This is a genomic window from Pantoea sp. 1B4, assembly GCF_016925765.1.
In the GTDB taxonomy this organism is placed as follows: Bacteria; Pseudomonadota; Gammaproteobacteria; order Enterobacterales; family Enterobacteriaceae; genus Pantoea; species Pantoea agglomerans.
Window position 1 is genome coordinate 57,047 of sequence record NZ_JAEUWZ010000004.1, and the last position, 57,179, is coordinate 114,225.

Annotated in this window: 58 protein-coding genes and 11 pseudogenes (2 of these 69 running past the window's edge); 56 read left to right on the forward strand and 13 right to left on the reverse strand. The window is 51.1% G+C overall.

Annotation, left to right across the window (positions count from 1 at the left end; translation table 11 throughout):
- Positions 1–603 (forward strand): annotated as a pseudogene (locus JNO11_RS20945) (DUF932 domain-containing protein); it begins 221 nt to the left of the window's first position.
- Positions 604–625: 22 nt separating this feature from the next.
- Here JNO11_RS20945 and JNO11_RS20950 read toward each other — a convergent pair.
- Positions 626–1,159: a lytic transglycosylase domain-containing protein gene (locus JNO11_RS20950; RefSeq protein WP_095708117.1), complete on the reverse strand. Its 534-nt coding sequence runs from the start codon at positions 1,157–1,159 to the stop codon at positions 626–628.
- 850 nt (positions 1,160–2,009) lie between these two features.
- Here JNO11_RS20950 and JNO11_RS20955 point away from each other — a divergent pair.
- On the forward strand, positions 2,010–2,396 hold the full coding sequence (locus JNO11_RS20955; RefSeq protein WP_061060495.1) for a relaxosome protein TraM: 387 nt from the start codon (positions 2,010–2,012) through the stop codon (positions 2,394–2,396).
- Positions 2,397–2,423: 27 nt separating this feature from the next.
- Here the strand turns inward: JNO11_RS20955 and JNO11_RS20960 are convergent, their stop codons facing one another.
- The 4 genes from JNO11_RS20960 to JNO11_RS20975 all read right to left on the reverse strand — a co-directional run bounded on the left by JNO11_RS20960 (position 2,424) and on the right by JNO11_RS20975 (position 5,355).
- Complete coding sequence (locus JNO11_RS20960) at positions 2,424–3,611, reverse strand: HAMP domain-containing sensor histidine kinase (protein ID WP_325177822.1); 1,188 nt, start codon at positions 3,609–3,611, stop codon at positions 2,424–2,426.
- Positions 3,612–3,679: 68 nt separating this feature from the next.
- A complete protein-coding gene (locus JNO11_RS20965; RefSeq protein WP_325177823.1) occupies positions 3,680–4,108 on the reverse strand; it encodes a molybdopterin-dependent oxidoreductase in 429 nt (142 codons plus the stop codon).
- A 29-nt stretch (positions 4,109–4,137) separates the two neighbouring features.
- Positions 4,138–4,569 carry a GNAT family N-acetyltransferase gene (locus JNO11_RS20970; protein ID WP_325177824.1) on the reverse strand — a complete coding sequence of 144 codons (432 nt, stop codon included), beginning with the start codon at positions 4,567–4,569 and terminating at the stop codon, positions 4,138–4,140.
- A 15-nt stretch (positions 4,570–4,584) separates the two neighbouring features.
- Positions 4,585–5,355 (reverse strand): helix-turn-helix domain-containing protein, encoded by a 771-nt coding sequence (locus JNO11_RS20975; RefSeq protein WP_061060499.1) that lies wholly within the window; start codon positions 5,353–5,355, stop codon positions 4,585–4,587.
- 701 nt (positions 5,356–6,056) lie between these two features.
- Between JNO11_RS20975 and JNO11_RS20980 the strand changes: the two genes are divergently transcribed.
- From JNO11_RS20980 to repA, 39 genes and pseudogenes are all read left to right on the forward strand, one after another.
- Positions 6,057–6,479, forward strand: a complete 423-nt coding sequence (locus tag JNO11_RS20980) for a type IV conjugative transfer system pilin TraA (RefSeq protein WP_325177825.1) — start codon at positions 6,057–6,059, stop codon at positions 6,477–6,479.
- Positions 6,480–6,482: 3 nt separating this feature from the next.
- The gene (gene traL / locus JNO11_RS20985) at positions 6,483–6,788 is read left to right on the forward strand and encodes a type IV conjugative transfer system protein TraL (protein ID WP_061060501.1); all 306 of its coding nucleotides are present in this window, start codon (positions 6,483–6,485) and stop codon (positions 6,786–6,788) included.
- Between the two features lie 51 nt (positions 6,789–6,839).
- Positions 6,840–7,448, forward strand: a complete 609-nt coding sequence (locus JNO11_RS20990) for a TraE/TraK family type IV conjugative transfer system protein (protein ID WP_061060502.1) — start codon at positions 6,840–6,842, stop codon at positions 7,446–7,448.
- Positions 7,445–8,177, forward strand: a pseudogene (traK, locus tag JNO11_RS20995) (F-type conjugal transfer protein TraK). The gene JNO11_RS20990 and the pseudogene traK overlap by 4 nt, the downstream one beginning before the upstream one ends.
- Positions 8,174–9,563 (forward strand): annotated as a pseudogene (gene traB / locus JNO11_RS21000) (F-type conjugal transfer pilus assembly protein TraB). Before traK ends, traB begins: the two co-directional pseudogenes overlap by 4 nt.
- 138 nt (positions 9,564–9,701) lie before the next feature.
- Positions 9,702–10,109 carry a transcription termination/antitermination NusG family protein gene (locus tag JNO11_RS21005; RefSeq protein ID WP_346267502.1) on the forward strand — a complete coding sequence of 136 codons (408 nt, stop codon included), beginning with the start codon at positions 9,702–9,704 and terminating at the stop codon, positions 10,107–10,109.
- Between the two features lie 48 nt (positions 10,110–10,157).
- Positions 10,158–10,580 carry a hypothetical protein gene (locus JNO11_RS21010; protein ID WP_325177827.1) on the forward strand — a complete coding sequence of 141 codons (423 nt, stop codon included), beginning with the start codon at positions 10,158–10,160 and terminating at the stop codon, positions 10,578–10,580.
- Positions 10,581–10,772: 192 nt separating this feature from the next.
- Positions 10,773–11,321 carry a type IV conjugative transfer system lipoprotein TraV gene (traV, locus tag JNO11_RS21015; protein ID WP_325177828.1) on the forward strand — a complete coding sequence of 183 codons (549 nt, stop codon included), beginning with the start codon at positions 10,773–10,775 and terminating at the stop codon, positions 11,319–11,321.
- Positions 11,322–11,414: 93 nt separating this feature from the next.
- Positions 11,415–14,061: pseudogene (gene traC, locus JNO11_RS21020) on the forward strand (type IV secretion system protein TraC).
- A gap of 15 nt (positions 14,062–14,076) precedes the next feature.
- Positions 14,077–14,523 (forward strand): type-F conjugative transfer system protein TrbI, encoded by a 447-nt coding sequence (gene trbI, locus JNO11_RS21025; RefSeq protein ID WP_325177829.1) that lies wholly within the window; start codon positions 14,077–14,079, stop codon positions 14,521–14,523.
- Positions 14,520–15,161: a type-F conjugative transfer system protein TraW gene (gene traW, locus JNO11_RS21030; protein ID WP_325177830.1), complete on the forward strand. Its 642-nt coding sequence runs from the start codon at positions 14,520–14,522 to the stop codon at positions 15,159–15,161. The genes trbI and traW overlap by 4 nt, the downstream gene beginning before the upstream one ends.
- On the forward strand, positions 15,158–15,448 hold the full coding sequence (locus tag JNO11_RS21035) for a hypothetical protein (protein WP_061060511.1): 291 nt from the start codon (positions 15,158–15,160) through the stop codon (positions 15,446–15,448). The genes traW and JNO11_RS21035 overlap by 4 nt, the downstream gene beginning before the upstream one ends.
- 287 nt (positions 15,449–15,735) lie before the next feature.
- The gene (locus JNO11_RS21040) at positions 15,736–16,119 is read left to right on the forward strand and encodes a hypothetical protein (protein WP_325177831.1); all 384 of its coding nucleotides are present in this window, start codon (positions 15,736–15,738) and stop codon (positions 16,117–16,119) included.
- Between the two features lie 22 nt (positions 16,120–16,141).
- Positions 16,142–16,534 (forward strand): hypothetical protein, encoded by a 393-nt coding sequence (locus JNO11_RS21045; RefSeq protein ID WP_325177832.1) that lies wholly within the window; start codon positions 16,142–16,144, stop codon positions 16,532–16,534.
- Positions 16,535–16,634: 100 nt separating this feature from the next.
- Positions 16,635–17,015 carry a hypothetical protein gene (locus JNO11_RS21050; protein WP_187495367.1) on the forward strand — a complete coding sequence of 127 codons (381 nt, stop codon included), beginning with the start codon at positions 16,635–16,637 and terminating at the stop codon, positions 17,013–17,015.
- 166 nt (positions 17,016–17,181) lie between these two features.
- Positions 17,182–17,523, forward strand: a complete 342-nt coding sequence (locus JNO11_RS21055) for a hypothetical protein (protein ID WP_061060515.1) — start codon at positions 17,182–17,184, stop codon at positions 17,521–17,523.
- Complete coding sequence (gene traU, locus JNO11_RS21060) at positions 17,520–18,515, forward strand: conjugal transfer pilus assembly protein TraU (protein WP_325177833.1); 996 nt, start codon at positions 17,520–17,522, stop codon at positions 18,513–18,515. The genes JNO11_RS21055 and traU overlap by 4 nt, the downstream gene beginning before the upstream one ends.
- 9 nt (positions 18,516–18,524) lie before the next feature.
- The gene (gene trbC / locus JNO11_RS21065; protein ID WP_061060517.1) at positions 18,525–19,154 is read left to right on the forward strand and encodes a type-F conjugative transfer system pilin assembly protein TrbC; all 630 of its coding nucleotides are present in this window, start codon (positions 18,525–18,527) and stop codon (positions 19,152–19,154) included.
- Positions 19,155–19,241: 87 nt separating this feature from the next.
- Positions 19,242–20,072: a hypothetical protein gene (locus JNO11_RS24885; protein WP_346267503.1), complete on the forward strand. Its 831-nt coding sequence runs from the start codon at positions 19,242–19,244 to the stop codon at positions 20,070–20,072.
- A pseudogene (locus JNO11_RS24890) lies at positions 20,044–20,781 on the forward strand (conjugal transfer protein TraN); the annotation flags it as partial. The gene JNO11_RS24885 and the pseudogene JNO11_RS24890, both read left to right, overlap by 29 nt.
- A 219-nt stretch (positions 20,782–21,000) precedes the next feature.
- Entirely contained in the window at positions 21,001–21,798 is a 798-nt protein-coding gene (gene traF / locus JNO11_RS21075) for a type-F conjugative transfer system pilin assembly protein TraF (protein ID WP_187495370.1), read from the forward strand.
- Positions 21,799–21,808: 10 nt separating this feature from the next.
- Entirely contained in the window at positions 21,809–22,279 is a 471-nt protein-coding gene (locus JNO11_RS21080) for a hypothetical protein (RefSeq protein WP_325177834.1), read from the forward strand.
- Positions 22,276–22,488: a hypothetical protein gene (locus JNO11_RS21085; protein WP_325177835.1), complete on the forward strand. Its 213-nt coding sequence runs from the start codon at positions 22,276–22,278 to the stop codon at positions 22,486–22,488. The genes JNO11_RS21080 and JNO11_RS21085 overlap by 4 nt, the downstream gene beginning before the upstream one ends.
- Positions 22,478–23,102, forward strand: a pseudogene (gene trbB / locus JNO11_RS21090) (F-type conjugal transfer protein TrbB). Before JNO11_RS21085 ends, trbB begins: the two are co-directional and overlap by 11 nt.
- Before the next feature lie 31 nt (positions 23,103–23,133).
- A complete protein-coding gene (locus JNO11_RS21095; protein WP_187495374.1) occupies positions 23,134–23,412 on the forward strand; it encodes a hypothetical protein in 279 nt (92 codons plus the stop codon).
- 192 nt (positions 23,413–23,604) lie between these two features.
- Complete coding sequence (locus tag JNO11_RS21100) at positions 23,605–23,955, forward strand: hypothetical protein (protein WP_325177836.1); 351 nt, start codon at positions 23,605–23,607, stop codon at positions 23,953–23,955.
- 134 nt (positions 23,956–24,089) lie between these two features.
- Positions 24,090–25,457: a conjugal transfer pilus assembly protein TraH gene (gene traH / locus JNO11_RS21105; RefSeq protein ID WP_325177837.1), complete on the forward strand. Its 1,368-nt coding sequence runs from the start codon at positions 24,090–24,092 to the stop codon at positions 25,455–25,457.
- A complete protein-coding gene (traG, locus tag JNO11_RS21110) occupies positions 25,450–28,539 on the forward strand; it encodes a conjugal transfer mating-pair stabilization protein TraG (RefSeq protein ID WP_325177838.1) in 3,090 nt (1,029 codons plus the stop codon). Before traH ends, traG begins: the two co-directional genes overlap by 8 nt.
- A gap of 26 nt (positions 28,540–28,565) precedes the next feature.
- Positions 28,566–29,135: a hypothetical protein gene (locus JNO11_RS21115; protein ID WP_325177839.1), complete on the forward strand. Its 570-nt coding sequence runs from the start codon at positions 28,566–28,568 to the stop codon at positions 29,133–29,135.
- A 126-nt stretch (positions 29,136–29,261) separates the two neighbouring features.
- Positions 29,262–29,993 carry a complement resistance protein TraT gene (gene traT / locus JNO11_RS21120; protein ID WP_061060527.1) on the forward strand — a complete coding sequence of 244 codons (732 nt, stop codon included), beginning with the start codon at positions 29,262–29,264 and terminating at the stop codon, positions 29,991–29,993.
- 79 nt (positions 29,994–30,072) lie between these two features.
- A complete protein-coding gene (locus JNO11_RS21125) occupies positions 30,073–30,324 on the forward strand; it encodes a hypothetical protein (RefSeq protein ID WP_325177840.1) in 252 nt (83 codons plus the stop codon).
- Positions 30,325–30,543: 219 nt separating this feature from the next.
- Positions 30,544–31,842, forward strand: a complete 1,299-nt coding sequence (locus tag JNO11_RS21130) for a type IV secretion system DNA-binding domain-containing protein (protein ID WP_325177841.1) — start codon at positions 30,544–30,546, stop codon at positions 31,840–31,842.
- 19 nt (positions 31,843–31,861) lie between these two features.
- The gene (locus JNO11_RS21135; protein WP_325177868.1) at positions 31,862–33,163 is read left to right on the forward strand and encodes a type IV secretion system DNA-binding domain-containing protein; all 1,302 of its coding nucleotides are present in this window, start codon (positions 31,862–31,864) and stop codon (positions 33,161–33,163) included.
- The gene (gene mobF, locus JNO11_RS21140) at positions 33,160–34,638 is read left to right on the forward strand and encodes a MobF family relaxase (protein ID WP_325177842.1); all 1,479 of its coding nucleotides are present in this window, start codon (positions 33,160–33,162) and stop codon (positions 34,636–34,638) included. Before JNO11_RS21135 ends, mobF begins: the two co-directional genes overlap by 4 nt.
- 7 nt (positions 34,639–34,645) lie before the next feature.
- Positions 34,646–35,731 (forward strand): hypothetical protein, encoded by a 1,086-nt coding sequence (locus JNO11_RS21145; RefSeq protein ID WP_325177843.1) that lies wholly within the window; start codon positions 34,646–34,648, stop codon positions 35,729–35,731.
- The gene (locus tag JNO11_RS21150; RefSeq protein ID WP_325177844.1) at positions 35,685–37,631 is read left to right on the forward strand and encodes an AAA family ATPase; all 1,947 of its coding nucleotides are present in this window, start codon (positions 35,685–35,687) and stop codon (positions 37,629–37,631) included. The genes JNO11_RS21145 and JNO11_RS21150 overlap by 47 nt, the downstream gene beginning before the upstream one ends.
- Positions 37,632–37,674: 43 nt before the next feature.
- A complete protein-coding gene (locus tag JNO11_RS21155; RefSeq protein ID WP_325177845.1) occupies positions 37,675–39,024 on the forward strand; it encodes a conjugative transfer relaxase/helicase TraI domain-containing protein in 1,350 nt (449 codons plus the stop codon).
- A gap of 79 nt (positions 39,025–39,103) precedes the next feature.
- Positions 39,104–39,715: a DsbA family protein gene (locus tag JNO11_RS21160; protein WP_325177846.1), complete on the forward strand. Its 612-nt coding sequence runs from the start codon at positions 39,104–39,106 to the stop codon at positions 39,713–39,715.
- 996 nt (positions 39,716–40,711) lie between these two features.
- On the forward strand, positions 40,712–41,647 hold the full coding sequence (repA, locus tag JNO11_RS21165) for a plasmid replication initiator RepA (RefSeq protein WP_325177847.1): 936 nt from the start codon (positions 40,712–40,714) through the stop codon (positions 41,645–41,647).
- An 851-nt stretch (positions 41,648–42,498) separates the two neighbouring features.
- Here repA and JNO11_RS21170 read toward each other — a convergent pair.
- Together JNO11_RS21170 and JNO11_RS21175 are read right to left on the reverse strand one after the other, a co-directional pair.
- Entirely contained in the window at positions 42,499–43,374 is an 876-nt protein-coding gene (locus JNO11_RS21170; protein WP_325177848.1) for a RepB family plasmid replication initiator protein, read from the reverse strand.
- A gap of 322 nt (positions 43,375–43,696) precedes the next feature.
- On the reverse strand, positions 43,697–43,900 hold the full coding sequence (locus JNO11_RS21175) for an Hha/YmoA family nucleoid-associated regulatory protein (RefSeq protein WP_033781264.1): 204 nt from the start codon (positions 43,898–43,900) through the stop codon (positions 43,697–43,699).
- 174 nt (positions 43,901–44,074) lie between these two features.
- On the opposite strand from JNO11_RS21175, the gene JNO11_RS21180 reads away from it, so the two are divergent.
- From JNO11_RS21180 to JNO11_RS21205, 6 genes and pseudogenes are all read left to right on the forward strand, one after another.
- On the forward strand, positions 44,075–44,596 hold the full coding sequence (locus JNO11_RS21180; protein WP_325177849.1) for a phospholipase D family protein: 522 nt from the start codon (positions 44,075–44,077) through the stop codon (positions 44,594–44,596).
- 37 nt (positions 44,597–44,633) lie between these two features.
- On the forward strand, positions 44,634–45,044 hold the full coding sequence (locus JNO11_RS21185) for a hypothetical protein (protein ID WP_325177871.1): 411 nt from the start codon (positions 44,634–44,636) through the stop codon (positions 45,042–45,044).
- Positions 45,010–45,132, forward strand: a pseudogene (locus JNO11_RS21190) (hypothetical protein); the annotation flags it as partial. The gene JNO11_RS21185 and the pseudogene JNO11_RS21190, both read left to right, overlap by 35 nt.
- 22 nt (positions 45,133–45,154) lie before the next feature.
- Entirely contained in the window at positions 45,155–45,403 is a 249-nt protein-coding gene (locus tag JNO11_RS21195) for a hypothetical protein (protein WP_325177872.1), read from the forward strand.
- Between the two features lie 5 nt (positions 45,404–45,408).
- Positions 45,409–45,960: a DUF1173 family protein gene (locus JNO11_RS21200; RefSeq protein WP_325177869.1), complete on the forward strand. Its 552-nt coding sequence runs from the start codon at positions 45,409–45,411 to the stop codon at positions 45,958–45,960.
- 30 nt (positions 45,961–45,990) lie between these two features.
- Positions 45,991–46,770: a hypothetical protein gene (locus JNO11_RS21205; RefSeq protein WP_325177850.1), complete on the forward strand. Its 780-nt coding sequence runs from the start codon at positions 45,991–45,993 to the stop codon at positions 46,768–46,770.
- Positions 46,771–46,956: 186 nt separating this feature from the next.
- Here JNO11_RS21205 and JNO11_RS21210 read toward each other — a convergent pair whose 3' ends face one another.
- The 3 genes from JNO11_RS21210 to JNO11_RS21220 form a co-directional block, all read right to left on the reverse strand.
- The gene (locus JNO11_RS21210; RefSeq protein WP_325177851.1) at positions 46,957–47,160 is read right to left on the reverse strand and encodes a hypothetical protein; all 204 of its coding nucleotides are present in this window, start codon (positions 47,158–47,160) and stop codon (positions 46,957–46,959) included.
- A 315-nt stretch (positions 47,161–47,475) separates the two neighbouring features.
- Positions 47,476–47,778: a hypothetical protein gene (locus tag JNO11_RS21215; RefSeq protein WP_325177852.1), complete on the reverse strand. Its 303-nt coding sequence runs from the start codon at positions 47,776–47,778 to the stop codon at positions 47,476–47,478.
- Between the two features lie 62 nt (positions 47,779–47,840).
- Positions 47,841–48,713 (reverse strand): hypothetical protein, encoded by an 873-nt coding sequence (locus JNO11_RS21220; protein WP_325177853.1) that lies wholly within the window; start codon positions 48,711–48,713, stop codon positions 47,841–47,843.
- Positions 48,714–49,197: 484 nt separating this feature from the next.
- Between JNO11_RS21220 and JNO11_RS21225 the strand changes: the two genes are divergently transcribed.
- The 8 genes and pseudogenes from JNO11_RS21225 (at position 49,198) to JNO11_RS21260 (ending at position 53,388) form a co-directional block, all read left to right on the forward strand.
- Positions 49,198–49,491 carry a hypothetical protein gene (locus JNO11_RS21225; protein WP_325177854.1) on the forward strand — a complete coding sequence of 98 codons (294 nt, stop codon included), beginning with the start codon at positions 49,198–49,200 and terminating at the stop codon, positions 49,489–49,491.
- Between the two features lie 37 nt (positions 49,492–49,528).
- Positions 49,529–50,338, forward strand: coding sequence for a hypothetical protein (locus tag JNO11_RS21230; RefSeq protein ID WP_325177855.1), 810 nt, complete (start codon positions 49,529–49,531; stop codon positions 50,336–50,338).
- Positions 50,339–50,521: 183 nt separating this feature from the next.
- Entirely contained in the window at positions 50,522–50,878 is a 357-nt protein-coding gene (locus tag JNO11_RS21235; protein ID WP_325177856.1) for a hypothetical protein, read from the forward strand.
- A pseudogene (locus JNO11_RS21240) lies at positions 50,875–51,655 on the forward strand (site-specific integrase). Before JNO11_RS21235 ends, JNO11_RS21240 begins: the two are co-directional and overlap by 4 nt.
- 300 nt (positions 51,656–51,955) lie before the next feature.
- Positions 51,956–52,580 (forward strand): annotated as a pseudogene (gene parA, locus JNO11_RS21245) (ParA family partition ATPase).
- Positions 52,577–52,780, forward strand: a complete 204-nt coding sequence (locus tag JNO11_RS21250; protein ID WP_285722981.1) for a plasmid partition protein ParG — start codon at positions 52,577–52,579, stop codon at positions 52,778–52,780. The pseudogene parA and the gene JNO11_RS21250 overlap by 4 nt, the downstream one beginning before the upstream one ends.
- A 161-nt stretch (positions 52,781–52,941) precedes the next feature.
- Positions 52,942–53,133 (forward strand): hypothetical protein, encoded by a 192-nt coding sequence (locus tag JNO11_RS21255; RefSeq protein WP_325177857.1) that lies wholly within the window; start codon positions 52,942–52,944, stop codon positions 53,131–53,133.
- 18 nt (positions 53,134–53,151) lie between these two features.
- Entirely contained in the window at positions 53,152–53,388 is a 237-nt protein-coding gene (locus JNO11_RS21260; protein WP_325177858.1) for a hypothetical protein, read from the forward strand.
- A gap of 52 nt (positions 53,389–53,440) precedes the next feature.
- Here JNO11_RS21260 and umuC read toward each other — a convergent pair.
- Both umuC and JNO11_RS21270 read right to left on the reverse strand, forming a co-directional pair.
- Positions 53,441–54,481, reverse strand: a pseudogene (gene umuC, locus JNO11_RS21265) (translesion error-prone DNA polymerase V subunit UmuC); the annotation flags it as partial.
- 104 nt (positions 54,482–54,585) lie between these two features.
- Positions 54,586–55,373 (reverse strand): annotated as a pseudogene (locus tag JNO11_RS21270) (SDR family oxidoreductase).
- 148 nt (positions 55,374–55,521) lie between these two features.
- Here JNO11_RS21270 and JNO11_RS21275 point away from each other — a divergent pair.
- Positions 55,522–56,415 carry a LysR family transcriptional regulator gene (locus JNO11_RS21275; protein ID WP_311973897.1) on the forward strand — a complete coding sequence of 298 codons (894 nt, stop codon included), beginning with the start codon at positions 55,522–55,524 and terminating at the stop codon, positions 56,413–56,415.
- Between the two features lie 34 nt (positions 56,416–56,449).
- Here JNO11_RS21275 and JNO11_RS21280 read toward each other — a convergent pair whose 3' ends face one another.
- Positions 56,450–57,179: the 3' portion of an aldo/keto reductase gene (locus JNO11_RS21280; RefSeq protein WP_311973896.1), read on the reverse strand. The gene runs 260 nt beyond the window's last position; only the last 730 of its 990 coding nucleotides appear in the window; its start codon lies beyond the right edge, outside the window; the stop codon is at positions 56,450–56,452.

Sequence of the window (57,179 nt, forward strand, 5' to 3'; positions counted from 1 at the left end):
ATCCGGAAAGACGTGAATTTACCAAACACATGATCCGCCTGCGCCGGGGAAATAATAACAGCGGCGAAGAGGTTCCGGAAATCGTATTACTGAACAGCCATGACGGCTCCAGCAGTTATAAAATGATCCCCGGTATTTTCCGGCAGGTCTGCACGAATGGCCTGGTGTGCTGGAAATCGTTTGGTGAAATCAGCGTGCCACACAAGGGGGGATATTGTATCGCAGGTTATTGAAGGTGCTTATGAGGTGCTGGGCGTGTTCGATAAGGTGGAAAATAATATCGGCATGATGAAATTCATTCAGATTAACAGTGAAGAACGCCGCCTGCTGGGCCAGCTGGCGCTGGAATATAAATATGACGGCAAAGAGCCGCCGGTGTCAGCTGAGCGTATTATTAAGCCGCGCGCCTGGTATGACAAAGGCACCGACCTGTGGACCGCGTTTAATATCGTGCAGGAGAACCTGATCAAGGGGGGTGTGTCCGGCAGAACGGCGAAGGGAAAAAGAACCACGACCCGACCGGTAACGGGCATCGACGGCGATATAAAGCTGAATCAGGCGCTGTGGAAGATGGCGGAGGAGTTCGCAAAACTCAAATCATGAAAATAACCCCGGCATGCCGGGGTTATTTTTTGTCAGGCATTACATCCGCAGTTAAGAAATTTTCAGGCGCGGGCGTTTTCTTATTCTGCTTCGCCATTGCGGTGTAAACCTCATCCCGTGCTATGAGCACGCGGTAAATACTCTTGATGATTGCAGCATATTCACGACGCTGTTTGATCAGCTTCGGGCTCGGGCCGGTGTTGTACATCCCGACGCTGTCCCAGTTTCTGCCATACTGTCTGAAATTTCGCGCCTCGATCCACGCACCGGTATAAATGCAGATGCACGGATCTTTCAGCAGCCTTTCCCGCGTAATATCAAACTTTTTCAGCTGATTAAAGTGAGAGCTGTTTATCTGCATATTGCAGACATCATGCGTGCCGCCGCTGCTTTTCGTATTCAGCGCATTATTACGCATGCGTGATTCCTGAATGGAATGTGCCATCAGGAGACGCGGATCAATACCGAAATCCTGACCGGCTTTTGTGAAACACATTTCCGGCGCAGCCTGCGCGCTGAATACAGCGGCAAGCGCGAAAGCAGCAAATATTTTCATTCTGATAATCTCACGTACGTGCGCGTAAAGCGCCAGGCGGGTTCGTGTGGAAAATACCCGCTCAGATCATTGCTTGCAAGATAATTCGTTACAGACGCGCACGTTGCGCTGGCGGGCTGGAGATAAACCCCGTTAGGGATATAAAGAATTCAGCAGGATAGCGTTATTTACCAAGCCGCTCTTCGGGGGGTAAGATTTCATCACACCCCACGCAAGATTTCATCTTGCAGTTTTTTTTATTTTAAAACATAGAGTTATCCTGTTTTTAATGGAGTTTTTTGCTTATATAAAATTAAAAGTGTGCTAATTAACACACTTTACAGTGCCGTATTGTGTGTCATGATGGTGCCTTATTGTGTGTTGTTATGGTGCTGGATTGTGTGTTGTGACAGTGCCGCATTGTGTGGTAATTAGGCACTGCAAAAGGCACTGTAGGGTGTGCTAATTATCGCTAGTCATTAAAATCAATAACCTAGATATATGCTACGCCATGCTAGTGCCTGATTAACACACATCAAAACAGCCCACAGTGCCGGATTAGCACACCTAAAATAGAGTAGTAATGCCTGCTCACCACACCTTAGTTACTCAGGTTTTATCATTTCTTATGGCCTGGAAAGCTATATAGTGCTGAATTAACACACATTTTTGATGCGTCGCCTCCTATATCAGATCTCATGAAAAAATAATTACCTAGTGCTGGATTGACACACACTCATTCAAAGAGAAATAATTAAATCAGCTGAGCTACACCTTCTACATATTTCTCCAGAAAAGATGCTCTGGTTTCTTATTCGCTTAAATTTTTCAGAATGCGATCTTATTTTCGCCGCTACGGAGTGACAGCAAAATGGCCCGAAGGAATATTTATTTTAAAGAGAAAACTGAAAGGGAAGTCCTTGAGCTTGTACAGATTGAGCTTCAGAACGGAGCCACACACGGCGAGATAAACTTTTCCTCTGTTGTGAATGAGCTCGTCGGTATTGGTTTGATGGTAAAAAAACATCAGGGTGAAGGTAGCAAGTTTGATGCTGAGGGATTCAATCGAGATCTGATACGCAAAGTTTCGGGAACCCGTGAAGGAACCAGCATTATGATTGCAATGCTTACAGAAATGTACCTGCATGTCAGAGGAGAGAACAATGCACACGCTCTGGAGGAGCTGATTGACCGTAACCTGACGGGGATAAGTGCGGCAGAGGATAGGGCTGAAAATAAGCACTTTATCCAGGAATAACGAAGCCGGGCGTTTGCCCGGCAATTTTTAATTTACGCGCGAAACAGGGATTCTCAGCGTGAACGTAGTACCCTTTCCAATTTCAGAGTGTGCCTTTATTGAACCGCTCATGGTTTTTATATAACTGTTCACAATAGTAAGTCCGAGTCCAAGACCTTGCCTGGTTTCTGATTCAGCACCTTGATTAAAAGGCTTGTAGAGGAACTTTAACTTACGCATGTCAAAGCCACATCCATTATCACTTACTCTTATCATTAAAATTCTATCGGTCAGTCTGAGTCTTACATCTATTAATCCATTACTGGTGTTTTTATTGGAATTATCTATCAGGTTGTGAATAATCGATATGAGCTTTTGCTTGTCAGTTCGAATCAGTGTTTCAGGCAGGTTTACATGAAACTCTAATTTGTTTGTTGTTTCATTGAAGAGTGACATGCTTGATTCGATTATTTCATTGAGCCTGAAAGTTGTCAGATTTAAACCAACGTTTCCGATTTCAATCCTCGAGAACTCAAGGATCTCTTTTGTTTGCTGGAAGAGTTTATTTGAGTGGAATGAGATTTTTGCAAGATATTTCTGAGTTGCGAGCATGCCCTCTTGGGGATCTATCATATCGCATGCGAGTTGAATTTTTTGGATTGAACCAGACATTTCGTGATAAATTGCCGAGATAAAGATATTCTTACCTTTTATGGCTGCTTTAAGTTTGGAGATGTGCATCCATAATACAATCATTAGAAGAAAAAGAAGGCATATACTTGCGAGCGCAGTTGTTTCTGCACTCATTGAGTTATCGCTTATTATCTTTTTAACTCTCTCAAAGTTTTTAATCTGAATACGATAGATGATTTGTTGCAGGTCAATCAAAGCCGGTTGCATTTCATCCATTTTTCTTAGCAGCATTGCTTTTGTTGATGAAGGGTTTTCCGGATTATAGAGTGCGCCTAAATCAGCGCTTTGTTTTTCAATATTACTTAGAGCTGATATGAAATCTGGCTCGTAATAAAACGTGCCGCTATAATTATATTTATTGCGAAGGATTAGTAGTTTTGAGTCAAAGACGGATTTACTGATCAGGAAAGCATTCGGATTTTCAGTTTTATAAACTGCAGTTCTGGTACGTTCGAAAGCAAGAAATAATATTTCTGCAGTAGAATAGTTATCAAGAGTAGGAGCTATACTTCTGTACTGATTTTTTACTTCATTGAACTTCATAACAGTTAGATAGACGGAACCTCCAAAAAGCAGAGTCAGTACCAGGCCAACAAATACCGCTGTTTTTTTTACCTTTCATCTACCGCCTCAATTCTGTTTATCTGCCAGACAGTGCGAGCATTTACTTCAAGATTATTCAACTCTGGATGCTGGTCCCCGGGATAAATGACAGCAAAAGGACCGAGATCTGAGACGGGTATCTGTTTTCCGTTTTTCTTGTAGGCAAGGATGACTCCATACTTGTCCAGTTCGGCTACGGGGAGGGTATAGCTGTAGTCATCAAGAGCAAAGATTCGCAACTGAGAGGCCTGAACACCGTACGATTTCAGGAGCGTAGTAAAAGTTACACCTTCGAATGTTGCTTCAGGGGTGAAATTAGTAGAGGTTTTAATAGTTGATAAAGCCAGATGTGACAGGTCTTCTGTAGTGATCGTTTTAGTCGTTTTACCAAAAACTAACTGAAGCGTGTCTGCCAGCACCACAGGTGCTGACGTCATGGTGAGACACAATACACATGCCCTTATTATCATTTTTGTTTCCTTTTTCGCATGATCAGTTGGCCAAATTCATCGTCACCTTCCGGCACCCAACCTCGGGCTGCATAAAATCCTGCCGCAGAAGACCCTTTATCGGTGGTCAGTTCAATCTGGTCATCACTTCCGCTAAAGAACCAGTCTGTGATTCTTTCGAGTATCTCACTCCCAATACCTCGCCCGTGATACTCCGGTCTGACAAACAGGCCGCCAATGAGGGCATGGGGAATGTGTATACCCAGTCCGTAACCCACAAATTCGTCATTAATACTGCAGATCCATCCACCCCCCTGGCTGATGTCTTCAATTACCTGTTCTCTCTGCAGATATTGTATCTGGTGAGCATGAACCATGTTTTCCTTTACAGAAAAACGGATGTCGTAAACTTCCTTGATGTGTCTTGGTTCAAGTTTCAGGAATTCCATTTTTAGTACCATTATTCAATAGAAAATATTTGCCAGAAGAATTGAGGATAAAATAAACACCCGCGTCGGTTTCTCGACAAGTTCAACACCATACTTGACGATGGTTTCACCGATTTCCTGTTCATGCTGATTTAACTGTCCTGTTAACAAGATAATCGGAACTTTCTCATCTGTACTGCGAATTTTCTTAATGACTTCCTCTGAGTTTTGATCATAGTCAAGTAGCCAGTCAATAACATACCCATCATAAGATTCGCTATCAATAGCTTCACTGAGAGAGGCCGCAGTCTGAAAGGCCTGCCCGTCTATGCCGTACCTATTGGATACAGACTGCATTAACTCCAGGATTTCATTGTCATTATCAAGTATCGCTATTTTTGGGGCAGGCAAAAGGTCCATTTTCTTTACTTTCTTCATATCTTTGTGAATTTTTGAAGAAGTCGGGTTTATAATATAGAAGTTCTTACTTTTATATGCATAGTTAATACCAGGTTCTTTAACCTCTACATCTTCATTACTTACTTCAACATTACATCGGATATGAATGTCGTTTACTATAAATAAGCCATTATAGTTACGCCTATCATCTAATGATTCATTGAAGAAAGAAAAAATACGTTTTACTTCCTGATAAGTTATGCCACGTTTTTCGTCTAGTTTTTGTTTGGCGCTCTTATATTGAATGTCTAGTATTTCAGCAATAGTAGATGCCTGCTTTCTTTTTCCTATTCCCTTCCGTTCCAACAGGTTCAGGACTTTTTCAAGATTTAGCTTTGGTCTTTCCAATTGAACACCCGGCTGTATTGAATAGATTTAATAGTTTGCGTTTTTGCATTTCAATTTGGGTTAACTCAAAGATGATACACGACTGACGAACTTTTGAAGATAATTTTATGCTGTCAACTTATTGATATATATAGATTTATTTTAAGTCCTCGAAATGGAATCAGAGAAATCCTCAAAAAATACTCAGTAAAGGGTTCACTTAGGGAACGGTTATCTAGTAAAGTAGTGTAAGTGCCTTACATACATGTGCTCGCAGCGTAACGCCAAAGCTGTCGTGCTGTGTAATGTGAGGCTCAATGTCAGTTTAAAAAATATGAACTCATGCTACGCCATAGCCTCACTGAATTTATTCTTGAATGGGGTCTAACTGCTACTGATGAGCTCATATATAAAATAATACATACATAAACCTATGCCGAAGTGTTCTCCACAAACATCTTTGCATAGCTGCGTTCAATCAGCCCCTCTCCTGTTCAGCATGTCTGGTGAGGGGCAGTTGATCGTTTTACAGATAGTTTCCAGATAGGTTTCCAACACCAGGGTTTTTTCTTCTTCTTTTCATTAACTAAGAGTTTTCTTTTCTCAGGAGGTGTGAGGTATCTAAAAGCCAACTTTCATTATCAATACTAGTCCCCGTTAATTAATGCATACGCTTTATGCGCGTATGAACTCAGTGTTTTTTTTAAACTGGATATTCACAAATGAAAATTACCCACTCCGTTACCGGTTTACCGGTGAACGTGGCGGTAGCATTGCCTGATGAGGTTAAGACTCACTCAGGCAATGTATTCAGCCGCACCGCCAACCGTTTCCATTCTGCTTCTTCTCTGTTCTTAACCTCCCTGAAATCCTCCCCCTCATTTCGCCACAGCCTAATGCTGTGTGCGTTGATGCTGGTTGTTGTGGTTTTTCCACATATTGCTAATGCCACTGACCTGCTGAAGACGCAGCAGCAGGATGCCAGTGACACGTTTGGCCTGCAAAGCTCCGTTATGCGCTGGATTTATTTTGCAGAGATCATCATTTCAGTTGTGGGGTTCATTAAGACCCGAAATCCTCTGGTTTTTGTCGGCCTTATTGTGGTCCTGCTCGTAACCCGTGCTTTCTACGGTATGGTCGGGTGATATATGGAAGACAGGGAATCGCGAAGGTATTACTTCCCGGAAACCCTAAACAACCAAAAGCGTTGGTTTGGTCTGCCACCTGAAGAGGCGGTTATTCTCATTGGTTGTGGCGGACTGGGGTTCTGGATTGACATGTTTGTCATCATGCTCATTACCGGCGGTGCGCTCTGGCTTCTTATACGTCACCTGAAGAAGGGGCAGGGGTCCTGGTGGCTTCTGAACCTTCTTTATTGGTATCTGCCCACCACGCTTTTCCGGACGCAGCTGCGGCGTGTTCCGGATTCCGGCAACCGTCACTGGATGCAGTAGCCCTTCTGCCGCCTTTCGGGGCGGCACATTTCCCTGAAAATGGGAGGACTCATGAAACTTCAGATAAAAGAAACGCGCCACCGCGTGGTGGTATACACGCTCACGGGACTCGTCGCCCTCGTCTTTCTTCTTGCTGTTGCCTGTGGCATTACCGGTGCAATGGCCTGGTATTTTGCTCACACGCAGAAAACCATCACCACTCCGATGACATTCGACAGACCATTTGTCTCCGATGTAACAGCCGGAGACGCAGCGCTGAATAGCATGCTTGTTCGATCACTCGTTAACCTGCGTCTCAACGTCACGCCAGAAACGGTCGATCGCCAGCACGAGCTTCTTCTGAGTTTTGTAACTCCTGAAGCACGCTCTGAAATGAAAAAGGTGTTGGCTACCGAATCCGCATATGTGAAAAAAAATGGTATTGCCAGTGTGTATAGCATTGAGCAGGAGGCCACTGACCCTAAGACCGGCGATATCACGGTCGGAGGGACACTTCGAGCCAGTACTACAAACGGCAGCGTCAGCGTTGATCTGCCTGTTGCCAGGCAGGCCTGGCGGCTTCGTCTCCACTACGTAAATGGTCTAATCCGACTTGAAGCCTTTCCCGAAGTGTCCTGGTCCGCCTCTTTCAACGCAGATAGCTCTGGAAAATCATTATGAAAGCACAACTGATTGCCGCGTTCATCGCCGGTGTCAGCCTGACTGGTCCGGTCAGCGCTACCGTACCCGGACCGGCTGGTACTGTATTTGAAAATAATGCGCATCTTAAAGCGATGATGAGTAATACCAGTCCAAATAAAATTGTTATCGATGGTGAATTGATCACTGGTATTACCGGCCCTGATAACGCCTATAAAAAAAGCAAATACTGCCGATGGCGCACTGCTGATAACGCCTCTTACGGGGCAGGATTTCACAATCTTCCTTGAAACTGCCGGCGGCGTAGGCGTCTCAATTGATGTATCACCGAAACCGGGAAACGGGCGCACTCTGCACCTTATTCCGGCAGATGCACCGGTGAAACCTAACCCTGACGCTAAATCATGGGAAGAAAGTCAGCCGTTCCAGAAAATACTGGTGAGCATTGCTCGCACCGTAGCGAATGGCGAGGTACCTGAAAACTATACCGAGATTAAGGCTTCGCGCGGTCCTGTCTATACCCCCCCCGCTGGCGTGCAGCTGACACCTGAACGTCAGTTGGCAGGTTCGCATCTGCGGGTGATGCGTTATCGCATAAAAAATACAGGCTATGTGACCCGGATGCTTAGCGAGAAACAGTTCTGGCAGAAGGGCGTGCGTGCAGTAATGCTTTCAACACAAACGCTTTATGCGAACGGTGAAGGCTTTGTATGGGTGATCTTCTCAACTGATCCGGAGGGCGGAGCATGAGCAATATCAATACCGCAACGCGTCGCCGGCAGTGGGTAATCACCGGTGTGGCCGTCGCGGTTATGCTGGCCGTGGGCGCGGGTATATGGGGGGTATTCAGAGCATCTTGCGGCACTGAAAAATCCTCCTCCGGCTCCGACCGCAGATCTGACAGGAGCAGGACTCGTCAGCAGTAGTTTTACCGCTGCAGTGTCAGAGTCCGTACTGACGCAGCAGCAGAACAAGACTGCCTCCCTTGAAAAGGACCTATCTACGCTGTCCAATAATGTCAGTTCACAGAACGAAGCGCTGACGCGCAAACTCGAACAGATAAGCTCGGCACTGGATAAGCTGCAGAGTCAGACGGACAAACCGCCATCGCAGAACGGGCCTGTCACTTCACAAACCGGACCAGGGACAACCGCTACTGGCCCAGCCTCGCTGGGACAGTCTGGTCCGGCACAATGGCGCGTAACTAATCCCGGTAACGGTCCGGGAGCAGGGCAGGGGAGTCAATTCTATCCTGCGCAGAGTCATAGTTTTTATCCCGGTAACGGTACTGTGCGCCCGGGTGGTCTGAGTCGAGATACTTTTACCTACGCTGCGCTCACAGAGAAAAAGACAAAGCTTCCCTGGATTCCATCAGGATCGTTTTCAGAAGCGGTAATGATTGAAGGCGCAGATGCCAATGCGAGTGTTACTGGCCAGCAAAATACCTCTCCAGTAGTCATTACTTTGTTGGGTGACGTTTCTATGCCCAACGGTAAAACATACAACATGGATCAGTGTCGCGTAACTGGAGAAATTTTCGGTGATATTTCCAGCGAACGTGGCGAGGTCCGCACCAAAAACATCAGCTGCATACTGAAAAATGGCAAGCACATCGATATGGCTTTCGACGGTCATGTGTCTTATCAGGGCAAGCAGGGTATTCGCGGCAAGCCTGTCATGCGTAATGGTGCAGTACTCGCTAACGCCGGATTTGCAGGGTTGCTATCGGGACTGGGTGAAGGTGTTCAGGCTGGCTCCACTACCACCGTCGGCATCGGTGCCACAGCTTCGCCAGCTGCAGGTGACATCTTAAGACAGGGACTAGGCGGCGGTGCCAGCAAAGCAGCAGATACGCTGAGTCAGTACTACATCAAACGCGCCGAGCAGTATCACCCTGTTATTGATATTGGTGCTGGCAACTCCGTGACAGTCGTATTCCAGCAGGGATTCAGGCTCGAAACCATTGAGGATGCTGAGGCGGAGAAAGCGCTAAAAGACGCGCCACAGGCCACTGTTCAGCAGGCTACAGCAGTGGTGCCTGCCAGCGTCAATGCAGGCAGTGCACCGGTTCTAAATCCTGATGAAGTACTGCGTCAGGCCAGTCAGTTACGTCTCGGTGATACGATCCCTCAATGAAGGAGTTTTCAATGAAACAGTGGTATGTGCTGCAAACGCTTTTTGCACAGGAGAAAAGGGCTGAGGCACATCTTATTAATCAGGGGGGTTGAATGTTACCTACCATTTTTCACCTGTCAGTTACTGGCTGACGGGAAAGTGAAGCCGGTTAAAGCACAACCCCTTTTTCCTGGATATTTGTTTGCAAGGTTTGATCCGGAAGACATTCACACAACCACTATAAAATCTACACGAGGCGTATCCACGATTGTTCGGTTCGGAAACCGCATTGCTGTTATGTCTGATGAAGAAATGGATCGCTTAAGGCATGGTGCGGACTCGGCAGCGAAGGCTGACATGCAGTCTCCTGCGCATGGTGACAAAGTGTTGATTGCAGGCGGCGTTTTCGGAAACCTTGAAGCTATCTGGCATGAGCCTAATGGTGCAAAACGGGCAATATTATTGCTGAATTTTATGGGCCGCCTTATTGAGTTGGATTTGAAAAAGGCCCGATCTGAAGGAATGCAGATTAAAAGACTAACCGGCAGTAATCAGGCTGCCGCCTGAGTGGTTTGACTCTTGAGCATTTGAAATTTGCAGAAGATGGAGCACCGTATGAGACACTCACACGTTAAAAGAATCATTAAAAATGATAAGTTACTAGTTAGCCTGACTATTATTGTACTGACTTTCAATATGGTCACGTTGTTTTGGCTCAGGCACAGCGGATACCTGACATGGGAATCATTAAACTGGTCAGTTTTGAGGGTGATTGCTCTGGTCTCAGCATTAATGGCCGCTTTAAATCTTTACCTGCTCTTGAAACGCGACGAACTGAGCACCGTCTACCTTTTACCAGCTTCGGTTCCCTGGCTAATGGCGATGTTTTGGTACGTTTGCAAGAGTGTTTGGTATTGGTCGCTTCCTTCCTCTCCTGTTCAATACTTAATTTTTGGTGCGCTGGGAAGTTTCTTCTTCACTCTGGCTATTGTAGCTGCAATGGCTAACCAACATGAAAGTATGGATAAACGGGTTTAGTGCAACGCAACAAGCGATTATGAACGGTCAGAAACCGCGTTAGTCCGGGTTTTACTCAGCTGAGTAAAACCCGGAAGTTATAGAAAAACGTCATGTTGCAATCTTCACCTGCTCTTTTACTGCTCGTTCAGTTAAATCCCAACGCACCACTCCCTTATCAACTGCGGCCCTTCCGTATCTGAGGAAATTACTATGCAAAAATTATTTGCGTGCGCACTGTTGTGCGCTGCGCTGACCGGCTGCGCCGGTATGAACTCTGATTTTGACTGTAACAAAACTGCGACCGATCAGTGTCTGTCTATGTCCGATGCCAGTAAACTGGCATCGAAGCATAAAAGCCTGGACGATCTGAGCGCAGAGAAGGAGGCCGGCCCAAAGCCTGCCGCTGAGGCGCTGGCGACGCCCGGCAATGCGAAATCCGCCATCAACCCTTACCGCTCTGTTAGCGTGGCCTCTCTGTCACCGCGCCCCATATCCGGACAGATTGCAAATTCCGGGAACATCCGGGCATCAACACTGCCGGTCCACTCCGCATCACTGTCCGGAACCTCAGTCGCTGCAGCCGATGCCAACGGGCCCGGACATGCAGACGCACGTCGTATTCCTGACGCCACTCAGAGATTGTGGATTGCGCCTTGGGTGGATGAGCAGGACAGCTTCCATCAACCCGCTGTGGTTGAATTTGTTAAGCAGAAATCCCGCTGGGATGAAGACTTTCGCGTGATTAGCGAGGGAGAGTAATGAATAAACATTTTCCCTTCAAATCACGACATGAAACGTTCTCGCCCGACGCAGCCGGTGCTGCTCGGGGAACGATAAAATCTGGAGAATGGCATGCTCAATAACGTTATCGATCATCTTGCCGGCATTCTCAGCAGCGGGCGAGGTGAGGGCGGGGCAAAAGAAGCTGCCGCCATGCTACGTCAGAACTTCAATTATCCGTCTCTGAGTGGTCTGTTCCCCTGGCGCGCTTATGACGATACAACCGAACTCTACGTCAATAGCCGTTCCATTGGATTCGTTATGGAAGTGGCACCGCTGGCAGGTGCAAATCAGCAGGTGGTGCAGGCACTGGATGATCTGCTGCGCAAAACATTACCCCGCAAAACTCCCGTCACAGTGTTGATGGTCGCCAGTAAGTGTGTTGGAGATCTGCTGGATGAGGGGCTTAGTCGAAATATGTGGAAAGGCAATATGGCTCCACAACTCAATGCGATTACTAAGGCTTTTTGGGAGCGCTCAGCACTCAAGGGGTTGGCGAATAATCGCGATTATCCGCTGTACCTTCGTAACTACCGCGTGTTTCTGGTGTACGCACAGGCCGGACGTGGTGGTATTCGGGCTATGGAAGAGGCAGTTCAGATGGGTAAAACGCTGCGCGTTTCGTTGCAGGCAGCCCATATGGATACCCGCCGCGTCGGGCCAGAAGAGTTTCTTTCTGTGGTTCGTGAGCAGCTCAACTACCGGCCGGGGCAGGTCACTACGAGTAATAAACAGTGGAACAGTGATCAAGAGCTGCACCGCCAGTGTGTTGACCCCAGCACAGAGCTTGAAGTGCATCCCGGTTTTCTTCGGCTAACCACGGCTCTTCAGCCGGAAGATCGAACCCTCGATAAAAGCGAAACTGATGGTGTCGCTCGTACACGCATTGTCAGCCTGCAGCTGACCCGAACACCCGCGAAGTTTGCGCTGTGGCAGGCTTCAGACAACCTGCAGAATATGCGTTTCCCGGATCTTGGTATTCCCTGCCCGTTTATTCTGAGCTGGACGGTATGCGTTGAAGATCAGGTAAAAAAGTCAGAACTCTGCATTCAGCAAAGAGCAGGACCTGGGTAAGAAAGCAGGAACCTCTTATGCGAAGCTGTTTCCTGGTACCGAACGTGCTTATCAGGAGTGGCGCGGACTGCGTCAGGAACTGGCCAACAATGAAATCGCCATGTGCGATATGTCACTGAATCTCACTCTCTTTACACCGGATGATGCGAGCGAGCAGAAAAAATGTGAGCTGGCAGCGATCAATGTGTTCCGTAAAAACGAGCTTGAAATAGCAGCACCGCGCTTTCAGCAGTTACGCAACTGGCTTACCACTTTGCCGTTTATGATGCAGGAGGGTTTATGGGACGATATGCGTCAAATGGGAGCGACACTCCGCTGTAAAACGTTTAATGCAGTCAATCTTATGCCCGTAGTTGCCGAACGGCAGATGTCACCGCGCGGTATTCCGCTGGCCACTTATCGCAACCAGTTGGCCTTTTTCGACATGTTCAGCAAGCACAACGGAGCCAGTAACTTTAACTGTGCCGTGACGGGCACGTCAGGTGCGGGCAAGAGTTTCCTTATCCAGGGAATCCTGCGAGAGGTACTGAATACCGGGGGCTTTGGCTGGGTAATAGACATGGGGGGTAGCTACAGGAACTTCTGCCGTCAGGCGGGTGGGGCATATCTTGATGGGGAAACGTTGCGCTTTAATCCGTTTGCCAATGTCACAGACATCAGCGAGTCATCCGAGGGCATAACTGGTCTGATGGCCGTTCTGGCAAGTCCGCAGGGAAATCTGGATGAGATCAGTGAGGCTATTCTGCAGAAAGGAGTGGTCGCGGCCTATGAAGCGAAGCAGAACAAGGCGCGTATTGACGACGTAGTCCATTATCTTGAATCGTCAGATGTGACTGAAAAATATGCCAGCCAGCCAACCATAATGAGTCGAATCAACGAACTGGTACTGCTGCTGGATCAATGGTGTACCTGGGGAGCCAACGGCGAATATTTTAACTCAGATGAACCTACTCTTGACGGTGAAACACGGTTTACTGTGCTGGAGCTGCAGGGACTGGAGAAACGACCGAATCTTTTGTCCGCGGTGCTGTATTCGCTCATTTTGGCGATCCAGGAAAAGATGTACCACTCACCTCGTAGTCTGAAAAAAGTGGCCATTATCGATGAGGCCTGGCGTCTGTTCAGTGGACAGAACCCACATGCAGCACGCTTTATCGAAAAAGGCTATCGCACGGTTCGCCGCCATCGAGGCGCATTTATCACCATCACCCAGGGCATGAAAGACTTTACCGGATTACCGGGAGAGCCTGCTCCTTCCGCCGCCGCCGCCGCGTGGGACAACAGCGGAACAAAAATCACGCTACTGCAGGAGGCGAAAGCGCTGAAAACCTACCTCAATGCTAACCCCGATCAGTTCAGTGAGATGGAAACGGAAATTATTCGTGGATTCCAGAAGGCAATTCTTACGGGATATAGCTCCGCAATGATTTCAATGGGAGAGCAGAGTTCATTTTACCGCGTGTTTGTTGACCCGCTTACGCGAGCCCTCTTCAGCACCACGGGAGAGGACTATGAATACATGACGGAGGCACAGAATGCAGGAGCGACCAGCGAGGAAGCTGCGTGGCTTCTGGCCTGTGAACCACACATGTATCAGGCCGAAATGCAGGAACTGCAGTTATGGGCTGGCCTGACTGTAACCTGATCCGGAGAAATAATTATGCATGAAGAAAAAATGTCATCTGCCCGTGCAGATGAGGAAGGCGGTAACGGCCACGTCGTGACGGGTAGCGTCAGAGTAAAAACGTGGTCGCGGCTGCTTCACAGCCGGAGGTGCAGAACTGCTGTGGCAGGCGCACTGGTGGTAGTGATGAGCGGTGGTGTCAGCGCACTAGTTTCGCAAGCGCTACAGCCAGCATACGTTGTGTTTGACATGAAAGGCACTATCGACACTTTTCGCCAGCAAACCGCGCAGCGGCCGATGGAAAAAGATGTGCTTGAGACCCTGACGAAGCGCTTTGGTGCAGCGCTGGATTCAAGCCTGACGGCCTGGCAGGAAAAACATAATGGCATCGTTCTGGTAAAGGGTGCGGTTGTTGGTGGTGCTCGCGACATCACGCCTGACATTCAGGCGGACATTGCGCGTCAGATGCAGGGGACGCAATGAATAGACGCCCGATAGCCAGGCTTCTTGCCACAGTGGTTTTTTTACTCGCTACAGCGGTTTCACTGACCGCAGGGGCGAAAGATCTTGGAACCATCGGGCATCTGTTTCCGATCGCCGAGCCGGACCTGCTGACCTTTATCGGCCAGCGACTGCAGGGCATGAAAGACAGCGGCGAGATGGACAGGCTGCAGCGCGAGGCCGAAGCGCGTGTAAAGGAGCACGCAGTACGCCCGGCACCAGTGGCTGGGCTGACGTCGGCGAAGAAAAATAAAACTTTCATGTACGACCCGACATTTACAGTGCGTGAAACTATCCGGGATATGCGTGGAAATATCATTGCCCGGGCCGGCGATAAGGTTAATCCGCTGGATAAAGTGCCTTACAGCGAAACGCTTTACTTCGTTGACGGAGACGACCCTGCGCAAATGGACTGGGTCAAACCACAGCTTAAGGAAAAGCAAAACTTCAAGGTCATTCTGGTTAAAGGCAATGTGCACGACAGCAGCATCGCTCTGGACGAGCCTGTCTACTTTGATCAGTACGGCACGCTAACAACAAAATTTGGCTTTGAGCACACGCCTGTACGTATCACACGTGACGGGCGCATGCTCAAAGTAGAGGAGGTGGCGCTGAAATGAGTCACAAAATGCGAGGACGTAAAGCTCCGGAAACTGTAAAAATTCACGCGGCTACTGTGCGTATGGATGATGCTGATAAAGCAAGACTGCGGCAGATGACCAGTGAGCACCCACTGTACACAGAATCGGTAATAATCCGAGCTGCATTACAGGCTTTTCTTGCGTATGGCGTCCCGATGCGAACTGAAATTGTACTGGCCTCACTGAATGAAGGTGATGTAAGCGAACTCATGCGCCGCCACGGCATGCTGCCCACATCCGAGAGTGAGGGAACGCATGCAGTATAACCTTGTCCAGAAGGTGATAGATGACTGGCAGAAATCTGAGTCATCATCGGCATCCGTGGCTGCACCGGTTCAGCTGCACCCTGAGCCGGTAATGCAACCGGTATGGACGGCTCCTATCCCGCCTGCCTGCCGAGCTGAAATTTCACTGGCACCGGAGAGCATCAGTGCATTTACGTCAGGCTTACCGGCTGTGGGTAGTTTCATTGTTCTGATAGCGATGGCCATTGTCATCGTCCGTGTAGGAAGGAGAATGACTCCCGAGAGGCCGGACACCATGCGCGTTGTATATGGATCGTCACCTCCGGCCCCCCCTTGGCAGTCGTGAGATGGCTGACCTGGCAGCCGCTGAGGCAAACAGCCATTACTGGCAATGCATGCTGGCGGCATTTGACGGCGCGCTGGAGGCCGAAGGCTTTGCGCTTCGTGCTGAGCCTCGGGCAAAGATCCTGCTGCCTTATGCTGTCCGGGCCCGCGTGGGTATCGCCATCGTAAAAGCGCGTTACCGCTACCTGAACCCGCGCCAGAGCGACGAAGCTGCAGAGGCGATGCTGCGTGATGCCGAAGAGGATGACTATACCGGCAGCTGGACCGATTGCTGTCAGCGGGGAGCCGAGGCGGCCGGCTGGTATGTAGTAAGCCGGGGTGATGTCGGTCCACTAAATATGCAATGACCTTCCTACAGGTATAAAAATTATGAGAAATAAAAATCGCGAACCGGGCCTTATTCGGGTGATGACGTTACTGGATAACGTTGGTCTGGGTGAGCGACAGAAAACTATTTCGGACCTGCTACACAGCGCGCGGTTCGCCATACAGGAAGGGGATTACTTTACCGCACAGCAGCACATTACTGAGACTCTCGGCCAGTTGCGTAAAGCGCGACACAGCCTGCAGGTCTCTGGCGCAGATGAGCTGGAAATTAGTCTGCTTAATAATGCGATTGCCAGGCTGCTTGCTGTGCAGAAAGAAGGTGGTGCGGACTGGCGTGCTTATTTTTTTGTGTATTTACGTGAGAGCCGATATCCGCTGTTATTCCTGTTTTTTGTTGCAATATTAGCAATCCTATTCGTAAGGATTACTGGCTGACAGGTCATCTGCCAGAATTTTGTAACAGGAGGAAGGCCCGCAGTGGATATCAGCTGGTCTAAAATCTGCGCATGAGTTATCACTTAAAGGAAAACCGGCAATGAAAAAAACGACGCTCAGCCTTCTGTTGTTTGCTGCTGGCCATGCCTCAGCTGCGCCGTCGCTCATGCAGGCCTGGCCGTCATGCGACATAAAAGCTCAGCATGACGCGAAGGGCGAAACCGGCGGAAGCATCAGAGACCCGCTTCAGGCGCATATTTCAGTGCGCGTTAACGTACTGCAGGCCGATATCAGCAACGCCCGCAAGGCGCGTCATTTAACAGAATCTCAATCCGAACAGCTATGGCGTCATGCAGACCGCATCAGAAAAGATACTGATGGTTATGTGAAGCAGCAGGGATTTCTGAGCGCGGCAGAGCGCGCAAGCTACGACCGTGAACTTGACGACATCACCGGCAAACTGTGCCGCGCAGTGAAGTAACATCTACCCGGGTGGCTCTGGCCACCTGAATGCCTTTTCTGCCCACGATGCGCAGGCTGTTCGTTCCTCGCGCCGCTGCGGTACGCCTCAGCCTGCACCCCGCAGGCAGGCCCGATTAACGTCTGACTCCGGCAGTTCCGCTGCCGTCATTACGGAACCTCACCCTATGACATACCCCGCTGAAATATCGGCTCAGCCGGTCGTGCGCGATCGCTGGGGCGGCTGGACGCATCCTGACTTCTTTGTGCCCGCTGATGGCAATGAATATCCGCAGCCCGGCGAGTTTGAGGCCTGGCTTACCGCGCATAGTCTGGCGGCCGCCTTCACCTGGATGGAAAACGATGCGCCGGACTGGATCCGTGATCGCTTCCAGAAAACAGGTGACTGTAGCAGCTGGCAGCCCTCCGGGCCTGGCGGAGAGGGCTGGTTTATAGGCAGCATCCACGACACTGATGACGGCCCAGTGTGCGTCTGGCTTCGTCAAAAGCAGGAGGTGCGGAACGCATGAAACGCGCACTCTTCATTTTATGCCTTCTTGTGACGGCAATTATTGCCAGGCCGGTGATGGCGGCAACCAGTAATGCCGGCGACGGTCGGTGGGTGAACCCCATCAGTGACGTCTGCTGGAAGTGTCTTTTTCCGATGTCACTTGGCAGTATCCAGCTGGCATCAGGCGCACACCCGGATACGCCTAACCCTGCCTCACCCATTCAGCTCTGCTCTTACGGTATTTTCTATCGTCTCGGGCTGGCGATCGGCTTTTGGGAACCGCTGGCGCTGACCGATGTGACCCGTGAGCCTGGCGTGATGGTGAATATGGGGGGGGGATTTAAGATTAACCTCGGCCGCACCGGCACCGGACGCGGTGGGCAAAGTGACTCACCCTCGCCTGGAAGCTTTTACCATGTGCACTGGTATAAGTATCCGCTGATTTTCTGGCTAAACATTATCACCAGCGAAGGCTGTATGCAGACCGGTGATATGGATATTGCCTACCTGTCTGAAGTAGACCCACTCTGGAACGACAGCACGCTGGCCATGATCCTGAACCCCGAAGTGGCGCTGTTTAATAACCTGCTGGCGCAGGGCGCCTGTGCGGCGGACTCGATTGCCTCCACGGCCGGCGTGCCACTGGATCCACTTTTCTGGTGCGCCGGTGCACAGGGCTCGATGTATCCGTTTACAGGCTTTACCAGTAATGAGTTTTCGCCACTTGAAGCCTCCCTGCTCGTCAGTGAACGCATGGCCTTCAAGCTGCATCGGGAGGGGCTGGTCATGGAGACTATCGGGGCGGATGTTGCTGTCTGCTATGAATATCCGTCCCCGATCATCCCCAAATCACGCTGGCGTTATCAGATGGTGAATATGTACCCCGAACCAAACGACTGCCATCCATTCGGCACAACAACCCAGCTCTGGGGCTCTGTACACAACTCACCGGCTACGAAAAAGAACTTCGGCTACCTCATGTGGCGAAAGCGTAACTGCGTTTATCTGTAAGGACTCACCATGAAACAACCTCTGATTACGGCGCTGCTCGCGGGCGCCGCGCTGCTGTGCGCAGGAATTGGGAATGCCGCTGAGCAGCCGTCCGTATCAGGTAACGATATGGCGTATATGAAACAGCAGCAGCGCGACCTGGAATTGTTCAAAAGCCAGCTGAAGGGCATGAATATCACGCTGCCGGATGCGCAGCAGGGACGAGTCTCGCAGCTGCAGAACGAAATTGCCGCCGCACAGGCGGATCAGAACAGCGCCGCGCGCCCTACGCCGCGGGCCGTTTACTTCGTCAGTCTGGGCATCCCGGAGGAAGGGCTGCTGCCGATGCTTGCGGACGCACGCCGCTTCGGCATACCTGCCACGCTGCGCGGCCTGCTGAACAACGACTTCCGTCAGACGGCTGAGATGATGTTTGAACTGTCCAAAAAAGATAAGCAGGCAGGGGTGCAGATCGACCCGACCCTGTACGAGAAGTACAACATAAAGGCCGTGCCAGCGCTGGTCGTCACCTGTGGCAGTCAGTCTGATGTGATCTACGGCAGCCTGCCAGTGAAGCAGGCGCTCGAAGAAATTAAGCAGCGCGGCGACTGTGGCAGTACGGCTGCGCAGCTATTGCAGGACGCGGAGGGTGCGAAATGAAGCGTGCCCTGCTGCTTTCTTTATGTCTGATGGCGTCCAGCGCATTCGCAGATGCGGTAAGCGACGCTTACAACGCGGGTGCCGGGTATGCCGGATCGAATAAGGGACAGGGAACCTCTGCCGCGAAGGGGACTGACCCGGCGTCAGTCATTCCGGGCTACACAGCCAATCCCCCCGCAGGGCGGCTATTACGGCGGCGTACAGGGTGGCGACGGTGGCATAGCGGATAAAGGGCAGACCCAGATCGGAAGTAACGAAGCGGGACAGGCAGTCACGGATTCTTCAACGAAGAACCCGCCTGTAACCATCGATCCCAACGCTGACTTTATCCAGAACGGCAAGAACGCAGAAGCCAACAGCGGCTCTATCGTGGACGGTACCAACAGCCAGTGCACCACGAAAGTTGTTTCAAAGTCGGTATTCGAAAACTTCACGTGCGACAGGGACGTAGCGCAGGTCCAGACCTGTGCCCGAACCGGCAGCGTTATCGTCACGGGCTCAAGCCATACGGAAACCCGGACGATGAATATGCTGCTCAAAAACGCACGCCGCTCGGGCAAACAGGTAATAGTGGATTTCACGTTCCCTGAAACGGCTACGCTCGTCAGCGGCACCACGCAGCTTGTTTACACGCCGGCCCCGTCCTATAACTCCGGGGTTAATTACGTCACGTCGATTCTAAACAATAACGTTACGCTCCGTTACGGTAAGAAGGCAGCGGACAACCTGGGTATCGCGGGGCAGCAGGTTAATGCAGGTCAGGTTTACTCTGCCGTGATTACCCCTGATGGCTCACGTATTGATGCCACCATCAATACGCTTATTAAGTACATTAATGACGGCACTACCCTGTTCCACCTCGACGTGACGTTTAACGTGACGGTTTCCGATAAAAAAGGCCGACACAACCTGGTCTGAAAGCTGCAGCTTTGACAAATCCCAGGCTACCGCCAGCACCGGCAGTGTCTGCACCGATCCGGGCGGCTCCCGCTCGGTTACCTCTGACGGCCAGACCTATACCCAGACGCAGGGCTGCTGGCAGTACCAGGACAGCTACATCGTGCCTGTTAATTCCACCGGTAACTGCGCCCAGCTGATGTCTGACAGAAACTGCACTATCGCTGCACGCGGCTGTACCGAGGCTGAAGGCGGAACGTGCATGCATGAGCAGGATACATACCAGTGTCAGACCACTTTCACCTCTCAGGGACTGCTGTGCGGCGGACAATATCTGTGTCAGAGCGGCGATTGTGACGGCACTGACGGTGCCGGCGATAGCGGCTTTGATACCGCCGTGGCCAAACTTGCCGGTCTTGCTTCCGCTGGTGATGACGTTAAAAACGGCGATCAGATAGACATCAAGGCCTTTACCGGACAGGCGCTCTACTGCCGCAAGGCGATGGCGGGCTTCTCAAACTGCTGCGTTGATACCGGTTGGGGAAACAGCTCGGGGCTGGCCAACTGCAACAGTGACGAAATGGCCATCGGTAAGGCGAAGGCAAAAAAAGTCACCGTTCTCGTCGGCGAAGCCTGCAATAAGGCCGTGCTCGGGGTGTGCGTACAGAAGAAGCAGGCTTACTGCGTGTTCGGCGGGAAGCTCGCCCGCATCATTCAGGAGCAGGGCCGACGCGATCAGCTGCACGTCAGTTTTGGCAGCGGAGACTCACCGAACTGTCGTGGCATCACCGTTCCTGAACTGCAGGCTATTAACTTTGATCTGATTAACTTCCAGGACTTCTATAGCGACCTGATGGCTAACCAGAAAATCCCTGACTCAGCGACGATGGTTCAGCAGGCTAAGGACCGCATTGCAGCGCAGGTTAACGCGCAGACAGGAGGTAAAAAAATGAAACCACTGCTGATTGCCCTGCTGCTGATGGCGTGCACGGGTCAGGCCGTGGCGGACGATACGCCGCCCGCTGACGGGGTGGTGACGCCGGCCGACCCGTTTACCGGCTGGCACTGGTACAACGAGCCGAAGAAAAAGCCGGACCCGCCCGCGCCTAAACCACAGCCTGCGCCGCAAGTGCCGGACTTCAGCAGGCTGTCACCGTCAGAGCAGGCCGATGTGCTGAAAGGATATACAAAGGAAGCGCTGAACAACGCCATCCTTCATCCGTCCGCAGAGCATACCGCTACGTTCCTGCGCTGGCAGAAGTTCTGGACCGACCGGGCCTCGATGTTCAGCCAGTCTTTCGCCGTGGCGCAGCTCGATCATCCGGACCTCGACTACAACCTTGATCACCCGCACTACAATAGCACCGCGCCGCTGCAGCAGGCCCGGGATCAGGCCGAGCAAACCGCGGCAATCAGTCAACTGTCAGGTGAGTACGGGCTGTTCTACTTCTACCGTGGCAGCGACCCGATTGATGCTCAGATGGCAGGCGTGGTGGCGGACTTTGCCCGTCTGCGTCACATTTCACTGATACCGGTGAGCGTGGACGGCACGGTATCGCCGCAGGTGCCCGACAGCCGGCCGGACTCTGGTCAGAGCGCACGTATGGGGATCAGTCATTTCCCGGCGCTGTTCCTGGTCGACCCGAAGTCAAAAAGCTTCCGGCCGCTTGCCTATGGCTTCATGACCCAGGACGATCTGGCGAAGCGCTTTCTTAATGTTGCCACCGGCTTTAAACCTAACTTCTGAGGACATGATTATGCTGACTCTCTCTCCGGTCTGGTACGGGCGGCTGCGTGCTACGTGCCGGGTACAAAACCTCCTGCTGCAGACGCTGATTATCCATCCGGCACTGCTGTTTTTTCTGCTGTTCCTGCTCAGTGCATACGGCGCCGGTGGTGCCGGGCAGATGCTTGTGAACGAGGCCGAAAGGCTGGTGTGCGCCGCGCCGGCGGGAGAAGTGTGGGGCTGCGTATCGCAGGCCATGCCCGTGGAGAGCTGGCCTTCGGTTCCTGATACTTCACGGGATAAGGCCGCACCGGTCAGCAGTGATATCAAGCCTGCACCCCCGGCAGCCATGTGCGTAAAGGCGGCGGTGAGCCGCGATGCGTGGGCGGCGCAGACTAATGACACGCTGCTGTTCTTCTATAAGGCTGGCGTGGTGCTTTCCGTCATATCAAGCCTGGCGGTGAGACATTTCCGCCGCCGGGCAAATGGAGAAAACGTATGAACAGACTTCCCCTCATCATTACGCTGTTTATGGCGGGCATCATTTTTAACTGCCTGCGCCAGCTGCTGGCGTGGTCCGTCAGCTTCACGTACGACGTGCTTACCGGCACCTCAGTCGCCTGTCTGATTCTGGTTGCGCTGGGTCTCATCGCGGAGCTGATTGTCTGGCGAAGGTCGCGCGGCGGCCGGGGAGGCCATCATGAAGCTTAATGTGCTGATGACGGTATTGCTGATGCTGCCTGTATTCGCACAGGCGTCGGTGGCTTCGGATATTGCTGCGCTGGAGCAGACGAAGTTACAGCGCGGTGCGCAGCTGCCGGATTTCGGATTACCCGGGGCCAGCCTGATGCGGGCGGCGCCCGTAAAACCACCCCGGATGATGGCCCTCTCAGACGGGCGGCAGGTGAACCTGAACGACTATGCGGTGGTGGTTTTTATGCAGCGCGGCTGTCAGTACAGCGCGAAGTTCGATCCGCTGCTGAAGTCCTGGGCTGATGAAGAGGGGATAAAGGTGTATCCCTACACTCTTGATGGGTACGGGGATGCGGCTTTCCCGGTGGCGCTTATTCCGCGAAAGGCAGGGCCGAACGAGCCGATTGCCGGTGAGATCCTGACGTTCTTCGGCAACGGGTTACCAATCGCCACGCCGACCACCTTTATGGTCAACGTTAACACCAACATGGCCTACCCGCTTTTTCAGGGGGGAGACGGATATGGGAACGATGAGCCAGCGCCTGGCGCAGATGATCGAAGCCGATATCGACAACCTCCCACCGGATACGCTGGGTCCGGTTCCCAGCAGCGCCTCATTGACCCCGCAGTAATACAGGCGGTTATAACGCTCACGGAATACTCATGACTGAAAAAACTTTAACGCTCTCACGACTTGAGACGGCGCTGCTGCTTGTCTGCGCCTCGCTGCTGGCTGCTGCAGGCCTTTACGCCTGGCTCGCCTGCGACCTTGCGGGCCCGATAACAGGCATGACTTACGGTTCTGATGCGCTGGTGCTCAGCGGCCTGCAGCTCTACCCGTTACTTTTCCTTTTTTCCCTTTCCGGTGGCTTCGGTTTCGGCGTACTGACCAGCATCACCCTGCGCCGGCACGGGTTTATGGCCGACCGTAACGCTTTCTGATATCCGCAGGAACACACCTTATTTACCCTGAACCAACGGAATGAACAATGACATATATGACGAACGCCGCGCTTTCGCCTGAAAAGCTGCTGTGGCTGAACGCCGAAGAACACGTAAAAAAAGCTGACCGGGTTGTATCAGGAACGTAAAGGGCATCTTTACGTGCAGGGATGGACAGGTACCGGTAAATCGGTGGTCGGGCGCGAGCTTGCAGCGCGTCTTAATGGCGACTATTTCAGCTATGAACTGCTGACATCACACGAATATGAAGCCGGATTAAATGAAATGATAAGCCGGATTAAGGCCAGCGACAAAGCGATCATCATCCTGGATGGCTTTTTCCCGGCCGTCGCTGCCGAAGCAATGAGTCATCAGTTGAGAGAGTTCAGAAAGAAGGGCGTAAGCCTGTTTATCTTTTCCCAGGAGCCGCTGATTAAGGCCAGCCCGGATGTGTATCTGCTTACACGAGAAATAAACACGATCGCGGAGTTTCGTTATAGCAGGCAGGCCGGCAACTCCGTCACCTTCTGTCAGATTAAATAAAACTCTCCAGCCAGAACTGACAGGTGAATGCGGTACGGAATACCCGTTCCCGTATTTCGGCTCAGCTGTCTATTAATTTTCTTCCAGCCAATTCAGTTGATGCTGAATCCCTGGCTGCTTCGGAGCGTCTTCACATGAAACTCAGGCAGTTCCTTCTCTGCGCCGCGACGGCGCTGGTCATCAGCACGCCGGCTCTGGCCGACGTGCAGGGCGACCTGAACGGCTACTTTGGCAGCCTCGGCTTTGACGGCAACGTCTCAAAGGCGCAGGCATGGCAGGGTCAGGCCGCAGGCTATGTCACCGGCGGCTCAATCTATCTGCGTAACCCGGTCAAACAGGTGCAGCTCATCTCGATGCAGGTGCCGTCACTCAACGCCGGCTGCGGCGGCATTGACTCCTATTTGGGTGCATTTTCCTATATCAACGGGGCAGAGTTGCAGCGCTTCGTTAAGCAAATCATGAGCAATGCCGCCGGATATGCTTTTGATCTCGCACTGCAAACGATGGTGCCGGAGCTCAAGCAGGCTAAGGATTTCCTGCAGAAGCTGGCCTCTGATGTGAACTCAGCCAACATGAGTTCGTGCCAGGCAGCGCAGGGCATTATTGGAGGTCTGTGGCCGGTATCTCAGGTGTCAAACCAGAAAATCTGCCAGGACATTGCTGGCGAGAGCAATATTTTCTCCGACTGGGCGGCGTCGCGTCAGGGCTGCACAGTAGGTGGTCAGGGTGACAGCGTCACCGGAAGGGCTGCTGACAACATGAAGGACCAGGTGCTGAAGAATAAGAATCTCATCTGGGATGCGCTGGGTCGCAATCACCTGTTTGACGGTAACCGCCAACTTAAGGAGCTGGTAATGAGCGTGGTGGGCTCCATCATTTTCAATAAAGCCGGCCAGGTCACCGTCCTTACGCCACTAGTTGATAACCGCGACATCATCACCGTGCTGATGCGCGGCGGCACCGCGAAAATGTACGGCTGCGACGAACAGGATCTTTGTCTCGGCCCCACGGTAACAAACGTCACAGTCAGTAGTGACGTCGCCCTGGTTACGCAGGTACGTAATCTGATGATCTCTATCGACAGTAAGCTTACTGCTGATACCGGTCTGTCAGACAGGGAGAAGGGCTTTATTAATACCACTTCAGTTCCGGTGCTTAAGTATCTGACCAACTCACGCATCATGGGCATGAGTCCGACCTACCTGATACAGGTAGCCGATTTTATCGCTCAGGACATGATGATCCAGTATCTGCAGGAACTGGTAAAGCAAGCCAGTCAGTCGCTGGCAGGTAAAAACTTCCCCGAGCAGGCGGCAGGCGAGCTTCGTAACAACGTTCTGGCTGCAACCTCGCTACTGGCACAGATGAAACTGCAGTCTACAGCCGATCAAAATGCGCTGGACGGCATTGATCGCAATATGCAGTACCTGCAGCAGCAGGTGTCGACCATTATCTCAACGTCTTATCAGGGCAACTATAAGTGGGGAACCGGCCATGACTGAAATCTGGACCATATACGGCGGTGACATGTGGCGACAGGTGTTCAACGGCGTTGTTACCGTTCTTGGCGCTGATACCTTTACCACTCTGTTACGCATCGTCAGCATGTTCGGAGTGCTGGGTGTAGCCGTAACATTCGTTAAAACCCGAAATCCCTTGGTTTTCCTTCACTATCTGGCGGTATTCATGCTTATCACCTCTGCGCTACTGGTTCCCAAGCGCAGCGTGCAGATACATGACATTACCGATCCGGCTGCAGTTTATCAGGTTGATAACGTGCCGGTGGGACTGGCCATGATTGCTGGGCTTTCCACAGGTGCAGGTTATGGCGTGGCACAGTTGTATGACTACGTTTTTTCGCGGCCTGACTCGCTGACTTACACGAAGACGGGCATGCTATTCGGATCCCAGGTCATTGCGCAGACGTCAGACTTCCGTACGCAGAACCCGCAGCTTTCGCAGATGCTTACGGATTACGTAGAGAACTGTGTGGTAGGTGACATCCTGCTTAATAACAAGTACACCATAGCGCAACTGCTTAACAGTACTGACCCACTGACTCTAATCACGGACAACCCGAGCCCACTACGCGGACTTTATCAGGATGCTGGCGGAGGAAGACAATTTATCACCTGTCAGCAGGCGGCTGCGGTGATAAAAAATCTTATCGGGGCGGACGTACGGATCGGCGGAACCACCTGGCATCAGCTTGCTACGCGAGTATTTGGTAATCGGGTCAATGCCGATGTGCTGCTGGGTAATGCAATGGATGAAAGTTACAACTTTTTCTATGCAGGCGGCCTGAGCGCTTCGCAGATTATGCGAAATAATATTACCAATGCGGCCGTACGTGACGGCTGGAAAGGATTCGCAGCACGCTCTTCAGACACGGCCAACCTGGTTAACCTGGCGACGGAGTCCAGTATGACCAAGCAGCGCCTGAGCTGGGCCTCATTCGGAAGCATCATGGGTCGAATGCTTCCGATGTTTCAGTCGTTGCTAATGCTCATCCTGATCGCACTGTTCCCGTTAATGATTGCGCTGGCGCTGACTAACCACACCATATTTGGACTTAATACGCTGAAAATATATGCTGGCGGCTTTCTGTACTTTCAGATGTGGCCTGTGATGTATGCGATCCTTAACTCACTGGCAAACTTTTATTTACAGTCGAAAACCGGCACCACGGCGCTGGTATTATCTAATCAGGATCAGGTGGCACTGCAGCACTCAGATGCAGCCAATATCGCAGGATATCTGAGTGCATCTATTCCGGCGCTGTCGTTCTATCTGACAAAGGGGGCTGGGGCTATTGCTTCACAGGTGGCGGGCAGCGTCATCAGTTCGGCAGCATTCTCGACGGGTGGACAGGCATCGACTACGGCGGACGGCAACTGGTCGTTTAACAACATGTCGATGGATAACGTTAATGCAAACAAGTTCGACACAAATATGATGCATCGCTCCGGTTCGCAGTCACTCCAGACCGGTAATGGTGCAATGCATACGCAGACTGCAGACGGACATAATGTCTACGATACCAGCGGAGCGGTATCAACCCTGCCAGTGAATATGCGTCTCAGTGCGCTGGCCAGCAGCGGATACTCCGAACAGGCGCGACAGGCCCAGCAACAGGCACAAAGCTCGCTTGATGGCTATAACCATAGCGTTACCAGCGGGTTCCAGCAGTTGCATCAGCTGACAACTCAGACTGGCAACAGCGATAGCGTGACGCAGAGTAGCGATAGCAGTGTGGCAACCAACGTCAGCCGTGGCGCCAGCAAAATGCAGTCGGCAGTTGAGAGCTATGCGAAGTCTCATAATGTCTCTGAGCAGCAGGCATATAACAAGCTCATGGATATAAGCAATCAGGGCAGTGCAGGCACCGGTATCAGGGGACAGGTTAAATTTGACTCTGGTGACCAGCTGGCAGGTAAACTTGGTAAGTGGGCTACTGGTGTCAGCGCCGGAGGTGAGGCCAGTGTAAACGCTGACTGGCGTCACTCTTCTGGCAGTTCGCACGGCACACAGGATACAAATGCTGAGGGACGAGATCATCGCCAGGACCAAAGCAGTCAGGAGGCACGCGACTTCCGTGAGGGTATGGACATGATCACTTCCACCCGCCTCAGCGAGTCGGGGAATCACACCGACAACCAGTCAAACTCTCAGGTTCAGCAGTTTGCAGCTACGCTTAACGACGCTAAGAGCCAGTACCATCAGTACACCGAAAGCAGCACACGCAGCCAGGAACTCAGCCGTATGGCCACTCTGTCACAGACACAGAGCGCAACCCTGGACGCAAATTACAATCAGGAGTTTGTGGACTGGACTACCGCAAAATATGGCAGCGACGCGCAGAACATCCTGACCAATGTGAAAGGTGCAGAGGGTGCAGCGATGGAGTTCATGCACGAGCGGCTTGAACCGCAGATTATGAAAAACTATGTTGACCGTACGGACCAGGTTAACAGTGAGCCGCTGCAGCCAACTCGGTCGCTTAATGGTCCTGGTATACCACAGAACGGTGATGCGCAGATTCCGGCGAGTGTACCGATATCAGAACAAAACGTACCCGCAGCTGACTCTTCAGGCAGTGTTACTCGAGGCACGGTTCGCACGAATGGCAATTCAGGCTATGAATTATCAGCAGAGCGACCTGCGAACTTAAGTAGCCGCGCAACGGAGACGCATATTAACAATAGTGAGCGTAATATCAGCGCGCCGTCCGGTGATCCTTCTCAGGCAATGAATGATGATTTCCGTAGTGGGGAAAAGCGTATTAGCGAGCAGGCTGCCGGTGCTGGCATTCAGAGTAATGTAGCTGATATGGTTGCAGCACAAAGATCTGGCCTTATGGAAACTGTCAGGGAAAACGATGGCAAAATCGCTGAAAACAAAAACACTGTTCAGGCATCCAGTGATATACTCAGGAATGAGCATCAGGGAGCAGTGAGAAACCAGCAGGTTGGCCGTACTGAAGAGGATTTGCGTCAGACAAAACCTATCGGTGATAGCGCTGAGATTAAGGATTTCAAAGACAAATTAGAAAAACTTCGTTCAGAGCAAAGAAAAGCCTCTTAGTATTAACTTATTAGGATGAGGGAATTATGGAAAATTTAACTGTAGCTAAAATTAATGCTGATATATCGATGATAACAGATGGTTTTAGTTCGGGTGATAGAGTAATTCCTTCACCTGCAAAACTACTCAAGGCAAGTGTCCTGGTGCCTGCAATTGCTGTTGTCTTGAGTTTTCTAAGTATACTAACGGTGTATGTCTCAGTGTATGGTTCTGAAATATCACTAGCAGGTTACTGGGAGTATCTTATCAGTGAGGGATGGGCTGTAATTCTGCCTACAGCTTTAGTGGGCGTATTCTTTTCTTTTATGATTTACGGCAATCTCGTTGTATATCTGACTGTTCCAAAGGGTGTTCGTGCGAAATCGATACTCTTTAGCCATATAAGAAAGTTGGCACAGCGTACAGTTGCGATATTTATAATCCTTATGATTTCCGCTGCACTATTAGCTGGATTGAAACCTTGGCTGGCTTTTGGCGTGCCTGCACTGGAAGTTGCTTTATTATTTGTTTTGAATTTAGTGATCGGCGCTGAAGTCAATCGTCTCGGCGTCGGGCTGTTAATCGAAAAATTAAGCACCTTAATTAAAAGTATTTAAGTTCTCACATTCCCTGCCGATACCCCTTCCGGCACTCTGCCGGAAGGGTCTCCTTTATAAAAATCCCTAAACAGCGTGCCCCGGGGCGCGCCTGTCCCGTTTTTTCAATTAAACAAGGATATGTCCATGAAAAACCGCAATGCCTTTGTAGCAGCGACCGTTGCTGCCTCCCTGATGCTTTCCGGCTGTAGTGCAATGAGCACCGCCATTAAAAAGCGCAACCTCGATGTTAAAACACAAATGAGCCAGACAGTATGGCTTGAGCCTTCCAGTCAGAAAACAGTTTACCTGCAGGTCCGTAATACGTCAGATAAAGACATGAGCGATCTTGAGCCAATGCTTGCTCAGGACCTGCGTGCGAAAGGCTATACCGTAACCTCCAGTCCTGATGCTGCCTATTACTGGATTCAAGCGAATGTTTTGAAAGCTGAGAAGATGGATTTACGCCAGGCACAAAGCTTCCTGTCGACAGGATATGAAGGTGCCGCTGCTGGTGCTGCTCTGGGCGCAGGTATTACTGCTTACAACAGTAACTCAGGTGGAGCAATTCTGGGTATAGGTCTGGCCGCGGGGCTTGCCGGAATGGCGGCAGATGCACTCGTGGAGGACACAAACTATACGATGGTGACCGATCTGCAAATCTCTGAGCGCAGCAAGGCATCGGTGACAACCGACAATATAGCAGCGCTGCGTCAGGGCAATTCCGGAATCAAACTGCAGACGAGCAGTGAGGATGGAAACCGCATGAAATATCAGACTCGTGTGGTATCGAATGCAAACAAGGTGAACCTGAAATTCGAAGAGGCTAAGCCGGTACTCGAAGCTCAACTGGCAAAATCTGTTGCTGGTATCATGTAACTGACAGCGTGCTGAATACGGAAGCGAAACAGTGCGAAGGAAAATTGAGGATGTTGCAGCTTGGCTGCCGGCACCTGTAATGAGCACACTGCTTGGTGTCATCTTTACGCTAGTGTTAGCGAACATGACTGATAGCTGGCTTCCGGGAGAGTTTATCAGTGCAATGAAAGAATACAACGGCACATCAGTTGCCGCTGATTCTGTAGATTTCTTCCGGATCGTCATTGCAGCTGTGTCTGTGTATGTTTTGTCGATAGCATCATGCGGAATGACCATCGCACTGGCACTCTGCCATGCCATACGCCTGCTCTGGAAGATGGCAGGTTGTTGAGTTCACCGAAAAAACCTCTATAAAGACAGCGGCAAGCGCCTTCAGGGAAATTAGACTGTCTCCCCTGACAACAGGGCGCCTGCCGCCTCCCATCAGCCCCCCAAACGCTGACCAATTAACGTCCCGGCCGCCTTCCCCGGCCTTAACTCTTAAACAAACATGCGCAATCTGCCTGTCTTTCAGCGGCAGACTGCGCCTGCCCGTCGCCTGGAGCTGTCTATGAGTTTCACACCTAAAAACCTGACGCAGGGCGGCCAGATGACGGCCTACCGCCTGCGGATGTTTGCGCAGGTCAACGGCTGGATCACCGGCTGGATATTGCTCGTGTATTTTCTGGTTACTGCCGCCGTGTTCTGGCTGATAACGCCTGATGATGCGCTCCGTAACGGTCTTTGGTACTGGTGCGCTAGCCTGTTTTCCGGTTTTGTATTTCTGATGAATCCCTCCGGTCCAGCTACCTGGGATATTGTCTGGCACTGCGGTGCGGGCGAACAGCTTTGCACCACCAAGTTAACGCTGGCCCAGCTACTGGCTAATCCGTGGATGCAGCTACAAGGTGCCACTGTGCTGCAGAGCATAAAGACATGCGCGCTCTACTGCGGATCGGTCTTTTCCGTTTTGCTGTGTTTCATCTACTGGTATGTGGGCCGCATCGGTAAAAAGGAGGGGGAGGACGAAATCATCTCGGGCATGACCCTGACGGATAAACCCGAGGAAGTGAACCGCCAACTAAAAAAATCAGGAGAAAAATCAGACCTGCAGATAGGCGGCCTTCACATGGTGAAGAACGCCGAGGTAATGAATCAGCTCATTCACGGCACCATCGGCGTGGGTAAGTCCACGCTCATCCGCTGGCTGCTGGACTACATCCGCCGGCGCGGCGACCGCGCGATCGTTTACGACTCAGGCGGCACATTCATTGAGACCCACTATGACGAGCGCCGGGACAAAATCCTGAACGCGCACGACCAACGCTGTGAGAACTGGGTGCTCTGGCGCGAGACGCCTGACGTGGTGGACTACGAGAATATGACGGCCGCGCTGATGCCGGTCGAGGGTGACTCTGACCCGTTCTGGGTGTCCTCATCGCGCACCATCTTCAGCGACACGGCTATGCAGTTTGCGTCACGTCCAGACCGCAGTATCGAAGCTTTCCTGAAGACTTGCCTGTCTATCGACCTGAAAAGCCTGCGCGAGTTTCTGAAGAACACGCCGTCCGCCAACCTGGTGGAGGAAAAAATCGAGAAGACGGCCATCTCTATCCGCTCAGTGCTGACCAACTACGCCAAGTCGTTGCGCTACCTGCAGGGGCTGGACAAGGAGGGCAAGCCGGAGTTCAGCATCCGCGAATGGATGACCGACGCGCAGTACGACAACAGCTGGCTGTTTATCTCCACGACGGCCCGCCATCGCAAGGCAGTACGCCCGTTGATATCAATGTGGCTGTCGCTGACCACGCTATTGCTGCAAAGCATGGGGGGAGAACAGCGAGCGGCGCGTCTGGTTCATCCTCGATGAAATTGCCAGCCTGCAGAAAATACCTGAACTCAACGAGACGCTGGCCGAGGCCCGTAAGTTCGGTGGCTGTTTCGTGCTGGGCATTCAGAACATGCCACAGCTGATCCACATCTACGGTCGCGAGATGGCCAAAGCCATCTTTGACCTGCTCAATACCCGCGCCTACGGCCGATCACCAAGCGCCGAAGTGGCCAAAATAGTGGAGGAGGAGCTGGGACATCAGCGCCGGCGCGAAGCTCGCGAACAGAACAGTTACGGCCTTGATCAGGTGCGCGACGGTATCTCTATCAGTAGGGACAAGATCAACGACCCCATCGTGGACTACGACCAGATCATGAAAATGCCTAACCTGCAGTTCTATGTACGCCTGCCGGGTGAATACCCAGTGGTAAAGCTGAACCTGAAGTACCGCAAGCAGAAAAAATATCATCCCGCTCTGATAGAACGTAACTTCCGCGACCGGCTGAGCCCGGAGCTCGAACGCATCATCGAGAGCAATGAACGGACTTCCCGCGCGGCAAACATTTCTTTCCCTACTGGCGAAGAAATACAGGAAGACGGTAACCGCACCACCGCAACCGCAGTGACTGAGTCTGCACCTGCCTCACCGGCTGCCGCGTCGTTAAAAGCTGACGCCCCCGTGACAAGACCTGACTCGCGTGCTGAGAGAGAGATTACTCCTCATGCTGCTGCGAATCCTGCTACAGCAAGTCCCGCCTCAGAGGTAGCGGCTAATACGCCTCCGCCCTCAAATGTGCGCCCGTTCCCGCTGAGTTTTGTACCCGTTCCGTCTAGCACGGTTGATGCTGATCAGCCGCTGGAAAAGCAGACTGCCGCAGATGCATCGATTGAAAAAGAAATGCCCCTACAGGCGTCTGTCCGGCCGGATACGTCATCAGACTTCGCGGGTGAAACATTGCCGCCGAAGGCACCGCAGCCGGTAGTGCCCATCGTCATGAGGCCAAAATCGTCCGGTCCGAGTGCGCTCGATATGCTGGCGCTCCGCAAGAGCCGGAACGCCACTACAGGCACCGACGAAGGGGCTGCGGAGGAGGCAGCGCCGCATGATGACTCAGGGCAGGGCGAAGCTCCCGAACTGAACATGCAGATGGAAAAAGACGACGGCGGCCGCCTCATTATCAGGCACATCAGCCCGCGAAAAACCGACCAGGAAAAGCGCGAGGAGGCAGGCGCTAGGCAGCACAGTGACGCTAATGCACGCATGGCCGACGACGAAAAGAACATCCTGCGACACCGTAACGACTACGAGGCGTATCAGGAGATGAGTGACAGCCTTGACCCGGGAGGGTATGAACGATGATGACCGTTGCTCCGGTGGGCTCTGCCGCCGATGCTGCCGGCTACTACAGCAGCAAGGATAACTATTACTTTCTGGACGACATGCCGACGCAGTGGATGGGAGAGGGTGCGCGCGAGCTCGGCCTCGAGGGGCCGGTTGACCTGGATACGTTCACCGGCATTCTGCACGGCAACCTGCCGAACGGCGTGACGCTGGGTAAAGAAATGCAGGGAGCGCACGTGCACCGTCCGGGACACGACTTTACCTTTTCGGCACCTAAAAGCGTATCAATGCTTATCCTTGCCGGCGGCGACAAACGCCTGCTGGAGGCACACCACGACGCGGTGAAAGAGACGCTGGCTATCATGGAGCAGACGATAAGTGCCCGTGACACGAAGGAGGGTGTTACGCGCATCGTGACCAGCGGTAAAATGGTCGCAGCACTGTTCACGCACGATACCTCGCGCAACCTCGACCCGCAGGTTCATACCCACGCTGTGGTGGCTAACGTCACGGAGCTGGACGGCAAGTGGAAGGCGCTGGCCACCGATACCATTCACGGGGCCGGTTTCATCGAGACGGCGTACCGAAACCAGATAACATACGGCAAAATCTACCGCAACGTGCTTAAAGGCAAGGCTGAGGCTATCGGTTATGAAACCGTTCCGACCGGCGGCCGTCATGATTTGTGGGAGATAAAGGGCTTTACCGAAACAGTGCTGGAGGAGTTCTCCTCTCGCCACCGGGAAATTCACGCACGCGCCGGTGAGGATGCATCGCTGAAAAGCCGCGACGTGGCCGCACTCGATACCCGCCAGCGTAAGCAGGATATTAGCCGGTATGGCGAAGACGAACCCGCACCGGTACGCACCCGGCCAGACCCCTCATCCTTAAATGTAACGCCTGAGCCCGCAATGGAGCGCGCGGTAATTGCCGCGAAAAATTCTCCTGGAATTAGTGGGAAAGCATCGTCAAATACTGCAATTCGAGAACAGGACGAGCCGATCACGACACCTGTACCTGTTCCGGAGCGTTCTGAGACCGCTGCAGAGAAACCTCCCGTAAAAGTTGAAGAACCATCATTAGTACCGCCAGTTCGGGAGCTGGACGCACCGATCGAGAAGCCAGAAACCGCTGATGGACGGACCCGCCTGCAGGATCGCTGGCAGCGGCAGATGGACGACGTCGGGTTTGATATCGGCAGCGTTATCAGTGAAGCGAAGGCCCGAGAGGCAATGCTGCCTGCACAGGAGGAAACCGTACCTGCACTAACGCAAGCTATGGACGCCGTACGCATCGCAATTTCGGTACTGAGCGACAACAGAACCCGCTTTACCTATGGTGATCTGCTGCTGACCGCTCACGAGGCGGGTGAGACGCAGCAAAAGCTGCCAGACCTTCGCCGCGCAATCGACCAGGCAATTGGTGAGGACTTGCTGACGCCGCTCGACGGTGAAAAGGGGGGTTTTCACCTCGCATATTCACCTTCTCGATGAGCTCTCAGTGCAGTCACTGACGGCGGACATTCTCAAAGAAAACAAAGTGGCGAACCTGCGTATCTTTTCAAAAGCACCGCCGACACATCTCGAAAAAGCGGCGCGGGCGCCAGTGTCGATCCTGAATGCCCCAGCTTCCGTGCAGCGGCTACGTGAAACTACTGAGGAACTGGTGACAATGTCACGGGAACAGGGGCGGGACGTGAAGGTACTGACCAGCTCCGCGGAGCGCGTCCTGAGCTTTGGGAAATCCCCGTTGATTAAAAATGACCTACTGTCGCGCAGCCGCGTGCTGGACAGCACGTTCAGCCTCGGCATACAGAGCACACTTATCATTGAGGGTGCGGAAAAACTCGGTCTGAAAGAAATGCTGGTTCTGACCGGCGAGGCGCGGGAAAAGAACGCGCAGCTGATATTTCTGGATAGCGCCGGTCGGCAGTCAAACGCAAACGCCCTTTCCGTGCTGGCCTCTGCTGGAGTGGAGCGCCTTACGCTGAGCACCCCAGCGCCTGAAATGGCTACCCGGGTACTGAGTATCCGGGACAAGCGCGAGCGCTATCAGGTCCTGGCCGATCGTTATGCCGAACTCAGCGGCGGAGACGCGCCGGTGACGGCCGTCGTGACCGGGGCCCGGGAACAGCAGCAGCTCACAGGCGTCATCCGCGACGCGCTTCAGAACGCCGGAAAGCTCGGGCGGAATGCAGTAAACGTTGAGGCGCGCACGCCGGTGTTTGCTACAGCAAAAGAGCGCCGGCTTCCGGCTACCTACCGGTCGGGAATGGTGCTTGAGGACCGCACTGGAAAAGAAGAGACGCGTCACTACGTCATCGATCGTGTGCATGAAGATACGCGCATGCTGTCCCTGACCGACAGCGACGGCGTGCTGACGCGGGTGAAAATGGCAGACTTGAATGGGGACTGGCGGTTGTTTACACGTACCACACTTAGCGTGGCACAGGGTGAGCAACTTTTTTGCGCTTGCGGCCGACAAAGAGGCTGGCCTGAAGGCCAGGGACAGGCTCACAGTGACTTCAGTGGAAAACGGTATGCTGACTATTCAGAAGGAGGGCCAGAAGCGTCCGCTTCGTCTTAGTGCAGATAATCCGCTTTACGTCACTCACGGTTACGTTAGTGCGCCCGGGAGCAGGGACCACGAGGCAGGTACGGTTCTTGCTTCGCTTGGCACCCGCGACCTGTCCGCTAACATGATGAACGCACTGGCGCAGTCCGGAAACCAGGCTGAAATCTACACTGGCGAAGCGCTGAGCCGTGCGGAAGAGAAACTCGGGCGCCTGCAGGGCAACCGTACTCCGCTTGAACTGGTCCGCCAGCTGAGCGGCCGCGAAGAGGCCGGTGAAGCCATGGACGCACTCAAATCAGGGGTTCAGACCGACGCGCAGAAGGCTGTTTCACGCGCAGTGGCCAACATGCGGGATGTTGCTTTCCCGTTTGCACGGCTGACGGAAAAAGCGACCGAGTTTCTTGGCAGCACCCGGGGTGTCATCGGGGAAATCACCCGACTTGAGGACGCCGGGGAACTCATTAAGGTGCCGTATGATGGCGAGGCTCGCTATGTTGCCCGCGCTACATGGGAGATGGAGAAAGCAATCATTCGAGAGGTGGAGGCTGGGAAAAACACCCTTACACCACTGATGGAAAGTGCCTTAGCCGTGCTGCCCTCCAGCCTGACAGTGGGACAGCGTGATGCGTCAGCACTTATTCTGCAGAGCGCCGATCGCTTCACGGCGGTACAGGGCTACGCAGGTGTGGGTAAAACTACGCAGTTTAATGCCGTTAAAACTGCCATTGATACACTGCCCGAAACCGTGCGGCCGATCGTTATCGGCCTGGGGCCGACGCATCGTGCTGTCAAAGAAATGCGCAGCATCGGTATTGAGGGCCAGACTATGAAGTCGTTTCTGCTTGATTGGCAGCAGCGCACTGCCGCCGGTGAAAAGGTCAGCTATGGTAATACGCTGTTTCTCATTGACGAGGCCTCCATGCTGGGTAACCAGGACACGGCTGAAGCAATGCGTGCCATCGCGGCGGGCAATGGCAGGGCGGTAATGGTGGGGGACGTCGCACAGCTTGAATCACCGGAGAGCGGAGCTCCTTTCCGCCTGCTGCAGGAGCGCAGTCCGATTGACGTAGCGGTGATGAAGGAAATCAAACGCCAGCTAAGCGATGATCTGCGCGGAGCGGTGTACAGCGTGATTGAGAATAAAGCCGCCGCGGCATTGGAGAAAATTGATCGCGTTTCACCTGCGGTGGTGTCACGTCAGGCGGGCAGCCAGACGCCGGTACGTTCGGTAGTTGAAATCCCACCTCCGGCAAAGGATGAAAACGGCAACGAGCTGCCTGGCCCCGATGGTAAAAGGGCACCCCGTGTCCATGACGCAATCGTAGCCGACTACATGAGCCGCACGCCGTCAGCTCGTGCAGAGACGCTTATTGTGGTCTCACTGAATGACGACCGTCGGGCCATAAACGCAGGTATTCACCAGGCCATGACGGAGGCAAAGGAGCTGGGCGGAAAGGCGGTCCAGGTGCCGGTGCTTGAGCGAGTCATCGGCGGACGTCATGACTTTAACAAGTTTGATGCTTGGAGGGTCGGTCACGTAGTGCTGAGTGGTGAGCGTTACCTGAATGTCATAGGCCTGGACCGCGGCACGAATAATGTGCTGCTGCGCGACGAGGATGGCCGGATGCGTTACTACTCGCCAGCCGAGCTGAACGCCACTGAAATCGAGGTGTTCCGGAAGGAAACACTCGAGCTGCGTACCGGTGACACCATCCGCATTAACAAAACCCAGCGGCAGGCAGGCCATGCGGCGCATGAACAGTACCGCGTGGCGGCGCTGCATGACAATGGTGATGTTGTGCTGCAGGGCACATCAGGTAAGAAAGTGATCTCTCCCGGCGATACTCTGGCGGACCGGCACATTGACTACGCGTGGGCAGTGACCGGCCATGGCGCTCAGGGGGGCGAGTAGTCGCTTCGTTATCGCGCTGGAGAGCGCAACAGGCCGGCGGGGTATGATCAGCGGGATGCGTTCGTTTTATATCAGCCTGTCGAGGGCAAAAGAGCACGTGCAGGTTTACTCTGATAACGTGAAACTCTGGAAAGAAGCGTTGATACGGGAGGAAAAGGGCTTTAAAACCGCCCACGATGCGCTGTCGCCAGAAATTGAGCGTAAGCAGGCCCGGGCTATCTGGTCGATGGGCCAGCCCCTGGCGAAAACCGCTATCGGACGTGCATTTCTGAACAGTAATGCACTCCGCGGCGGGCCGGTTACGGCGCGCATCATCCCGCCGACACGCAAGTATCCAGAACCGCATCTGGCATTACCGGCTTATGACGGTAACGGTAAAGCAGCCGGCCTGACGTTAATTCCGCTGCGCCACGAAAAAGGAACGCTTAACCCCGGCCAGCCTCGCCAGCTGGCAACTGATAGTGCACAGGCCGCTCTGCTGCAGAAAAGCCGAAATGGTGAGACTGTCATCGTAAGCGATCTGGCGCAGGGTCTTACAGCTGCGCGTGACAGACCGGAAGCTGGCGTAGTGATACTCACCGGGAGGCAGCAGCCGTCTGCACAGCTTCTCAGAGTTGCTGGCGGGCATACGGAACAGGCGATGAGGCCGGATGCTACGCTGCTGAGTCTGGTCAAAGCAGAGTTGCAGGACATGCTAAAGATGCTGCCTTTAAATGAACCAGCACAGGATGAGCGCGACATTCTTCGGACCGCCCTGGAAGCTATTAAAGATTCGTTAGTATTGCCAGAAGTGCATAGAGAGGAAAAAGGCGAAAGGGCTTTGGATTCTGCCGAAATCAGGAAAACTGCTCAACTCCTGTCAGAAGTGCCAGTTATAAAACTACCTGAAACTTCGCGTGAAGGGATGGAAAAAAATACTCTGCCGGCAGAGCTTGCAGAGCTTGCAGAGCTTGCAGAGCGGATAGCTGAAGCTATGCAGCATAAATTGTCCGTTCTTCCCGCAGAAACTGCGCCAGATTACAGTTCACTTGTCCGTCAGGCATCTGAGGCACTTGCTCAGGCTGGCGATATGCCACCTGATGCGGCTGTCCGGGCCGTTCTTAACGCGCTGTCGGGCAGCAGATTGCCTTCAGGTATTACATCGCAAGGTGAGATGCAGGCTGGCGGCTCGCTTCCAGCTTCGGTGGTACGCCATGTTCAGGATGAACTGGCGGCGATACAGGTAACCGGTAAGCATATGCAGGAAACAATCTCTGACAGGGAGGTTGCAGGCGTTGCCCAGGAGCTGGACAGGCAAGTACAGCTTACACTGCCACCGGAAGTTCGTGGCCGGGAACCTGAGCGAGAATTACCGTTCCCCGAAATTACACGCCATATCCAGAAAGAACGTTGATCCCCAACTTCCACGGCCAGCCTTAAAGTTGGCCGAATCATCTTTACTGCCAGCACCTAGCCGGCTTAAGCGAACCGACATGAAAAAATATATGAATCTGGCCGCGATCGCGCTGGCCATCTCTACCGTTGTGCCCGCTGTTTCAGCTGCTGAAACAGCGGATTTTACAGCAGCACAGCAAACCCGTATCGGGGAAATAGCGGCAGACTATCTTGTCGCTCATCCTGAGATTCTTCTTGAGGTCAGTAAACAGCTCCAGGCACGCCAGAGTGAAATGCAGAGAAGTACGCGGGTTAATGCTGCGCTGAAGGGGCATAGGCTGCTTATGCAGCTGGAAAATATTCCGGTTAAAGGCTCCGTGGATTCTGGCGTTATTGTTACTGAGTTCTTTGACTATGAATGCAGCGCGTGCAGCATGATGGCTCCGGTTATGGAAAAGGTCATGGCCGCGAATCCAGACGTCCGCTTTGCATTCAGGGACTGGACCATCTTTGCAACGCGCTTTCCGGAGTCAACGCAGGCTTCCCGTAGTGGCCTGGAAATATTCAGGAAACTGGGTGCTGATGCTTATATGAAATATCACAACGGCATTTACGGCACCGGTCATAATGAAGGACGACTGACTAGTGACGATATTAAAAAAAGCAGCAAATACAGCTGGGGCGCAGGAAATCAGTACAGGAGAAAATGAGCTCGCTGATCGAATCATTGAAACCAATGATTCACTGGCCGAAATGCTGGGCCTGACGGGTACGCCAGGTATCATTGTTATGCCATCTGAAAACGCAACAGCTGCGAACACTACAGTACTGCCGGGTGTGGTCAGCGAGGCTGTTATGCAGTCGGCAATCGAACGTGCCCGCGGAAAATGATGGGGCATTTACTACATATAGTAGATATAGCAGCTGGCACAGCCACTACATGTAGCGTTATCCGCAGAAACAGTAGATAAGCTCGGTTTACCACTGCCCCTTACGCACCAAAATTATGGGCCACATGCAGAAGTCTGAAATTAATCCTCCGGACTCTGCAGTGTCCCGCTAAAAAAAGTGGAGCATCACTGAATAGACAACTTAACTACTTCGGCTGTTCGTTCCTCGCTATGCTGCGGAACGCCTCAACCAAAGTAGTTAAGTCGTTGCCTCGTTACCTCTCTCATACACGTCCATCAACTTACCATTCTTAATGCTGGTCACAGCAATGTAGGTCCATAAACCAGATTTCAGATCCGCCATATATTTGATTTTGCTCTGGTGAAAAGTGGAACACTGACATGACATCAGAATTGATTTCATGATGTATTCCTAAGCGACCGATACTAATTGAGGTCATTCTGTACTGGATTTAAATGGGACAGATGGGTATCCTTTTCAGAATTCGCCGGATGGCGATCCTTTTAGATCCTTGCCTGAGAATTGTGGAGATTCAATGGCGGGGTGGCAGAAAACCTGTGACCGGACATGCGCGGCGCGGGGAAGAACAAACCGGATGGGACGTATCCGTAAAACGTCCAGGGTGCAGAGCTTCAGTTTCACCGGGCTCTGAATGCAAAAACCCCCCTGATTCTTCTCAACTTTGGCGGGCTGGCAAGAAATCAGGGGGTCCAAAAGCAGGCGCTGTGCCTGTAAAGGATTATAACGCATGCAATTCATAAGACAACCCCTGTCCGCCATAAGTACTGGACAGGGTGAATGACCATATTTTAATCGGGTCAGTTAGCCCGACTTCTGAAAATGACAGACGCCGCCGCGGCGATCATGACGTCACCTGTAAATGTCCTGAACCGCAGTGGTTCGCGCCTGATGGCTATCGTCCGCTTCCGGGTGAGTTTGGCCATGCCATGCGCCGTCTGGTCGTCAAAGAGAAAACCAGCGGTAAATGGAAGCTGCGTTTCCGGCCGTCACTCCATCCTTACTTCACGCAGTACCGTAAAGCTGCAGGCCGCGCTCGACACTTCAGGCCTGAACGACGTGCGCTTATCGATGCGATATTCCCTCTGCTTGTTCAGCGTGCCGACATGGCCACCTGGGTTGTGACGGTCAATGTCAGCCGGCTGGCCAGTGAGCTCAGTCCGAAAGACAGTGAAGGCAATGCCATCCCTGAAACCCGTGTAGAACCCTGCCGTCTATCGCGTCTATTCCCGGAACTGGCCCGGTTTGGCCTTATCGAAATGCCTGATCTGGAATGGGACCCGATTGAACAGTACTGGATGCCCCGGCATATCATTCTCACGGAACGTTTCTGGCAGCTGTGCGGCGTTAGCATGGATAAGCTGCTTCTGCAGCGAAATCAGCGCATCGAGGCTGAAGAGGAAGGTATTCTCGAACCCGGTACGCGTGACTCCGTCAGGGCCGCCCGTCGGCGCTGGTATGAAAAAGCCCGTATAGCGACGCTGCTGGGTCGGCGCGAGAAGGCTGTACGGGGGAAAAGGCGCAATAAGCTGGGCAAGCTCCCCCTCGATGAACGGCGCAGCACGATGGCCAGCTGGCTCATTCGCACACGGCCGAACCACGAACTGATCAATCTCGACGCAGACAGTTTTGATCGCCTGGTGTGGCAGCATCTTAACCAGCTGGAGCTAGGCCTCGGCTACGAGCCTGCACCTCACGACGTAGTTCACTGACGTTTCCCGCACGATTTTAACCGCCTTAACTGGCGGTAAAGTCGTTTGTGCCGCGTAACAGACGCACTGTTTTTCTCCCCGCAGCCGCGCCATTCCAACCCCGCAACTGACATAAATACAGCTTTTTCGGGGGCTGTCTTTTTTTTACTCACATTTACCCGCAATTGGAAAGTTAACCTTACCTGCAAGTGAGTCTGAGGTTACCCGCAAGACATTCCTGACCTTCGGTCAGTAAAGAAATAATCAAAAGGAAAATAAGGTTTTCAGTCCGGCCATTCTGAGGATAAAGAAAGAAGGCCTTCGCTTGCAGCGGCCGCAAGCGACCGCGCCGCTCAGAATTTGAAGTAGCTCCCGCCTGCGGCGGGCATGGGGAAAACTAATTAGTTACAACACTCATAATCACGATATAAGAGCACATCAGAGCAGGCCTGAAACCTCCAGCCCCTCTCAGCCAGAACCCGAGCGGTCCTGAAACTCCGAGTGCTCATTAACAGGCCGCCCCCGCCCCGGCCCGGAGGGCCGGAACAGGAGTGGCTGTAATGGATGGTGTAACTAATCCTCTAAGGTTTACTGTTCATAGTGAACAGTAAAACCAAGACCCCGGAAATCACGCCCTGTACGTCGCTCTGCGCCGTCCAGCCCGCTCACCGGGGCTTCGGGATTAGATTGACTCAATAGTCGCTTTGAAACCGTCTGGCTTTGCAGGAAGGGGTTGGGTAGCGCCATATATAAGACCGTAACACCTAAAGGCACTGATGCTGTTTATCAAAAAGAGGTCAAAGAGTAGACCCAAGATCCACTATGACGGGTGATCGTCCTGCGTTACGTGCTATCCACTATACCGGGGGGATTTAGAGCTTGTTGTTGCGTTTGAGGATATTGAGCACATAGTCGCTCCCGTCTTTATCTACGGAATATTCGAGAAAACCGATGTCTTTCAGCTGCTGAAGAGCCTTCTTCACAGTGGCATTCTGGTTACCCAGGTGTGAAGTCAGCTGGAGACGCTCACGCAGGCGGTCAAAACCAATCCGATAAAAAGTTGGCGGTAACTCAGCTAGGTAGAGATAGAGTGCCTGTGCAGACTCTTTACGGGAAAGCTTCTGGAGTGCTTTAAGATACAACCGGGTTTTACCATCTACCCGGTACAGTGTATTGAGCTTAGAGTTTGGCTTGATGATGATTTTGCCAGTGTGGCTGTCGTAGTAAGTCGATTCAACAAGGTGCATGTTGATGGTGATACGATCGTCTGTACCGGGTACGCTCTTCACGAAGCTTATGTTGGTCCGGGCAATTCGCGTAAGAGAAGCATCAAACCTGTCCTTCAGTTGCCTGTCTATTCGCTTTGTTTCAAAACCGCAGTATTTTGCGAAGTCAGCAAAGTTGAGTTCCAGCTGATCGTCGTTATCGAGCTTTTTATTCGATAACGCATAAATAATACCTACCCAGACCTTGAAATCGGTATCCATGTCGAGACGTGGACCGTAAATCTGAATCTGGTTGTAACCCTCACCCTCTACAATGGACAGTCGTGACAGTGACTCAGTTGCATCAATACTGTGGCTTTTTCTGCCGCCCTTATCCGTTGATTTAAGCGTGGGCACAAAAACCCCTAGTCGTAGCAGAACTTTAGGTTGTATTGTCTGACGGAGAGTGGGAAGAAGGTGAATAACTTCACCTGATTCTTTGGATGTTTCCTCAATAATGAGCGATAACTTATTGTTTTCCATTAACAAATCCAAATATCAAAGTGAGTGTATAAGAACGGTATAGTACCCGGTGCAGTGGATCAAATCTACCCGTTATAGTGTAGTTTGAACCCTGTATAGTGGATAACATACCCTTTACAGTGGATGGACTTACCCGGTGCAGTGTATTAAAGCAGGCTGAAGTCGTTGCTATCAAAGGTCTCAGAGCGATCTTATTCCTTATTGATCTACTATTGATCCTCTAATGATCCTTTTATTTAAACTATCCAGTGGATAAATCGGATGTTAAGAACCTATGTCGAGTCCTCAAGCAAAAGTCATCACGCTAATCTAAAGCACATACCTATTTAACAAACCTCCATACATATCCCGGTACGCGATCAAAAAGTTTCCCTGCTGCAAACTCAGCTTTTCGATGATCATAAGCCTGCGTCATGGCATATCCTTCATCGTCGTTAACTTTGTAGCTAAGATGTTCGTAAACAGTCTCAAGGGTTGCAAGCGTATGGCAACGCCTAAATTTCATCAGCCAGTCTGTTTTCGTCATATCGTTCCTGTTAGTTGTAGAATGAAATTAATTGATAATATCCTTAGTAGACATCATCCGATTGATGGATTATTTTTGCTTTGTTATGCCTTAAACGAAAAATGGCAGCACGAATAAGATATAGTTATTGTAATTCGTATAAAGAATAACTCTCTCTATATAAGGTTGCAAACTTTGAAAGAATTGAAAAAGTGCTGTCTTCTCTTTTGGGCTTTACCTTTCTTTTCTCACGCTGACGCTGATATCAGTGCTGGGTTTTCACCCGGGGGAACAGCCCAGGCTTTGATCCTTAGTTTTATCCACTCAGCTGCCGGTTCTGCCGATGTGGCGGCGTACGATTTCACAAGCGTACCGGTTGCAGAAGCGCTCAGTCAGTTGGCTCAAAGTGGAGTGCTCGTAAGAATTATTGCAGATGAGAAGAAAAGTCACGACCGCAAGTCACTGGTTAATAAGCTGGCCTGTTCAGGTATTCAGGTCAGAACAGATGATCAGTACAGCATTATGCATAACAAATTTATTGTGGCAGGAAATAACAGCGTGCAGACGGGATCGTTTAATTACACATCATCGGCTGAAAAACGTAATGCTGAAAATGCCCTGGTTATCCGAGGCAATTCATTCCTGAGTAAACAATATCAGAATGAATTTAACCGGCTTTGGGCTGAGTCAGCACCCGTGCAGTGCAACTATTCATGATTTACAGGCAAAATATAATCTGCTGAACGGACTGTATATGACAAAGAAAAAAGTTTATCCGGTTCACTTCACTGGCCAGCGGGGCCAGCGGGGCCAGCAGGAGGCTTCTGCGAATTTCCAGCACAATGAAAACTCCACCTGGCAGCGCTGGCTTAAACACTCCCGGGATAATAAAAAAACCACAGTGGTGACCTGCAGGTGTCTGCCAGCAGAAGACGATCCTGTCAGAAGACGGCTGAAGGTTCATTATTCACAGGATACCGAACGCTGCTGGCTATCTTCATACGCCTTCACAGGTAATGAGCATAAACCTGACTGCCGGTTTTATTCTGTGTGGTCTGATGAACGACAGGCAGAGATTTATCAGGGGGGAAGCGATCCGTGCTGCAGCGGATGGCACCATTGTAGTCAGACTGCCTACTGGCCTCCAGAAAAAGGCACCTACTGAAGTAAAACCGGCTGAGAACGTCTCAGACGACGAACCTGTGAAACGCAAACGGCGGCCATCGATGAGCCTGCTGGGGCTTCTTCACCTGCTGTGGGAGCAGTCTGGTATTAATGTCTGGCACCCCGCTTTCGATAAAAAAGAAACGCTCCCCTGGCTGGGTGAGCTGGCGTCTGCAGCAGACCGCTGCCCGGATTCGTATTGGTCGCGTGCCTCTCGAAGAATCCCTGTTGCTCATGGCCATGAAAGGTACTCAGCACGTTATCGCTAACCGGGAACACCTGAGAGCGGCCGAAAAGAACAAAAGACGACTCATTGTCATTTCCGTGCTGGCTGGAGTGAGGCCGGTGAAGCACGATTGAAAACTATGCTGCCACTGGGGCTGTTTTTTGGTTTTCCTGACCTGGTTTTGCCGGAGGATGTGCGCCTGCGTCTGGAGAGGAGCTTTGGCCGCGAGCTGGGCGACTGGCGCCGGGGAATGAAGGTCGTGGTTATTGCGGAAACGGAGCCGCCCGAAACGACGTTCAGGCACGTTGATGGGCACAACCGGCCGTCCAGCCGCAGCACCGTCATCGACATGGCGCTGATGACGGTCAGCCCACGCTTTATTCCGCTCGATTCAGGCTATGAAGGTGCTGTCGAAGAAAAGTTGTGGCAGGAAAAACGCGCCTTTATCAAGCCGTTGTGCTACGACGGTGAGGATGTATTTCCGGATTTCGTCCTGAAAGACGTTCCCGGCGTAGAAGCGCTCCCAATGGAGGTGTTCGGAATGAATACGCCTGAATATTTGCTACGTAAACAGGAGAAATTTGTCCATTATGATACGAAATACGGTCAGGGGCGGTGGTGGTTCTGGGAAGCACTTGGTGAAACTAGCGGAATGAGCATACCCTCGTTTCCTACTGCAATTATGAGTTAAGAATATAATATTCAAAAAAGGATTTGAACAATGCTTCTAAACGCAAAAACTGAGTACTATGACTGGAATGACGATCTGGTTAAAGCCTGTAGAGATTTTGTGAAGTTTAAAGATGATATGGATATGGCTAACCGTACTTCTTATATACATCCATTACTTGTCAGAAAGATCAGGCGACTGGCGGGTTACTATGAACCGTCGAGAAATAAAAAGGCAGACGGTATGTTACGACGCCCTGCTACTGCAATAAATCCTTATGTGTTTTGTTGTAAGACTCTCCCATTTTTGTGCACACCTAATGATGTTATAAATGAATATAATAAGCGTCTTATTTATCCTCAGCTCGTTGTTTCTGGTACTTATAGGACCTATGACACTGACAACTTAGGAGATTATAGTAATAACTTTCCAGATAAAGTAATGAAAGTGTCAGATGACTTTATATTAGACGAATCTGAAAATTCTGGCGATCTGAAATACTACCGATATGACATACTTCTTTTATACGTGGCATCTGAGGGAAAAAACAGGGTGGAATTATTCAAGCGTCACAGATCGTCCATGATGGCTTGGGTAACGGTATTACCTTCAATACCAGCCATTGAATTAAAAATTGTCAGGCTACGGCCCTTTAACGTCTGGGCTGTACGTTATAACAATCAGCTTAGAATTCTTCCTTTCAGCATTCACACGCTGGCTATTTACAGAGCGCTTGGCATTGCTGAGGATAAAGCTAAATGGGATTTCTTTGCGTTAACAAAATTAAGGAAAGCACGCCTCTCTGCTGTGAGTTCTCAAATGGAGCGCTGACGTTTATGCCGGTCACAAAAACAGCCTATGGCATTTGGTTTAGATTTCAGAAACAGTGGAAACGGATAGGTTCGTTATATAATAAACCTAACGGTTCTAGCCTTGGAAAGGCGACAGCTAAAGGAGGATTGAAGTTGAGATAGGAAGATAATCCGGGTGTACCTATAGAATGAAACCCGGATAGTGTCAACGTTTCAGATGATGACGGTGCGCTTTTTTTTGTGACACAGTAGTTGTCTGCGGCTCAGACTTAGTTTGTCTAAGTTTTTCAACAGCTTCGGCAAAATTTACACCTTCACTGAGAAGGCGGGGCTGTACTAATTCGCCAGACGCTGCCAGCTTAGCACGATGCCGTTTAATTTTTTTGATTTGTTCAGCGTCGATATTCATTGTTAACCTCATGATTATTTGAATGTTTTGAAAGTCTTAGGACTTAAGGTAAACGCCATGTCACCATTTGTATTATAGGAGTCTATGAGATGCTGATCAACTGCAGTACCAGTCTGTTGCTTTAAGGTTGCGATAAAGTGATTGATAACACGGTCGAACTCACTTGTAAAATGTAGTAGATCTCGTAATTCATTGGCGTTTAATGCTTTATGGTCTTCAGTCTTATTTGCAAATATTGTTAGATTCTTAGTCCCTGTTCTCTTTATAGACCTGGGCTTGTGGTATACAACGCACAGTCTCGAACCGGATGAAACTCTAACGTTTGGGAGTAAGGTAAAAAAAAGTAAAATATAAGAAAAAAAACGCAGCGGCACTGATGGCAAATCCGCCAAATCGCAAGTCAAAAGAAATGTTTTCAAAAGTTGTAACTGTGGTTTCTATTAGCAAAGTAAGAGCAAACATGACTTCTATTTCTCCACCTTGATTATAGGAAACACGCACTATAAATTTATATTTTTTATCATTGCCTGCATGCTTAGAAACGGCATCAGAAATTTGTGTGAAAACCGGGTTTGATTTAGAGAAATCATTCTTAATGTCAAATGTCAGATTTATCACATCACCCTACCTTTGAATTATTAAACATGTAAGTTTTTTAAGTTTATTTTCTATAAATAAAGCTAAAAGAGTTTTAAAGGCCATTCCGGCATATGAGCAATCTTGATTATCATCGCATCAAGAGAATCGCAGTCAAACGGTTTACCACTCTGCCTTATTTCATTATATACATTCAGCATCAGAGCATAATTTTCACGTATATCTTCAGCAGAGGTAAGGTATCGTGGCCTGTTGATCGAGCGACCAAATATTTTTGGCTTATCAGCATATTCGACAAACTCATACATCTGGATGAGACGATTCTCTTCTGGCGGGAAGCCGTAAAATTTAAGAGGTATGCTCATTTCATCTGCCATTTTTATTATAGCGTTAATTCTTTTACTTACGTGGTCGTAATCTAACTCTCCGATATATTTCATTGAATCAAGATTCATTACATCACAAATATCATCAAACATGCGCTTTACGTTAAGTACAAATATTAAGTCTTGACATGTTTTAATAACAGGTTCGTCATTCAGTAGAGAAAGAACTGAAGGCGATCTAAAAGAGTTATGAACTTCATCCAGAACCTTACCGCTCAGCTCTGCAAACCAATACCAGCGTTGAAAATACACTTCTCTAACAACATCTCCCAAACGAAACATAAGTTGCTGACCATTTGTGAAACGCGTGTCGGCATCCTCATCAATTATTTGAAAGTAGATCATAAACCTGCTTGCCAGCGGTATTATCTCTGTCTTTTTTTCCTTATCAGCATTTTTCTGACCGCTGCTTAACTTGTTAAGCGCGAAATCTGCGATACCCTGCTCGATAAACGTCCGGACGAGATCGGACCGCGAAGGTGTAAAATCCATCCTTGTGCGAATTTCGTCAAGCTTATCTACCATCTGTCCTGGAATCCTCACTTCGAGTCGCTGATCTTTCTGTTCCATTTTTCTTCCTCAGAATTAAAACTTTCCCCGTACAAAATCTGGTTTGTACGGGTTGACACGTACATTATACATAATCTATCGTACATGTACATTGAGTGCCGGAACTTCTTTATAGTTCGATGTTAAGATCCGTTTTCTGTAGGAACCGGATCTTACGGCGCGGGTGCCGATTTTCTGCGCAGTTCACTATATGTAGTGGTTCAGTCAGCTGGTCCGGCTACCAGATGTAGGGTTCTGGCTGCGAGGAACCTCCGGAAAAGCTGGCTTTGCCCTGACCCGCCGCAGTGCTTTGCTTCCGGTTACTGCTGTAAATGGAAAAAGTCGGATCAGGCTGAGATGAGGTTACGATAATTCGCTTGGTAAATATGTCTACAGTTATAGTTTCAAAAGAAATAATAACTAAGATGGTCTTTTTTTTTAATTCAGTTTCAGGGTTCACTATTTATTTTGAAACTATTAGCCAGCAATTATTTAAGGCGGTTATATGAATCCAGAGAAACTGGTTAAAGAGTTGATTGAGGATGGCTACATTGAGGTATTTCTTTGTCGCCAGAATATGCCTACGGATGAAGATGAAGATTTACTCAGAGAGCAGCTCATACTGGACAGAAGTGGTACGGTTATTGCCCGGAAAGTTTTACCTGACTGCACGGAATGGTCGATGATTTACTGGACCATCAGAAAGCCGTTATGGCCACTCCCCGGTAATGTGATTGATTTGGATCTCAGCAAAGCTTCTGATGCAGAAAAACTGATATCCACGTTCGGGACGTTCTGACCTTAAACCAGATACCTTCCTGCAGAGGAACTTCCATATGGGCAGCACAAAAGATTTCATGATGCAGGTGCAGGAAGAGCGGTTTGAAAGCTGGGCAGCTGAGCATCACCCAGAAGTACAGCCAGACACCGAAGAATGGGAGGCTATTGCGCAGATTTTTGCGGACTGGCAGGACTTTCTGGCCGATCAAGCCCATGAAGATTATCAGCAGGAAAAGTGGTCAGCCTCACTCAATTCAGTTGAAGACCGCTGCCAGCATGCTTTCTCTGAACTGAACACGCTACGCGGACTTAACCTTGCGTTCCAGCCTGACATCGTGTTGCGCATGGCCTGGGTTCACAGTGTGAGTGTGATGGAGGCCTGCCTGATGTACTGCGCACGGGCACTGCTCAATCATGAACCGCATCTGCAGTTATTCCGGACTAATGAGCAGTCCCTCGGCTTCAGGGATTCAGAACTGAAGCTCCTCAGATCCAGTAGTAGTCCGCAGGCTCCTGCTGATGCATACCGTCGGGCAGCAAATCATCTTGTCAGCAGAATAACGTTTCACAATGTGAAACGTATTGAAAGGTATTTCAGTGCCGCTCTTCATCACCCTCCTCAATGGCCAACAGACCGGCTCAGACACATTGTAGAGGTCAGGCATGATCTTGTTCACCGCAACGGTATCTCTGAATATGATAACGAGACAGTCGTTGGAAGGTTTCAGCTTGGCGCGGCTCTTAAAGATATCATGGCATTTCTTGAGGCATTCTGCGAAACAATGATCGCTGAAACTGAGGGTTACGGGAAAAAAATAATAATAAAATCTGAGCTGTCTTTTGCGAACAATTTCAGGAATGGATAATGAAAATGAAATGGCCAGCATACCTGTTCTGCTGCACTACAATGCTGACCGTCATGTTGCCACGTGCCAGTGCAGCAACCTATGAGGAAGCCTCACGCCTGGACGATGCCTATCCGCCGGGAAGTATCGAGGTCTGTATTCAGTACCTGCCAGGAGACAGAAAGAGCATCCTGCCGACCCGGCTTGAAGTTAGGGGGGACGGTTATCAGCCGGACGGCAGAGCATACTGTTTTTCGCGCATCTGCTGCCTGGACCCCGCAGGGAAGAACTGTTCCCGGGCTGACGCTGACATACACGCTCACCCAGAGAAAAGATGAAAAGGGTTACTATTCAATTATCGATCCTGCCAGCATGTCAGTCACCATGCCGGGTGCAGGGCCCGTGGCAGAGAAAACTGTTCTGGAGGGAATGCGCCAGCGCCTGCCTGCAGGTGGAGAATTCATCTCCTACAGCATTTATGAGATTACGGATTTTCCGTCATATGTGGCTCACAGGCCTGACGAGCCCGTAAGCTACTGTCATAAGGAAAAGCAGAAATGACCATGACGCTGCCATTACACTATCCACAGGCACCCGTTCCGCAGCTGCCGGTTGCGATTGATTATCCCGCCGCGCTGGCACTGCGGCAGATGGCCGCACAGCATGATGAGTATCCACAGTACCTGCTGGCTCCCGAGGTCAGCGCCCTTCTTCATTACGTGCCGGATCTGCACCGGAAGATGCTGTTCACCACCCTCTGGAATACGGGGGGCGCGGATCAACGAAGCGCTTGCGCTGACCCGAAGCGATTTCAGCCTGGCACCGCCCTACCCCTATGTGCAGCTGGCCACGTTGAAGCAGCGTGGAGAAAAAGCGGCCCGCGGGCCCGGACGCGCGCCGTCAGGCATGGTCCCTCATCGGCTGGTTCCGCTGTCCGATCCGCAGTACGTGGCCCAGTTGGAGATGATGGTCGCCACGTTGAAAATTCCGCTTGAGCGGCGCAATTCGGAGACGGGCCGGACCGAGAAGGTCAGGCTCTGGACAGTAACCGACAGGACGGTGCGGACCTGGCTGAATGAAGCCGTCGCCGTTGCCGCCGGTGATGGAGTCACGTTCTCCGTGCCGGTGACGCCGCATACTTTCCGACACAGCTACGCCATGCACATGCTCTACGCGGGCATTCCGCTGAAGGCACTTCAGAGCCTGATGGGGCACAAGAGCATGAAATCTACTGAGGTTTACACAAAGGTTTTCGCGCTGGACGTGGCGGCGAGACACAGAGTGCAGTTCCACATGCCCGGAACAGAAGCTGTTGCCTTGCTTAAAAACAATTTCTGATCAGCTTGTGATGAAATTCCGCCTTAAAAATCTGTGAGTTAGCCGTATTCCCCCTCCAGTTAAACCAGCAAGTGGATTACATAATCACATAATCACATAATCACATAATTATGTGATTTATTGATTTTATAACCACAGAATCCTTTCCTTTTAATTTTACACACGTATAGTAACAGGATTACAGGATTACAGGATTACAGGATTACAGGATTACAGGATTACAGGATTACAGGATTACAGGATTACAGGATTACAGGATTGCAATTTTGATCCGAAATTTTACTTTTGAAAGGTGTGTTCATGGCTAAAGTCATTTCTTTTTTGAACGGTAAGGGTGGCGTTGGTAAAACGACCACTTCAATAAATGTAGCTACAGCAATCGCAAAAAGGGGGGGCCAAGGTAATAGTTGTTGATACCGATCCACAGAGTAGCATCGGAAACTGGTACAACGAGGATAAATGCCTCTTTGACGTGGCCGATGCAGGATCAGAAAAAGAAGTCTACTCAGTAAGGAAAACATTGAAATCATATGATTACATAATCATAGATGGTGCGGCTGCGATATCTGCTATTTCAGCTGCTGCAGTAATGGTTTCCGACGTGGTTTTAATACCTGTTACACCTTCACCGCTAGATTTTGCTGCCTGTGGCGCCATCATTGCTGTGATTGAAGCTCGGCAGGAACTGCAACCAATTAAGGCTAGGTTTGTAATAACCAAAAAGGTAAATACAGCCAAAATGCTGGGCGTTCTTAAGGCATCCATTGAGGATACTGGCATTCCCGCGCTACGGACAGGAACGACACAACGGCAGAGTTACATCAAAACAATGCTTGATGGTGGTACCGTTTTTGACACTGATGATTCTAATGCCAAAGGTGAAATCGACGTACTAACAAATGACATTCTGGAATTATGCCAATGAAAATGAAACTTGGTGCAAGCAAAAGCACAATGCATGCGGTTGACGCTATCCACAAACCGGGATTACCGACGAAAAAACTCCAGATGAACATTCCTGAAGATCTGCACAAGTCTTTCAAGCTGGCTTGTTTGAAGCAGGACAGGGACATGACAGATGTAACAATTGAGCTAATTAATGAATGGATGGAAAGACAACAGTAACCACAATATTATGTGATTATGTGATTATGTGATTATGTGATTATGTGATTATGTAGTTATGCAATCATATATTTCTTTCTGAGTTTATACGGGCTGCTATATGAACAGATTAAAAATATTGCTATCTGGGTTTCTGGGCTTTAGGCCGATGAGTTCGATGAGTGGTAAAGATAGAAAAAGCGCTGCTGAGTGGGGGGTTCCTGCTGAGCACACTGTTTATTGTGCCGCTTTTTTTCATGCATGAAGCCAGTGAGCTTGTCAAAATCGGAATGCAATTGCTGTGGGGCGCCTGCGTTTCGCGCGCAGCCTTCCTGGCTAACGGCGGCTGGAAGAAAAAAAATCCAGATCAATGAATAAATCACGTAGAGGTCATGATGGAAATTCAGGAATTACTGACGCAGATGCGTGCGCCGGGGATTGTATTCAAAACGTTTACCCAGTCAGCCGGTATGTTCAAGGGGCCCGTCCGCAGGCGCCGTCCGGCCTTTGATGACTGGCTTCATCAGCTTTCGCGTAAGGACAGGGTTCCGCGCGGACGGTACTTCCGCGGAAAGCGCCCGGGTAAACCCCTAATCATTGTGGATGAGTTTTGGCAGCAGTTTTCCTGAGAATGCAGGGCATCAGGCAGACGTAAAGTATGATGTGCCCCGCAGGCCGCGTCTACATCACGCGCGCCACCGGCATGTCACTCCAGCGCGTGGTCCATGCAGGTGAGAGCATGTCCCGCTTCATTTTCCATTCCGTATTCACGCCCTGACCGGCAAACCACACACTGCCCAGCCCGGACTGATTTATCCCGTCAAGAACCTTCATCAGCTGCGCACTGTTGGCACGTGGCTTATTTTCATCGAACAGATTCAGCTGGCTGACGCCGTTAGGCGTAAAGTCGTCGAGCATGATTCCGGCCTTCATGTAACGTCGCCCTTCAAGCCAGATGCGATCAAGAGATCGCATGGCAACTTCAATCACGTCCCGTGTGTCCTGGGTAGGAATTGTGAGACTCTCACCGGCGCTGTTGCCATAAAATATCTCACCCTGCGCATGCGGTGAGGTGCGGATAAAGACGCTGATGCGCCGGCAGAACTGCCGTTCCTTTCTGAGCTTCTCCGCAGCCCGGGTTGCGTACTGACACAGCGCCTCCTGCATCAGCACCTTCGCTGTAATTCTCTCGCCAAAGGACCGGCTGCAGACAATCTGCTGTTTCGCAGGCACAAACTCTTCAAGGGGAATACAGGACTCTCCGTTAAGTTCCCGGACAGTACGCTCCAGCACGATGCTGAAGTTTTTACGGATAAGGGCAGGGTGGGCGCGCGACAGCTGCAGGGCGTTTTCAATACCCATCAGATTAAGTCGCTTACCGATGCGCCGGCCAACGCCCCAGATTTCCTCCACGGGCTGGTTCGCCAGCAGGGTGGCGGTACGCTTCGGATTACCCGGCGTCAGCGCTAATACACCGCGGAACTGCGGCCACTCTTTGCTGGCCCACTGAGCTGATTTGGCCAGAGTTTTTGTCGGCCCCATACCGACGCCGACAGTCAGGCCGGTCGTAGCCAGCACGTGAACGCGCAGGCGCCTGCCAAAATGTTCAAAGTCTTCGCAGAAATCAATGCCAGTCAGGTCCAGGAACATCTCATCAATGGAATACTGCTCAACGCGGGGTGTTATCTCTTCCAGCGCGGTCATGACGCGCTGAGACATGCTGTGGTTTATGTGGAATGGAAAGTCTACAAGGTTCAATTAGTACTGATTTGTCTGGCAGCTTCCAAAGTAAAGCCGTACCCAAATCTTCAGTTGATAAATGTTCATTAGATTGATTTTACGTGTTTTGAAAACAGATTCAGCTCGTTAATAATGCATTCAGGTTCTTCGCTTAAAGGCATGTTGTTCAAATCCAGAACCCCGTCATTTTTTTGAGGACTATCTGCCTGCAAATCCGCAAAGAGAGGTGTAAAATCTGGTTGGACTTCCCCTCGCTCTGCGACCAGCTCAAACGTTTTATTTATTGCCGCGCGGTTATTCAACGCACTGACCAGCACCTGGGCGATTTGCTTTCTGGATATCACACCATCTTCCGGCGTTCCTGCATGGCGTCGATCCCCCCTGGAGCATAATGATTTTATGCTCATTATCATTATTGTAATCAAACCAGCCAGGCCTGACTATGGTATAGGGATGGCCACTCGCCCTGACCAGACGTTCGGCACGTCTTTTCCAGTCATGAACCTCAGTACGTTGATTCCAGGTGCTGAGCCGTTCAGTCACGCCAATCGTAGTCATTAAGCCTATGCGAACAGGCGTATCCATGAACATTCGTAAAATGTTACGCACACCGCCGTAATCTATCGCTCTGGCACCAATACGCCCCTGTCCATCGGAACCGAGAGTGAAAATGACAGCATCAATATCTTTTGGCAAACCGGTGAGTGTTTCAGGCATTGAAACATCGCCGTAAAAAAACATCCGTTCCACGAGGAAGCAATTTTGCTTTGCGCTTATTTCTGACCAGCGCTACGGGCTGATGGCCCATTTCAAAGGCGGTATTCACGACATGAAGACCAATACTTCCTGTCGCCCCGGCAATGAGTATTTTCATAATAAACTTTCTGATAATTAAGGCTTATTTTCGATACAATCAGAATATCAATTATCATACTTGTCAGTAACAGGGCTAAGATGATTGTGTCTATGAATACCCTTCATAAGTATGCATTGAAGGGAATGCCTCCATAAGGAAATCGCCGATGCTGAAAGAAAACTTCAATGAACTGCAAATCTTTCTGGTGGTAGCAAGGGAACGAAGTTTTACCAAAGCAGCGGGCAAGCTTGGGGTTTCTCAGTCTGCACTCAGCCACGCGATGAAGGCGCTGGAGGAAAGACTGAATATCCGTCTTCTGACCCGCACGACCCGAAGCGTCGCGCCTACGGAAGCAGGGGAGAGAATTATTGCCTGCCTTGAACCCCGTATCGCCGATCTTGAACAGGAGCTGGAATCGCTTGTACAATTGAATGGGACCGCCTCCGGCAATATCCGTCTATCTGCCGGGGAGCATGCCGCGCGAAGTCTGGTATGGCCGAAGTTAAAACCCTTTCTCAGTGAATATCCGGAAGTTAATCTCGAACTGGTGGTTGATAACGGCTTTGTCGATATCGTCGAAGGGCGTTTTGATGCCGGGATCCGTCTGGGCGAAAGCGTGGATAAAGATATGATCGCCGTAAAGATTGGACCGGATATACGCATGGCTGTGGTTGGCGCACCATCCTATTTTGCCGCTTACCCCGTGCCCGAAAAACCTCACGAGCTACAAAATCATCGGTGTATCAATATGCGCCTGCCGACTTCCGGTGGACTTTACCACTGGGAGTTTGAGAAGGAAGGGAAACCGTTACGGGTCAGAGTGGAAGGGCAGGTAACGTTTAATTTGCAGGCGGAAAGAATTGATGCTGCTTTATCCGGCTTTGGCATAGCCTGTATACCGGAAGACAGGGTGCAGGATTATATAAAGTCAGGAGAGCTTATTCAGGTTATGCAGGACTGGTGTCCGTCTTTTCCCGGATATTATCTTTACTACCCAAGCCGTAAGCAGCATCCGCCCGCTTTTGCGCTGATGATCGATGCACTTCGCTACTCGGAATAATGGGTCCGCCATACGCGGTGGACCCGTCCGGGTATTAACGGCCTACGCGAGCCTGGTGCTCAGGAGAGTAACGGTCGCCAACGATTTCAATCGTTTCAAGCGCCTGTGTTAACTGGCGCGAGTCATCCTGCGAAAGAATGATGTCGACAGCCTCCAGGTTTTCCTCCAGTCGGTGTAGTTTGGTGGTACCAGGGATAGGAACAATCCACGGCTTTTGTGCCAGCAGCCATGCAAGAGCGATTTGCGCAGACGTCGCGCCTTTCTCTGCAGCCAGTTCACCCAACAGGGAAACCAGCTTTTCATTGGCTTCAATCGCCTGTTCAGCGAAACGCGGTACGGTGCTGCGATAATCATCCTTACCAAACGTTGTTCCTGGTTTAATCGATCCTGTCAGGAAGCCCTTGCCTAATGGGCTGAAGGGAACGAAACCAATGCCCAGTTCTTCCAGTAACGGCAGGATCTCCTGCTCTGGCTCGCGCCACCACATGGAGTATTCGCTTTGCAGCGCAGTGACAGGTTGTACAGCGTGCGCACGACGAATGGTTTTTGCGCCAGCCTCGGACAGACCGAAATGCTTGACTTTGCCTTCAGCAATCAGGTCTTTCACGGTTCCCGCGACATCTTCAATGGGGACATCCGGGTCGACACGGTGTTGATACAGCAGGTCAATGACATCAGTCTTAAGACGGCGTAATGATCCCTCCACAGCTTCACGGATATGCTCCGGACGGCTGTTTAAAATCTGCTGCTTATTGTCATCGCCA

Bases quoted from the DNA above. Each gene is read 5' to 3' on its own strand.
- JNO11_RS20950 (WP_095708117.1), bottom strand. From the start codon at position 1,159: ATGAAAATATTTGCTGCTTTCGCGCTTGCCGCTGTATTCAGCGCGCAG.
- JNO11_RS20955 (WP_061060495.1), top strand. From the start codon at position 2,010: ATGGCCCGAAGGAATATTTATTTTAAAGAGAAAACTGAAAGGGAAGTC.
- JNO11_RS20960 (WP_325177822.1), bottom strand. From the start codon at position 3,611: ATGAAGTTCAATGAAGTAAAAAATCAGTACAGAAGTATAGCTCCTACT.
- JNO11_RS20965 (WP_325177823.1), bottom strand. From the start codon at position 4,108: ATGACGTCAGCACCTGTGGTGCTGGCAGACACGCTTCAGTTAGTTTTT.
- JNO11_RS20970 (WP_325177824.1), bottom strand. From the start codon at position 4,569: ATGGAATTCCTGAAACTTGAACCAAGACACATCAAGGAAGTTTACGAC.
- JNO11_RS20980 (WP_325177825.1), top strand. From the start codon at position 6,057: ATGAAAATTACCCACTCCGTTACCGGTTTACCGGTGAACGTGGCGGTA.
- traL (WP_061060501.1), top strand. From the start codon at position 6,483: ATGGAAGACAGGGAATCGCGAAGGTATTACTTCCCGGAAACCCTAAAC.
- JNO11_RS20990 (WP_061060502.1), top strand. From the start codon at position 6,840: ATGAAACTTCAGATAAAAGAAACGCGCCACCGCGTGGTGGTATACACG.
- JNO11_RS21010 (WP_325177827.1), top strand. From the start codon at position 10,158: ATGAGACACTCACACGTTAAAAGAATCATTAAAAATGATAAGTTACTA.
- traV (WP_325177828.1), top strand. From the start codon at position 10,773: ATGCAAAAATTATTTGCGTGCGCACTGTTGTGCGCTGCGCTGACCGGC.
- trbI (WP_325177829.1), top strand. From the start codon at position 14,077: ATGCATGAAGAAAAAATGTCATCTGCCCGTGCAGATGAGGAAGGCGGT.
- traW (WP_325177830.1), top strand. From the start codon at position 14,520: ATGAATAGACGCCCGATAGCCAGGCTTCTTGCCACAGTGGTTTTTTTA.
- JNO11_RS21035 (WP_061060511.1), top strand. From the start codon at position 15,158: ATGAGTCACAAAATGCGAGGACGTAAAGCTCCGGAAACTGTAAAAATT.
- JNO11_RS21040 (WP_325177831.1), top strand. From the start codon at position 15,736: ATGGATCGTCACCTCCGGCCCCCCCTTGGCAGTCGTGAGATGGCTGAC.
- JNO11_RS21045 (WP_325177832.1), top strand. From the start codon at position 16,142: ATGAGAAATAAAAATCGCGAACCGGGCCTTATTCGGGTGATGACGTTA.
- JNO11_RS21050 (WP_187495367.1), top strand. From the start codon at position 16,635: ATGAAAAAAACGACGCTCAGCCTTCTGTTGTTTGCTGCTGGCCATGCC.
- JNO11_RS21055 (WP_061060515.1), top strand. From the start codon at position 17,182: ATGACATACCCCGCTGAAATATCGGCTCAGCCGGTCGTGCGCGATCGC.
- traU (WP_325177833.1), top strand. From the start codon at position 17,520: ATGAAACGCGCACTCTTCATTTTATGCCTTCTTGTGACGGCAATTATT.
- trbC (WP_061060517.1), top strand. From the start codon at position 18,525: ATGAAACAACCTCTGATTACGGCGCTGCTCGCGGGCGCCGCGCTGCTG.
- JNO11_RS24885 (WP_346267503.1), top strand. From the start codon at position 19,242: ATGCCGGATCGAATAAGGGACAGGGAACCTCTGCCGCGAAGGGGACTG.
- traF (WP_187495370.1), top strand. From the start codon at position 21,001: ATGAAACCACTGCTGATTGCCCTGCTGCTGATGGCGTGCACGGGTCAG.
- JNO11_RS21080 (WP_325177834.1), top strand. From the start codon at position 21,809: ATGCTGACTCTCTCTCCGGTCTGGTACGGGCGGCTGCGTGCTACGTGC.
- JNO11_RS21085 (WP_325177835.1), top strand. From the start codon at position 22,276: ATGAACAGACTTCCCCTCATCATTACGCTGTTTATGGCGGGCATCATT.
- JNO11_RS21095 (WP_187495374.1), top strand. From the start codon at position 23,134: ATGACTGAAAAAACTTTAACGCTCTCACGACTTGAGACGGCGCTGCTG.
- traH (WP_325177837.1), top strand. From the start codon at position 24,090: ATGAAACTCAGGCAGTTCCTTCTCTGCGCCGCGACGGCGCTGGTCATC.
- traG (WP_325177838.1), top strand. From the start codon at position 25,450: ATGACTGAAATCTGGACCATATACGGCGGTGACATGTGGCGACAGGTG.
- JNO11_RS21115 (WP_325177839.1), top strand. From the start codon at position 28,566: ATGGAAAATTTAACTGTAGCTAAAATTAATGCTGATATATCGATGATA.
- traT (WP_061060527.1), top strand. From the start codon at position 29,262: ATGAAAAACCGCAATGCCTTTGTAGCAGCGACCGTTGCTGCCTCCCTG.
- JNO11_RS21125 (WP_325177840.1), top strand. From the start codon at position 30,073: ATGAGCACACTGCTTGGTGTCATCTTTACGCTAGTGTTAGCGAACATG.
- JNO11_RS21130 (WP_325177841.1), top strand. From the start codon at position 30,544: ATGAGTTTCACACCTAAAAACCTGACGCAGGGCGGCCAGATGACGGCC.
- mobF (WP_325177842.1), top strand. From the start codon at position 33,160: ATGATGACCGTTGCTCCGGTGGGCTCTGCCGCCGATGCTGCCGGCTAC.
- JNO11_RS21150 (WP_325177844.1), top strand. From the start codon at position 35,685: ATGCTGACTATTCAGAAGGAGGGCCAGAAGCGTCCGCTTCGTCTTAGT.
- JNO11_RS21155 (WP_325177845.1), top strand. From the start codon at position 37,675: ATGATCAGCGGGATGCGTTCGTTTTATATCAGCCTGTCGAGGGCAAAA.
- JNO11_RS21160 (WP_325177846.1), top strand. From the start codon at position 39,104: ATGAAAAAATATATGAATCTGGCCGCGATCGCGCTGGCCATCTCTACC.
- JNO11_RS21170 (WP_325177848.1), bottom strand. From the start codon at position 43,374: ATGGAAAACAATAAGTTATCGCTCATTATTGAGGAAACATCCAAAGAA.
- JNO11_RS21175 (WP_033781264.1), bottom strand. From the start codon at position 43,900: ATGACGAAAACAGACTGGCTGATGAAATTTAGGCGTTGCCATACGCTT.
- JNO11_RS21185 (WP_325177871.1), top strand. From the start codon at position 44,634: ATGACAAAGAAAAAAGTTTATCCGGTTCACTTCACTGGCCAGCGGGGC.
- JNO11_RS21195 (WP_325177872.1), top strand. From the start codon at position 45,155: ATGTCTGGCACCCCGCTTTCGATAAAAAAGAAACGCTCCCCTGGCTGG.
- JNO11_RS21200 (WP_325177869.1), top strand. From the start codon at position 45,409: ATGCTGCCACTGGGGCTGTTTTTTGGTTTTCCTGACCTGGTTTTGCCG.
- JNO11_RS21205 (WP_325177850.1), top strand. From the start codon at position 45,991: ATGCTTCTAAACGCAAAAACTGAGTACTATGACTGGAATGACGATCTG.
- JNO11_RS21210 (WP_325177851.1), bottom strand. From the start codon at position 47,160: ATGAATATCGACGCTGAACAAATCAAAAAAATTAAACGGCATCGTGCT.
- JNO11_RS21220 (WP_325177853.1), bottom strand. From the start codon at position 48,713: ATGGAACAGAAAGATCAGCGACTCGAAGTGAGGATTCCAGGACAGATG.
- JNO11_RS21225 (WP_325177854.1), top strand. From the start codon at position 49,198: ATGAATCCAGAGAAACTGGTTAAAGAGTTGATTGAGGATGGCTACATT.
- JNO11_RS21230 (WP_325177855.1), top strand. From the start codon at position 49,529: ATGGGCAGCACAAAAGATTTCATGATGCAGGTGCAGGAAGAGCGGTTT.
- JNO11_RS21250 (WP_285722981.1), top strand. From the start codon at position 52,577: ATGAAAATGAAACTTGGTGCAAGCAAAAGCACAATGCATGCGGTTGAC.
- JNO11_RS21260 (WP_325177858.1), top strand. From the start codon at position 53,152: ATGATGGAAATTCAGGAATTACTGACGCAGATGCGTGCGCCGGGGATT.
- JNO11_RS21275 (WP_311973897.1), top strand. From the start codon at position 55,522: ATGCTGAAAGAAAACTTCAATGAACTGCAAATCTTTCTGGTGGTAGCA.